Source organism: Streptomyces natalensis ATCC 27448 (assembly GCF_000935125.1).
Taxonomy (GTDB): Bacteria; Actinomycetota; Actinomycetes; order Streptomycetales; family Streptomycetaceae; genus Streptomyces; species Streptomyces natalensis.
In genome coordinates, this window is the sequence record NZ_JRKI01000062.1 from 169,925 (window position 1) to 226,375 (window position 56,451).

The following is a 56,451-nucleotide window of genomic DNA, read 5'->3' on the forward strand; positions in this document are numbered from 1 at the left end:
GCGCCGTTGACGCGCCTCCTGGCCCGGGCTTGCAATGGGCACCAAGGTGACCCCTAGGAGGCAATGCATGGCACTCATGGCGGACTCCACCCACACCGCTCCGGCGCGGGACGCCGCGGCACCCGTCACATACCCGCCGCTTCCGCTGCTGAGCGGCTGCCAGTGCGGCCCCGGCTGCAGCTGCGGCTGCCAGAGCGGCGGCTCCTGCCAGTGCGGCGGTTCGTGCGGTTAGCCACCGCGATGCGCACCGCGGCCCCGTCCGGCGTTCCGTCGGGCGGGGCCGCTGCGTCTGCCGGGGCCTTCGCCGGGAAGGGTCGCTGCGTCTGCCGGGGCGGGCGGGATCATCCGTGCACTCGTTCCCCGCTCGAAAATTCGCTATCGGTCCTTTTTGTCACAAATGCATCGCGAAGCGGCCGCACCCCATAGCGGTCACCGCCTCCAAAGCGTTGGCCCGAGCATGAAGCCCTCAAAGAACTCCGCGCACGACCACCGGCTGCCGCCCGCCCAGGACGAATACCGCGCCGGCGTCAATCCCGAGCTGCTCGGCGCGTACTGGCTCGACACCCCCGACCGCGACCATGTGGCCGCGGACTGCCCGTGGTGCCGCGAACTGGCCGCCTCCGAATCCGGCCGCGGCACGGCACAAGCCCCCCACCCGCGGAATACCCGCAGGTAGAGGGCTTGCCCAGGGCGGCTCGGCCGCGCGGTGCTACTTCTTCTTCCCCTGGGTCTGTACCCCTGCGTTGCGCACCTCGAAAGACACGCGGGAAGCCGCGTATGGTCTGCGATCGAGCCGTGGTTCTTGGTCGTTGTCGGCCGTCCCTGGCCAGTGCCAGACGGCCCAGGGACGGCCCAGCCCCACTGAGCTGCCGCCCGAACACCCCGATCACCGTCACGTTGGCCATGTAAACCCGGTCGATGAAGCCCTGCCGCGCTTGGTGGCCCGGGGCTTCATTTGCGCTACCCCATCGGCCGGAACTACACATTACGAGTTGTCCGATCTTGTTCCAACATCGTCCATTGTCGTCCGCGGCGCTCGCTGCGCCGCAGTTCAGGGCCGTGGCAGACCTCCACGGACAGTCCCGGACCTGCACCAGAACCAACGCCAAGCGAGACCACAACTGAGACCGCCCAACTGGTCGCACCAAGCCCGCGCCACAGTCAGCGTCCGAGAGGTGGTCGGCACTCGGCGCGGAGCTGTTCGATCGCTTCCTGCGCGTACCGAATCCATGCTTATGACACACCCGGCTCACATCCGTTTGGAGCCATCGACGCCATGGTCGACGAGCGCAGAAGCGAGATTGCCACGGACCGTTGCCGTCAACGGATGCTCCTCACCAAGCGCCTGTATGGCGTCCGTCAGGGCCTTCTCGAACAGCAGGACCGCGCGCTCCAGATCCCCCGCACTCTCGTAGGCCAGGGCGAGGTTGTTGCGGGAGGCCAGCGTCTCGGGGTGACTGTCGCCCAGAACCTTCACCCTCTGGGCGACATTGGCCTCGCACAGAGGGACGGCGCGCTCCAGATCCCCCGCTCTCTGATAGGCCACGGCGAGGTTGTGGCGGGAGGCCAGCGTCTCGGGGTGACTGTCCCCCAGAACCTTCACCTGCTGGGCGACATTGGCCTCGCACAGAGGGACGGCGCGCTCCAGATCCCCCGCTCTCTGATAGGCCACGGCGAGGTTGTGGCGGGAGGCCAGCGTCTCGGGGGGACGGTCGCCCAGAACCTTCACCTGCTGGGCGACATTGGCCTCGAACAACGGGGCCACGCGCTCCAGATCCCCCGCCTCCATGTAGACGCTGGCGAGGTTGTGGCGGGTGATCAGCGTGCTGATGTGGCTGTCTCCTAGGACCTGCACATGCTGGGCGAGATTGGCCTCGAGCAGCTGGGCCGCGCGCTCCAGATCCCCCACCTCCACGTAGGCAGTGGCGAGGTTGTTGCGGGACGACAGCGTCGCGGGGTGACTGTCGCCCAGAACCTTCACCTGCTGGGCGATGGTGGCCTCGACCAGCGGGACCGCGCGCTCCAGATCCCCCGCTCTCTGGTAGGCCAGGGCGAGGTTGCCGCGGGTTTCCAGCGTCTCGGGGTGACTGTCACCTAGGACGTGCGCCTGCTGGGCGAGAGCGGCCTCGAACAACGGGACCGCCCGCTCCAGATCCCCCGCCTCCATGTAGGCGACGGCGAGGTTGCTGCGAGTCCTCAGGGTGCTGCGGTGGGTGTCGCCCAGAACCTGCATCTCCTGGGCGAGAGTGGCCTCGAACAACGGGACCGCCCGCTCCAGATCCCTCGCCGTCCGCAAGGTGAGTGCAAGGTTGTGGCGAGTGGTCAGCGTCTCAGGGTGGTTGTCCCCCAGGACCTGCACCTGCTGGGCGAGAGTGGCCGCGAACAGTGGGGCCGCGCGTTCCAGATCCCCCGCACTCTGGTAGGCCAGGGCGAGGTTGTTGCGGGAGATCAACGTCTCAGGGTGGGTGTCGCCCAGGGTCTGCACCCTTTGGGCGAGGATGGCTTTGCGTAAGACCAAGCTCTGGCCATCGCGTCCCTGCCGGAAGAGATGCTGCGCAGCGCCGTAGTACACGTCACTGAGGTCAGACGACGTGGAATGCCCGGACGGCGTGGACTCCGCGAGAGCCGTGAGGTGAGGTATCAGCCGTTCCCAAGGCCCGGCTTGCGCAGCTTCGGCATTCTGATCCGACGGAAGTGCGTGACAGACAGCCCGCTCGGCCTCGTGCAAGCCTCGGGGTCCCGCAGTGGGATCGGTTTCGTGGTTAGCGCGCAGGACGGTCTGGACCAGACGGTGCACACTCACACCCTGGCCACTGGTGAAGGTGACCATGTTGTAAGCGTGCAGCACGCCCAAGGCCTTGCCCAGGGTGAGAGTGTCCGGCGCGAGGGGTTCGAGCAGGGTGCGGGGGATGTCGTCGGGGGCCAGCCAGGCCATCGCGTACAACAGCTCTACCGCCAGTGGGTTACGTTCCTCGATCGCGATGAGGGTGCGCGACCAGATGCGGGCGATGGTGCGTTCCGGGTCACTGTCGCTCGCTGTCTCGTCCAGCATCAGCCCGAGGGACTCCCGGTACTCGCCCAGTTCGCAGCCGGTCTCGTAGGCGTATGCGCCGGCCTGTTCCAGTGCCAGCGGCAGGAACCCCAGATCTCGTGCCAGCGCCTCGGATTGGGCGCGCTCCGTGCGGGTCGGTTCCTGTCCGCCGAACGCCAGTCGGCACAGCAGGTCTGCTGCCGCCTGCGGGGTCAGTAGGTCCAGGGGCATCGACGGGCCGATCCTGTGCCAGCCAGTGGCGCGTCGGCTGGTCGCCAGTACGTGCCCGCCAGTCAGCGCGCCCAGGTATGGATGCAATTGGGTCGGTTCCTCGACGTTGTCGAAGATCAGCAGCCAGCCCGGATGCCATCCCAGCCACGTGATCGCCCATGCCGCCTGCTCGTCCACCCCGGCTGTACCCGCCCACTGCGGGCACAGTCTCAGCGCCAAGGCCGCAAGCCCGGACACGATCGCTTCCGGCGTATCCGACGTGATCCACCACACCAGGCCATACTCGGACCGGAACTGGTGCGCGTAGTGCAACGCCAGCGTGGACTTGCCGACCCCGCCCAGCCCGTGGACCGCCCCGGTCTGAGTCACCACCACCCCGCCGCTCGCATCCCCGCCGGGCGCGGCAGTACACAGCAGGCCCCGGACCCGGTCCAGGTCCTCTTCGCGGCCCACGAAAACCCCCGAGGCCCCTCCCGGCAGATTTCCTGCGCTGGGAGGAGCCGGTACTTCCCGGGCCCAGTGGACCGCCTCCGCAGGCAGCGTTACCACCCGGGCGTTGTCCCCGCTGATTGCCACCGCGATCGTCCCGGCACCGATCGGCCGCTCACCCGCGACCTCCATTCGCACCGGCTCCCCCGAAGTCACGACTGCGGAGGGTGGATCGCGGCGTGGTCGCCGGACACCGCGATACCGATGTGCTGCGCACCGATCGCCCGCGTCCCGGACACGTTCACCGACACCCCGCCCGCGGCACGCAGCAGTGCGGCTACCTCGCTGAACAACCCCGCGTCCTCTTTCAGCGCCCGCTTGATCTGCTGCCGCAACGCCCCGGCCGCATCCGCGTCATCAGGCTCGTCCGCAGCCTCCCCTACCGCCGCTTCCAGGGCGGCACGGCTCTGGGCGTCCCTGCGGTGCCACACCGCCTGCAAAAGCCGCCGACCGACGTTCGCAGTCGCGTCCACCGCCGCACTCTCGGTACGGCTGAGCACCGCCGCCCCGTACGCACCGACCGCCGCTGTCAGATATGGCTCGGCCTGCTCCACCAGCTGAACGATCTCCGCACTCACAACTGCCCCCTGACACCCCGATACCTGGACTAGTGGAACCCAAGCGTAGGAACACACGACACCCGGCGAGCGCAAACGCCGAAACCATCCGCTACGGTTCCGCAACACGAATCCGCCCGGTTGGTCTCCCTCGATCGAACAGCCTTGCCGGACAAGGGCTCCCGGGGGGCGTGGTGTTGGCTACCTCAGACAGCGCCCAGCACGGTCCCTGGCAGATTTCAAGAGCGTCGCTCTGACCGCGTCCACACCCCATGTGACCTGCCGAACGACGTCCTAGTCGCTCGGCTGACCCTCTGGCCCACAGATGGCCCATGAGGTGCGCTCACTGCGGCATGTCAGCCCTCACCTGGAGAGCACCGTCCACCATGCACGGAACGGGCAGATTTACAGTCCCCCGCCCGCGACAGCTTCGTATGCCGCCTGACCTGCGGCGCAGGATCGGACCACGCTCGCGGCGCTGCTCGCCGTCCACGTGTCGTCCATAGGCTGGCCAGAACAGTGCCGCCGCACCCCCACCGGGGGCCTGGGGCGTGCCCCGCCCATGCGCCCTATTGGTTTGGCACCTGGGCCACGACGCCCACGTATTCGGCCCTCTTATAGTTCCCCACCACGAGGGCGAAGCCATGGCGAGCGACACATTCAAGATCCACTCGCACATACCCGCCACACGTCCCAGGCCGGGCGAGTGGTCACTCAATCACAGCGAAGATGGCGGCGCACCACCCAGACTTTCACCAATCCGCTCCCAGCACTGTGCGACAAGGCCAGCCCGTCCTCGCGGCTTACCCGCGGCTGACCTGTGGATCGCCGGGCCGTCGGAGCCGGGCGCGCCGTCGACCAGCACGCTGTAACGCTCGGCGATAGATGGCCAGCGAGGGTGAGAGCATTCCTGATGGGCGGCTGCGCTCGGCGCTATGAGCACACTCAGGGATAGTTGGCAGTTTCAGCACTCCATCAAGCCGCGTATAAACGCTGGCGGGCGGCAGATCTATTCCGCTGTGGTGCCCTTGTTAGCCCGCACGAACTTGAACGTCAGGCCTCCACTGCCGCCAATCTCGCCTCCGCAACCTAGAACACTGATCGTTCCCTTCGCGCTGATCTCCGTCGCGACGGTGACTTCGCTCAGCTGGTATCCGCTGGGAGCCAGGGGGATCGATGCCAGCACTTCGGTCATGACCTGTGTGAATTGGTCAACCCGCTGCCGAAAGTTCCCGACCGTCACATCGTCACGAGAAAACTCCACCTCATCGCGCCGCCAACGCATGAAGCCGCGCTCCTCACCCGTGACGAGTCCCATAATGGAGATTACGTCTTCAGCTGTCATGATCAAGATTACCTTCCAGTGCATGCTCGACGTAGAGGTCTCCGTCGGCATAGGTGGTGTATAGGAGCCCAAGAGGGTTGCGATAGCGGCGAAGCAAGCTCCACTTGCTCAGCCAGATCGATTCGCCCAGTGACCGACCGCTGAGGAAGTTGTCGTAGAACTTCGACGAGATCTCGGCGGCCACCACATCGGGTATGGCAGTCTCTGTTCCAATGAAGCCGAGATAGCCCTTCCGTAGGAAGAATTCTGGCAACGATGCGCCGGTGAGAGGCTCGGATTCCGCGCTGGAGCAGGCATTGAGGAACACCAGCGGAAGCCGCGGAGTAGGGACTCCACCCAAAGGAGATCGGCTCACGATAATTGCGGACTGGGATTCCATTTCTACGAGGCGCACCTCGACGCATGACGTGGACTGACCCCCCTGGAGCAGCAGGGTGATTTCTGTAGGATCCTGGCTGACTCGGCAGTGGCAGGCGAAATGTAGGACATGTGGCCAAAATTCGCCCGGCCGCTCGGGGTGCTCGCAAAGGATCTTCTCAATAATTTCAGCCGAGTCGGATTCTCTATCTTCCGATCCCGGCCAGGGGCCGAGTACGAAAATGTGCGGCTCGCCGTAGCGTTGCAGATTGCCGACCTCCGTGGAGACGCTCCCGAGCGCAGCGTTCTGGAACACCTCTACCGCAAATCCTCTCGCATTTGGGATCGCGCTGACCCAGGAGTCCATGATCTGCGCCAACGGCGGATGCGGAACGATCCCTCCCCTAATGTGCCGCCGAATGTTCGCGGAGAATCCCAGAAATCGGGAGGCGGATTCTTCCAGCGTGAGATAATCCTTGATCGGGCGGCGGTCTTTTGCCATCATCAGCGCGGGGAGAAGCTCGATGGGCAGGACAGTGTCAGCGTCGGCGATGAACTGTATGTCCGGCAGCCCACTTGCGGTGCCGTTCAGCCCAGGCAGAAAGTCGTGCAGAGTGTTGATGAACCGAATCAGGTCAGGGTCTCGGAAGAGCTGGTGCAGCATCGCAGTGCCCCTGACGTACAGCTCGCGCAAGCCGCGCTCGACACCATCCCAGTCGTCCGCCGGCTGCTCCAAGGTGAGTTGCAGACTCCGCCTCAGCCCATCCACAGCGGCCTGGGCACCTCTGCGGGCACGCTGGATGCCGCCCTGTGCGAGTTCAATGCTCACCTCGACTTCCTCCCGTCCCACGCTTCGGCGCAGGACGAGCCGCGGCTGATCCCTGCCGACCACCTCCAAGGACAAGGAGGGTCCCTTCGGCGGGTGCATCGCTCAGTCCTCGCCGGGGATTGCGGAAACGGTGACTTGCGCCTGTAGAACGTGCACCAGTCGCGTGTATTGATACACAGACACCCATACTGGGATGGGGCCAGGGGTGGAACGTGTGCGCACGGCGAAGTCGACGTGCTCGGTTCCCCCCGAGGTGCGGACATCAACCTCCTGAGAACCAGGAGCGAAGCAGAGTCCGTCACTTTCAGCGACTAGGCGGAACGTTACGATCTCGCCCGCCACGCCAGCTACGGACAGCTCCTCCGAGCCGGCCACAGTCGGCTCTCCCGGCCGGATCACCACCGTCATGACATAACGCCCGTCCGGAGCCAGCGCCGTTCCCCCTTCAGCGCCCACAGCGCCCCCCTGCTGCTGATGCCAGACGACCCGGATGAGCCCAGAGAAGGAGATGAGTTCGGGGCCGCGAAGGGATTCCTCTAGCGTGCGGGAGACAACCGCGCCCATACGTTTCGAGAGGACCTGTCCTTCCCTCGCCAGACGTTTATCCAGCAAGTCCACTAGCTCACTGTTCACGGTGACCGACGCCGTCTCCTGCAGCCCCTCTTGTTGCAGGAGGGATTGGCCCTGCTGGTCGGTTGTCCTGGTCACCAGGTGTGACGCGCTACCGAAGATGACCGCCCACACGATGATCTGCAGCGGTGCGTCGAGGCCGCCCATCCCAGGCACGAATTCGCCAACCAATATCACCACCCCGACGACTGACGTGAGCATGCCGCAGGCCAGCTTTGTTATCAGCAAGGGCAGTGCCAGACCGAGAGGCATGACGCGAATCGACCGAGTGGCCAGCAGCAAAGCGCCACAGGAGCCCACGGCCTCGATGACCACGACGTCAGCCGCTGTCGGCGCACGGCCGAGTGGGCAAACCCTCTGGCGCCCCGCGCCAAAGCAAAGCGGGATCACTCCGGGATCCATCGCACCCACCACGGTGATTGCACCAACGGCCAGAAGTAGAAATAGGTCCGTTGCCAGCAGGATCGTTCGGAAACTGTGGACCCGACTGAGGCGGACCAGCTCGACTTGAGTAGCGCCCCGGGATGCCGCCACGATGATCTTGCGATCGAGCCCCCGCCCCTCGGGACCGGCCTCGTTGTAAAGCATGCTGTCGAAGCGCCGACGCCTCGGGTCATCGGGCGGCAAGTGAGCGCTGACGCGGTCGGTGATGCCAGGCAGTGCGTCACGGATCATCTCTTCCGGTGCCAGCTGAAGCAGCGCAGTCTCGGCGGCTCCGGTGTTCGCCACGACGCGCTCTGCCGTGCGCAAGCTCCGGGCACGCATGGCGGCTGCGGCCTGCAGATGCTCAGACGCTTCCATCAGAAGCTCGCGCTCGTCAGCGGAGAGGGCGCGGTGCCTTGCGAGTGCATCAGCCATGGCCTGCAACTCGGCAAGCTGCGATGAAGCCCTGCCTAGCCATCCATGCTCGAAGGCGCTGTCCACGGTGCGGCTGGCTCGCTGATTGCCCGCAACGGGGTCGGCCATACAGCCATCATCACGCTGCGGTTAATTCATGGCATCCTGCCGGATCCTCCCGGCCCCGGTGCACGTACCACCTTGCGGAACCAGCCCTCGGGTGGCCAACCACCGATGCACATGGCCAGCTATCGCTGAACGTCAGTGACTGAGCGCTTCACTTTGCGGTTCCGCCATCTGGAGCGCTCATGTTCACGGGCTTGAGCTTCAAGGTCGGCTGGCGAGGACCAGCTTCGCCGACCCCTGCACCGGTCAAGTCTGCAGGACTCCCCGCCGCAGAAACCGCAGAATACGCAGAATTCCTGAATCTGCGCTCTGACCTGCGGCAATGAAGCACGGCGGCAGTTGCCGCAAAAATCACCAGAATTTCCGCAGAAATAGATGCGGCGGCCCTTGGGTGCTCCCACGGTGCTTGCCGCAATCGTGGGAGCACCCGGCCACGATCACTCGCCCAGCACGCGAAGATGTTCGGCGAAGTCCTCAACGAGGCTCGCGAGGATGGCCTTTCCCTTGTCCGCCGTGGCATACGACGGGAAACCGATAACCCCCGACTCGGTGTACGCCTTCATGCCCTGCGTCAGGAGAAAGCGCCGGTCGCCTCCATCGTGATCCGCGGTCTCGAAGCCGGGACGGACCAGATCAGGTTCCGCGTGCAGAAGGATCGAGGTCTCGATCTCTCCCGCATGCATGTCGCCGAACGAATCCGAGACCAGGCCGGCGCGCTCGCGGGCCCGGCTCCATTCGTACTTCTGCGGGAAGAGCGACATCCGTGCTTCGGTCAGGTTGGCTTCCTGGACGATGTTGGAGAGTACGTAGTTCCCGCCATGCGCGTTGACGAGCACGAGCTTGCGGACGCCACTGGCTTCCAGCGACGCAGCGATGTCCGTAACGAGCAGGTGCAGCGTACGGGCGCTGATGCTCACCGTTCCCGCCCACGTTCCGTGCTCGTGGCTGCACGCGATCGATATGGGCGGCAATGCGAGCACGGGGTACGCGGAAGCCAGCTCGCGGGTGATGACACAGGCAATCGCCGTGTCCGTGACGAGCGGCAGATGCGCGCCATGTTGCTCGTACGAACCGATCGGAAGAACGGCGACTCGGGGCGACTGTTCCTGAACGTCGGTGGTGGTGATCGTGGGAAGCAGGCTCACGGTTCTCCTTAGTCCGGTCAGGTTCCCTTCATAGTGCCCACGACGCGGTTGAACTCCGCAATCTCCACGAGCTTCCGGAAGGGTTCGAGGTGCGTTTGCAGGCGAGACAGCTCCGCCAAAATACGCGCTGAGCCGGTCGTCTGCGCGATGCTCACGGCCTGAGAGGCAGCGTTGATGGCGCCTTCCAGGTCCCCGAGCTGCGCGTATGCAGTGGCCAAACGGGCGAGGCAGAGTCCTCGATCGCGTTGCTGCTGAGCCGGCCACCGCGTCAGGCTCTCTTCTAGGTCTTCACTGCGTCCTGCGGACGGTTGAGGGCGATGGCGCAGTTGGCCGCCTCCATGTCGATGTACGAGACCGAGACGTACGTAGCCAGGCCCCCGTCCTCTTCGGGCGTCCTATCCGCGAAAACGCGAGCCTCATCCAGTGCACGGGCACTGCCCTCCCGGTCTCCCAGCAGGGCCAGCGAATTGGCCCGGGCCCGCAGGGCAACCGCCTGCACTTGGCTGGGGATCTTGCTTGCGTGCTTCAACGCGGCGTTGGCGAGCCCCTGCGCGTAACCGGCTTGCCCCGCCTCACTCGCGATATTGCTGCGCCGCTGGAGAACGTAGGCACTCAGCGTCGGGTCGTCGAGTTCGTACGCGTAGTCAAGGGCCCGGTTCGTCCACAGCATCGCCGACTGGGAATCCCCTGTGTCCTGGTACAACCACCCCAGGAACTCCGAGTAGCGCGCCCCCACGCGGAGTACGTCGCCCCGGAGTGGTCCGGCTGCGTCCGAGCACAGTTGCTCAATCAGGGGCACTTGACTCTGGACCGCCGGCGCGAGAAAGCGCGGGCCGACCAGCGGCTCCGCCTGCGCGTGCTGGACGAACACCGATTTGAGGTAGGCCAGCACCTCGGGGGTGACCGCAGGAGCCGTAATGCGTGGAGTTGGCAGCACGGGCAAGGCATCGAGCTGCGACGGGGCAGTCTCCAAGGTGAAGCCAAGCTCCAGCCTGGTCGTCTGATAGACCTCGCAGAAGATCGCCTGGTAATCATCTCCGGGCGACCGGCGGCCGTTTTCGAACATCGAGATCTGGGTTTTCAGGCTGGACCGCGATGGCAGGTCAATCCCAAGTCGTTCGGCAGCGTCCACTACCGCGTCCATCAACTCGGCCTGTGACCATCCATGGGCTTTGCGGATGGCCTGCAACTTCGTCTTCATCGCTCCCCCAGGGTCAGGCGATGCGGCGGACTCTCATGATGTCCCAATACCACCGTTGACGTGGGGAGTTAACAGTTATCACGGCAGGGGTGTTAACCCCTGTCCACTGTCAACCAGCGCGACATGAGGCTTACTGGTTCTCGTCAGCGCGACCGGAGCGGCCGGCTTCCAGCCTCTCAACCCGGTCGCGGAGGTCAGAGAACTGGGAGGTGACATGCTTCAGCTGTTCCTGAAGGTCTCGCAGGCTCGCGGCAGCCTGCTGAGCCGTGGGCTCGCCCTTAACCGGGTCGATCACGTACGTCCCGCTGCCCTGACGGCCCTCGACTAGCCCGTCTTCCGCCAGCTGCCTGTAGGCGCTCTGCACCGTCATGAGCGCCACGCCCAGCTTCTTGGCAAGGCCCTGGGCGCCGGGCAGCCGGGCGCCGGGCCCGTACGAGCCGTCGGCGATGTCGCCCCGGAACTTGGCGGCGATCTCTTTGGCTGTCGGGGGCTTCTCGGGCTTCCAATCCATGCCTAGAGCCTATCCAACCTAGGTCATTTCCTTCACTCCACCGAAGGGGCTTGACCTCGCGAAAGCAACCTAGGTAACTTTCTCTGCGTGAGGAGTTACCTAGGTAACCCACTCGCAGTGCTCCGGCGTGCGCCGTGAAGACGGGTGCCCCTGACCAGGGGTTACCACGCTCGTCGGAAGCGACCGTTCCTTGAGAACTGAATAGGTGGGCCCCGCCTCCCCGAGTCGAAAAGGCGGTCGCGCGGCTACGAGCCGCGCCTGCACCTCGCAACCCCGTGTTGCCCAGACGCTCCGGGCCGTTCGCGGCCGGGGGCGGTGGGGAGCGCTGGGCTCCATCTCCGAATCGAGGAGCAGACATGTTCGGACGCAAGACCGACACTCAGGCGATCGCTGAGTACCAGGCCGCGAAGCGGGCTCTGGAAGACAACCAGCGTCAGGAGAAGAAGGCCGGCATCCGCGAGGAGTCCGACACCTACCTGGAGCTGAACGCCCGCGTGGCGGAGACCGAGAAGAACGTCCCCTGGTACCGCCGTTGACGCGTTGCCCGATCCGCCCGTCTCGTACGGGCGGTGAGGGGAGCCGCTCAGCTCGGCTCCAAGCCCACGACACGAAGCAGGGCACGCCCCCTCGCCTGGCAGCTAACGGGCGCGCCCTGTGATCCCAGAAAGGATCGAAGGTGAGCATATTCCGCTCCCGCAGCGATGCACAGAGCAGCGAGATTCAGGAGCTGCAAGCTCAGGCCCGCGAGGACTACCGGACCCACAACAGCCCGGAGAACCAGGCGGCAGCCCGTGAGCAAGCCGGGCACGCCCGCAGCCACGGCAACGCCGCGGCCAGCGCCTGGCGCGGACGCAAGTAGCCGAATCTCCGCCCGCGTCACCGCCTGATCCGCGTTCCTGCCGGGGCGGTCGCCTCTCACCACAAGACCGCGACCGCCCCGGCCTCCGTCCCTTCGACACAGGAGACGACGACCCACCATGCGTTCGTACATCGACCATCATGAGATCGGCAGTCAGGCCGAGTTCGAGGAACTGGCCTTCGGTTTCACCGAGCAGCCCCTCGGTATCGACCGCGACCTGTTCCGCGGCCCGCTGGACGTCGAGAAGCCCGACGAGCACCAGGCCCGCCTGGACGCCGCCCGCGACGTGCTCGCAGACCTGCGGGAACAGGCCGAGGCGGGCGACGAGATCGCCGCCTGGGACGCCCTCTACGCCGACGCCTTGACCGCCGTCGTGCCGCTGGCGCGGCCGGCCAAGGACAAGGGGCGCGTGAACCGGAAGGCGGCGGCCTGATGAGTGAGCTGCTGACCTTCGCCGCTGCCTCCGGGCCCCTGGCAGGTGCCTGGGGTGCACACACCCTGTGGATGCGCCACCAACTGCGCGCCGCACGCCAGGATCCGCTGACCGGCCTGCTGCGGCGCGACGGATTCGACCCTCGGGCCAGTCGCCTGCTGCGCCAGCGGACCACGGCGGTCGTGGTCATCGACCTGGACGGCCTGAAGACCCTCAACGACACCTTCGGCCATGCGGCCGGGGATGAGGCGATCCGCGCCACGGGCAAGTGCCTGGCGCTGTGGGCCCACGCCCGGGGGATCGCGGGACGGCTCGGTGGGGATGAGTTTGCCGCCGTGATTCACCGCCCGCCCGCCGGAGAACTGGCAGGGCGCTGGAAGGGCCTGGAACGCCAGCTGTGGATCCTGCACGCGAAGCTGTGCGAGCCGGTCACCATCGAGGGCCGTGAGGTGCCGTTGGGTGCCTCGGTCGGCGCCGTTGTCGCCCCGCGGGGGTCCGGAGACCTCTCCACCTGGAAGCGGCGGGCCGATGAGGCCATGTACGAGGCCAAGCAGTGCGGGGGCGGCTGGCGCATCGCCGACGGCTCCCAAGCTGCCCACCGCACGGTTAACGGTCGGCGCGCGGGTCGCCGCGGAACCTCTCAGGAGGTGGCCTGATGACCTCTCGCAGGCCACTGACCAAGACACAGAAGGTCGTTCTGACCGCCGCGTTCGTGCCCATGCTCGCCACCGGCATCGCGGGCGGGGCGGGGACGTTCAGCAACATCAGCCGCGCCTACGGCACCGGTACGGCGCTGGGCGCAGTGGCGGCCGGCGAGGGAGCAACCGCCGTTCTGGCGCTGGTGCTGCTTGGTCTGACAATGCTGGGGCAGTCCTCGCCGCTGATCGTCCGGGCGGGCTTGTGGGCTCTTCCTGCTGCTGCCTCGGCGATGGCGGCCATGGCCGCTGATGATCCGGGCCGGACCGTGATCTACGCGGTTACCCCGATGGGCATGTGCGTCTCCGCGGAGGGCATGGCGTTCCTGGCGCGCCGCATCGTGGTGCACCAGGACGGACGCGATGCCGAAGCTGAGGTGAAGGCCGCCGCGGTGGTGCGGGCGCTGGCCTACCACCAGGCGCGCGCTGCCAACCACCCCGACGCGCGGGTCAAGAGGCGGTCGCAGCGCACGTCGTGGAAGCTGGCGCGGAAGGTCGGCCTGGGGGATGCGTCCCTGGGCGGGCAGCTGCTGGACATCCAGCGGGAGCGCGTCACCGAAGGCGCGGACGCCGCCCTGGCTGCCATGTTCACGGTCACCGCACCACCCGCCGCACGGCAGGTGTGCGGGCCGGACGAGACCGACTCGGTTGCCCTTCCGCACACCCCCGCACACCACGTCCTCCCGTCCGCCGAAGAACCCGCCGACGCCCCGCAGGGCGATGCGGATGATGAGTCGTTCGCACAGGTCACACACCGTGCGGGGGGTGTGCGGGATACCGATCCGCACACCCCCCGCGCGGATCAGTTCCAGGCGGCTGATGAGGCGCTGTTGCGGGCGCAGTACGAAGAGGCGGAGCTGGAGCGGCTGCGACAGGAAGCACGCCGTACGTACCTCGAATCCGCACAGGCCGGCCTGGTGCTCAGTGCCCGCGCGCTGGGTGAGGCGTACGGCATGAGCGAGTCGTGGGGACGCAAGCAGATCCTCGCCGTCCGCGATGACGAGACCTCCCGGCCGCAGTTGCGGGCTGTGGGGGACGGGGCAGATACGGCGGCTGCGTGATGGCCACCCTCCCCATCTACCGCTGGCCAGCGCACCCCACAAGACCGGCAAGACAGCGGCCGGGCGCCGCCAATACCCCAGACCACGCCTGACTGATCAACAGACGATCGACCGAGGAGATGCACCGTGACCACCCAGACCGCCAAGACGCAGGGCTCCCACCACTGGGTCATGACCGTGGAACTGCCGGGCCGGGCAATGCAGACGCTCTACGGAACCTGGACCCCGCCGCAGGGCACCACCCGCCACGACGTGTTCCTGGACATCAAGGCCGAGATCGCCGCGGAGGACCCCGACATGGCGCGCGCCAACGTCGTCTTCTTCTCCCTGGAGCCCAACCAGCTCTGACCTGCCCCGTCCCCGTTCTCACGGGGCCCGGACGTCTGCCGGCCAAAGCGCCGTCCGGGCCCCTTCCACCTCCCGTTTCCGGAAGGAAGCAGCAGTGAATCACGACGACGACCGCGAACTGTTCAACCGGCTTGAAGCCGATATGGCCGCCGACGCCGCCCGCCAGGAGGGCGCGGAGGTGGTGGACCTGAACAAGGCCCGCTCCGCCCGCGAGGCAGCCGACGAATCGCCCAACCCGGAGCCGACCACCGGCCGCCCCGCGCAAACGGATCTATCCGCCCGGGTGCTGGTGGACGGCCCCGACATCAAGGGCCCGGGTTACCTGGGCAGGCTGATGGGGGCCAAGCGCCGGGCGATCGTCCCGGAGTGGCTGAAGTCCACTGACGAGCTGAAGACAGCCGCCACCTGGGTCGCCGGCCACTATGGCCACATGGCCGGGTACCACGCGCTGCGCTCCCCGGTCTACGCCGCACGCCTGGCCTTCCAGGCACCGCGAGGGGCAGCGAGGTTCCTGGGCGGCACGATGCGCTGGGCCTCTGACGGGGAAGGCGACCCGGTGCGCCGCGCCATGGTGGCCAAGGAGGACGCTGCCACCTACCTCAAGCTCTCCCGCCAGCGCGACGGCCGCGTGCGGCTGCGCACGCTGGTGGTGGTCCTGGCTTCCTTCATCGGACTGGGAGCCGCGCTCGCCCTGTACGTGCTCGCCCCGGCCTGGCTCATGACCCTGTCGGTCAGCACGATCGTCCTGGCCCTGGGCTGGGCAGGGGACGCGGCCGATGCCCCCGTCATCAACCGGGCCGTGGAGCTGCCCAAGGCCCAGAAGCTCACCTCGGACATCGTCCTGAGGGCGCTGGGCGCGCTGGGTATCCCGGCGATCAACCAGGCCCAGTCCAAGGGCCGCGAGGGATTCACCTTCACCGCGCCCATCACCCGCGACGGCCCCGGCTGGCGCGCTGAAGGCGACCTGCCCTACGGCGTGACCGTCACCGACGTCATCGAGCGCCGCGACAAGCTGGCCTCAGGTCTGCGTCGGCCGCTGGGCTGCGTGTGGCCCGAGGCAGTGCCTGACGAGCACACCGGCCGCCTGGTGCTGTGGGTGGGCGACCAGGACATGTCCAAGGCCAAGAAGCCTGCGTGGCCGCTGGCCAAGTCCGGGACGGTGGACCTGTTCAAGCCGGTGCCGTTCGGCACCGACCAGCGGGGACGCTGGGTCAGCGTCACGCTGATGTACATCGCGGGCATCATCGGCGCCATCCCCCGCATGGGTAAGACCTTCCTGCTGCGGCTGCTGCTGCTCATCGCTGCCCTGGACCCGAGGGCCGAGCTGCACACCTACGACATGAAGGGCACCGGCGACCTGGACCCCGTCGGCAACGCCGTCTCCCACCGGCACGCCGCCGGCGATGACGACGAAGCCATCGAGTACGTCATCCGGGACTTCCGCGAGCTGCGCAACGAGCTGCGGCGCCGCACCAAGATGATCCGCTCCCTGCCCCGCGACATCTGCCCAGAGTCGAAGGTGACGTCCGAGCTGGCCAGCAAGAAGGAACTCGGGCTGCACCCGATCGTGATCGGGGTGGACGAGTGCCAGGTCCTCTTCGAACACCCCAAGTACAAGGACGAGTTCGAGGAGATCGCCACCGACCTGGTCAAGCGCGGCCCGGCCACCGGGATCGTGCTGCTGCTGGCCACCCAGCGGCCGGACGCCAAGGCGCTGCCCACCGGCATCTCCGCGAACGCCTCGGCCCGTTGGTGCCTGAAGGTCATGGGCCAGCTGGAGAACGACATGGTCCTGGGCACCTCCGCCTACAAGCGCGGGGTGCGCGCCACGATGTTTTCCTGGGCCGACAAGGGCATCCACTACTTCGTCGGCGAAGGCTCCGACGCCCGGATCGTCGGCTCCGTCTACGTCGATGGCGTCGGCGCCGACGCCATCGCGCTGCGGGCCCGAACGGCCCGCGAGGACGCCGGCACCCTCTCCGGCCACGCGCTCGGCGAGGAGCCCGAGGCGGACGCATCGGCAGCGTATGACCTGCTGCGGGACCTCCTCGGCGTGATCCCGGCCGAAGAGGCCAAGGTCTGGAACGAAACCGTCGTGGCCCGCCTGGCCGAGCTGCGGCCCGAGGTCTACGGCGAATGGGCCGCCGAACAGCTCACCACCGCCCTCAAGCCCTACGGCATCGAGACCGTCCAGATCGGCCGCCGCATCAACGGCAAGGTCGTCAACCGGCGCGGCATCGAGCGCGCCCACATCACCGCTGCAGTAGCAGAGCGTGACGGAAAGCGCGACGCCGGATGAGCCCGCGGGGCCGCTATCGCTAGCAGTAACCCTCGCTAACGTTAGCGGCCCCGCTAGCGCCCCGCACCACATCTGATCAGGCCGCTAGCGGATAGCGGCCCACCTGCGGAAACCCCAGAAAACCGCCCTGGAGGCCGTTCATGACCCCCACCGCCCTCGCTATCACCTTCCCACTCATAGTTACTTTCTGTTACGTAGCTCTGTGTGCGGTCAGCCCGTTCGGCAACTGCCGCAAGTGCCGCGGCTTCGGCTACGCGCTCAAGAAAGACCGCCGCGGACGCCTCAGCCCCGGCAAGACCTGCCGCCGCTGCCACGGCGACCGCAAGCGCATCCGCGTCGGCCGCCACCTGTTCAACGTCGCCGCCCGCCTCCACCGCGACGGCACCCGCTGATGCGCAGCGCACTGCGCACCGCCGCCGCCATCGTCCTGCTCGGTCTCGCGGCAGCCTCCTGCCCCGCCCACCACCCCGCCCCGAAGCCCAACCCCACCACCCAGAAAGGAATCCCGGCATGGCCGTGACCATCTCCCTCGTCGCCCTGTTCGGCCTCGTCCTGTTCTTCCTGCTCCGCTCCAAGACCCTCGGCTACGGCTCCGCGTTCGTGGCCATCATGTTCGGCTTCTTGCTCGCCTCCACCGGAGCGTCGGGCCCGATCAACCAGCTCACCCACGCCGTTGTCGACTCCGTGCGGCACCTGTAGGGCCGGCCGTGAACGACCACCTCACCGCGCGACACCGGCTCGCCGCCGCGGCCCCGAAAGCAGCGCCGGCCGTCGCCACCTCCACCGTGCTGATCCTGGCCCGGATCTGGAACGCCAATGGCGCCGAACACTCCGTTGGCGACGCCTGGTTGATGGGCACCCTCGCCGGTGCCGCAGCGCTGGCCGGCACCGTGGCGGCCACTGGACGGCACGGCAACGGCGAACTCACCGCTACCGCGTTCGCCACCTCCGGCGCCCTTGCCGTGGCCGGGGTGGCCGCCTACGCCGAACCCCTCGCCCCTGCCCTGGTCCTGTGGGCGGTCGCCACGATCCTCGGCTACGTCCTGGCCGCCCGCTACTGGCGCCAGGACCGCCGCGAGGCCACCGCGCACCAGCAGCGCATGGAGGCCGTGCGCGAGGACCACCGCCACACCGAGCACCTCGAACTCATCCGATCCCGCACCCAGATCGAATCCCTGGCCTATGCCGTCCAGCTCTCCGATGCCCGCGCGGCACGCGAAGGACTGCCCGGCTTTGACCACGCACAGCTCACCCGCGCCGGACTGCCAGAACTGCCCGGCACCGGCATCGACAAGGAGATCCCGAGTGGCTGACAGCACCGAATACGTGTCCCACGAGCCCTACATCCAGGCCGTCGCCGATGCCCTGGACGCGGCCGGCCTGACCGTCGCCGACTGGGGCGGCAGCGACGACGACCCTCGCGACGCCTACATCGAGTTCGACCGCGCGATCACGGCCCCCGCCTACGGCATCGAGACCGAGGTCAGCCTTCTGTGGACGGAGGAGAGGGGCTGGATGGTCGGCTGGGGCGACAAAGATTCCGTCCCGCAAAACGGCCTCGACTGGGTCATCGACCTGTCCACCGGAGTGCTCCCCACCCCCGACGAGATGGCCGCCGAGGCCCGCACGGTCGTCGCGAAGATCCCCGGCCCGCAGGGCGGGCCCTACGGCCGCTACCGCGATAGCTGCGATGACGACAACTTCGAATCCCAGCTCGCCCAGTACGCAGGAAAGGACCGCTGACGTGGGCTTCAACCCCAACAACTTCGTGACCATCAAGCTGGACTGCGTCGGCTGGCACCAGCCCTACACCCGCGACATCACCCGCCACCAGCTTGGCGAATTGCTCCTCCAGCTCGACACCATGGCCGCCGACACCGACGACGAGGAGGCCTCTGGGTGGCCGACGCCCGATGAGGCGTACGTCGGTGCCCCGAGCATCGCCGACGAGTTCACCTGGCTCTACCGGACCGCGGCCGACTGGCACGACGAGCTCGACCGCGAGTGGTACCTGCGACAGGCTGCGTTCCTCGACCGCATCGCCCTGCGCAACGACCCCGAAGAGCCGGGCATCGCCGCGGAGGAAGCCCAGGCAACGGCCACCTTCCTGCTGGACTGCGACAAGGCCGGAGACGGCGACTACGGCGGCCAACCGTACTGGCCCGAGCATCCAGCGGCGGAAGCCAACCCCCGCGGCTACGTCCGCCAGGAATACGTCCTGTGGCACCGCGGCCGGAACACCGACACCCAGTAGATACGCCCGGGGCGGTTGCCTCTCACCACAAGACCGCGACCGCCCCGGCTCTCCGTCCCTTCGAAGAAACAGGAGAACCCTCAGCATGACACCTCCACCCGCACATGGGCAGCACGTCTCCGAGCCACCCATGCCCGGCCACACCGGCGATGACTTCACCCGCATCCCGCCCAACGACCTGGATGCCGAACAGGCCGTCGTCGGCGCCCTCATGCTCTCCACGGACGTCATCGCCGAGGTCAGCGCGACCATGGACCCGGGCGACCACTACCGTCCGGCCCACGAGACCATCCACCGCGCCATCCTCCACCTGCACGCCCAAAGCCAGGGCGTGGACCCGATCACCGTCGGCCACCACCTCGAACAGGCCGGTGACCTCCACCGCGTCGGCGGACGCAGCTACCTGATCACCCTCATCCAGGCCGTCCCCACCACCGCCAACGCGGGGTACTACGCCGAGATCGTCCGCGACCTGGCTCAGCGCCGCCGCAGCATCGAGGCAGGCACCCGCATCGTCCAGGCCAGCCTCTCCCCCGACACCACGGCCGAGGACCTGCGCCAGGCCCTGGCCCTGGGCGCCGAGACTCTGCCCACCACATGGCAGGAGCCGATCCCGCTCAACCACCAGCCCAAGCTGCCCGCCTTCCCCACCTGGGTCCTCCCCGACTGGCTGCGGGACTTCGTGGAGGCCCTGACCGAGGAGACCCAGACCCCGCCCGGCCTCGCCGGAACCCTGTCCCTCGCCGTCCTCGCCACCGCCGCCGGCGGCCGCGTCGTCGTCCAGCTCCGCGGGCGCTGGCGCGAACCGACGAACCTGTTCACGGTCGTCGCCCTGCCCCCGGGCAACCGCAAGTCGGCCGTCTTCTCGGCCATGACCGCCCCGCTGCACGCGGCCGAGAAGCTGCTCATGTCCGAGGCAGCCGGGCGCATCGCCGAAGCCGAGGTGACCGCCAAGATGGCCCGCGAGGCCGCCGACAAGGCCGCCGCTCAGGCATCCAAGGCCGAGGGCGCCGAACGCGACGGGCTGACCGCCGAGGCCATCGCCCTGGCCCAAGCCGCCGAAAGCCTCGAAGTCCCGGTCAAACCGCGCCTGCTGGCCGACGACTCCACACCCGAAACCCTCACCACCCTCATGAGCGAACAGGGCGGGCGCCTGTCGGTGATGTCCGCTGAGGGCGGCATCTTCGACATCATCGCCGGCCGCTACTCCGGCACCCCCAACATGGAAGTCTTCCTCAAAGGCCACGCCGGGGACTGGCTCCGCGTCGACCGCCGCACCAGGGACGAGAACATCGACGAACCGGCCCTGACCATGGGCCTGGCCGTCCAGCCCGACGTCCTCAAAGACATCGGCCAAAACCGCAGCTTCGACGGCCGCGGCCTGCTCGCCCGCTTCCTGTACGCGCTGCCCGAATCCCTGGTCGGCTACCGCAAGTCCGACCCTGACCCCATCCCCGACCACGTCGCAGCGCGCTACGACCGCACCATCACGGCCCTGACGCTCTCGCTAGCCGAGTGGACCGATCCCGCCGTCCTCCGGCTCACCCCTGAGGCCCACCAGGCCCTCCGCGCCTTTGACCAGCGCCTCGAACCCCAGCTCCGCGCCCGCGGTGGGCGGCTGGCGCACATCACCAACTGGGCCAGCAAACTGGTCGGCGCCAGCGCCCGCATCGCCGGACTCCTCCACCTCGGCCAGCACCTCGAAGACGGCTACACCCAGCCCATCAGCGGCGACACCATGGACGCCGCCATCGAAATCGGCGACTACTTCACCACCCACGCCCTGACCGTCTTCGACCTGATGGGCGCCGACACCACCCTGGCCCGCGCCCGCATCCTCCTGGCCGTCCTGGAGGACAACGGCTGGGAGAGCGTCAGCCGACGCGACCTGTTCGCCAAGCTCTCCCGCTCCGAATTCCCCTCCGTCGGCGACCTGGAGCCCGTCATGGCGCTCCTGGAAGAACACGGCTACCTCCGCACCGACACCCCGCCCCGCACTGGCAAGCGCGGCCGGCCCCCGGCCCCCCGCTACCTCATCCACCCCCAGGTACGGGAGCCCAAGGCATGAGCCACGACCCCGCCGCTGATTTTTGCGGCAATTCCCGCGATTTTTGCGGCAGCCACCCCCGCACCGTCATTGCCGCAGGTCACACCGCATCTCCGGGCATTTTTGCGGATTCTGCGGTTTCTGCGGCGGCATCCGTAGCCGCAGCGCGAGTCCGCGCAGCAATCCGCGCTCCGCTGCATCTTCACGATGCGTAATCGATGGAGGCCCGTATGGCCAGTGCAATAGCCACCCTCCGAGGTGGCCTCCCGGACCGCTACCTCAAGCCCGAAGACCTGGTCGATCTGTTCCAGCTGGACAGCGTCGAGACCGTCTACGCCTGGCGCAAGAAGCGCACCGGCCCTCCCGCGTTCCGCGTCGGCAAGCACCTCCGCTACGACCCCGCCGCCGTCAGCGCCTGGGCCGAGCAGCGCATGGCCGACGACGAAGCCGCCTGACCCACAACCCAACGCCACCCACCAGCGGGGCGGGGCCTAAAGGGCCCCGCCCCGCACCATGCCCGAAGGGCCACCGCATGGCAGGCCACATCCAAGACCGCTGGTACAAGACCGAACCTGGGCCCGACGGCAAGAGCCGCCGTATCAAGACCGACCGCTACGGCACCGGCATGCGCTACCGCGCCCGCTACATCGGCCCCGATGGCACCGAGAAGTCGAAGAGTTTCCCCGACGGCAAGAAGCGCCTCGCTGAGCAGTGGCTCCTGCATATCGAGGCGGACATGTCCCGAGGCCAGTACGTTGACCCCCTTAAGTCCAAGACCACGTTCCAGGAGTACGCCGAGAAGTGGTTGCCCGCCGCGGCCGACGACCCGAATACCGAGGCGTCCATGACTTCGCAGCTCAGGCTGCACGCCTTTCCGTACATCGGCTCTCGTCCTCTTGGCTCGTTCCGGCCGGAGCACATCCGGAACTGGCAGCTGGAAATGAAGAAGAACGGCGTGGCGGGTTCGTACGCCCGGACCATCTACTCCAACGTGCGAGGGGTGCTGAGCGCGGCCGTCGATGACGAGTACCTGACGCGCAACCCTTGTGCTGCCCGCTCAGTGAAGCCGCCGGAGGTGGAGCCCAAACGCGTCATGCCATGGACGCCGGCACGTGTCTTCGCCGTACGTGCTGCCATGCCAGAGCGCTATCAACCGATGGTCGACTTGGGGGGCGGCTGCGGACTCCGACAGGGGGAGATCCTCGGGGTGGCCGTGAGCGCCCTCGACTTCGAGACCCAGACCCTGCACGTCGTGCGTCAGCTGAAGCTCAGCCGGAGCAAGCCCGTATTCGCCCCGCCGAAGGGTGGAAAGCTACGGGATGTGCCGCTCCCGGGCCCCGTGGCTGACGTGCTTCGATCCCACATGAAGCAGTTCCCACCGGTCAAGATCACGTTGCCCTGGAGGACGGTAGACGGGCCGAAGGTCACGGAGCGCCTGATCTTCACGGGGCCGATGGGTAACCACGTCTGGCGCACTTCCCTGAACGAGGAGGCATGGAAGCCTGCCCTTGTGGCTGCCGGAGTCATACCCGACCGCCAGAGCAGGGCGGAGAGCTACGCCGCTGCCCGCGAGCACGGGATGCACGCTCTGCGGCACTTCTACGCGTCAGCGCTGCTGGACGGCGGGGAGAACATCAAGGCTGTGAGCGAGTATCTGGGGCACAGTGACCCCGGGCTGACACTCAGGGTGTACGCACACCTAATGCCGAGCAGCCAGGAGCGCACCAAGAAGGCCATCGCCACCATCTACGACAAGGCCCGGAAATCGACGTGACGGCCCACGGACGGCCCCGGCTATGAATCATGCCCCCTATCAGCGAGAAAGCTGCTGGTAGGGGGCATGATCACAGAGTTTTACTTCTTCTTCCCCTGGTTCTTCACGGCCTCGATGGCGGCCTTGGCGGCCTCCGGGTCGAGGTAGGTGCCGCCCGGGTTGAGCGGGCGGAAGTCGGCGTCCAGCTCGTAGGAGAGCGGGATGCCGGTGGGGATGTTCAGGCCGGCGATGTCCGCGTCGGAGATCCCGTCGAGGTGCTTGACCAGCGCGCGCAGGCTGTTGCCGTGGGCGGCGACCAGGACCGTACGGCCGGCGACGAGGTCCGGGACGATGCCGTCGTACCAGTACGGCAGCATGCGCGTGACGACGTCCTTGAGGCACTCGGTGCGCGGGCGCAGCTCGCTGGGGATGGCGGCGTAGCGCGGGTCGTCGCTCTGCGAGAACTCGGCGCCGTCCTCCAGGGCGGGCGGCGGGGTGTCGTACGAGCGGCGCCAGAGCATGAACTGCTCCTCGCCGAACTCGGCCAGGGTCTGCGCCTTGTCCTTGCCCTGGAGCGCGCCGTAGTGGCGCTCGTTCAGCCGCCAGCTGCGGTGCACCGGGATCCAGTGCCGGTCGGCGGACTCCAGGGCGAGCTGCGCGGTGCGGATGGCGCGCTTCTGGAGGGAGGTGTGCACTACGTCGGGGAGCAGGCCGGCGTCCTTGAGCAGCTCTCCGCCGCGGACCGCCTCCTTCTCACCCTTCTCGTTCAGGTTGACGTCCACCCAGCCGGTGAACAGGTTCTTCGCATTCCACTCGCTCTCGCCGTGGCGGAGGAGGATCAGCTTGTGCGTCGCGTCGGCCATGGCCTTGAGCGTAATCGAATCCCGGACGGGGCCCGGAACCCGTCCATGACCTGGGCCGCGGCGTGATCTTCGGCGCTTCCCGCCACATGATCGGCAGGCTACGCAGGCCAGTCCCAGCCCAGCTGGAGGAACATTCCGAGCCGGTCGCTCACCGCACGGATCTCGGCGATCCTGCCCTCCCGCACGGTGAAGATCCAGATCTGCTCGACGGAGCAGGTGCGGTGGATGGGGCGCGGCATACGGGGATGGGCGCCGGTGTGCCGGCCGCTGACGGTCAGCCGCGCCACCACGGTCTCGCCCTCCGCGATCAGCTGCTCGGCCACCGCGGTGAACTCGCCGAAGGCGGCCAGCTGTTGACGGAAGCCGTCACCCCATGGCGACGCCCGCCGGACTGGACGCGGTGGAGCGCGGCCTGGGCGCGCTGACCGGCGCCGGTTTCCCGCTCGGCCGGGCGCCTACGCTGACGCCGACCGGCCCGTCAGATGCGCGAACGCGGCCAGATTGCGGGTGGACTCCCCGCGCGCCACCCGCCAGGCGTACTCCTTGCGGATCGCCGTCGCGAAGCCCATCTCCAGCAGGGTGTTGAAGCTGCCGTCGGCGTTCTCCAGGACCGTGCCGAGGATGCGGTCGAGTTCGTCGGGGGTGACGGCGGCCAGCGGGAGTTTGCCGACGAGGTAGATGTCGCCGAGGTGGTCGAGGGCGTAACTGACGCCGTAGAGGCGGGTGTTGCGTTCCAGGAGCCAGCGGTGGACCGCTTCGTGGTTCTCATCGGGATGGCGGACGACGAAGGCGTTGATGGAGAGGGAGTGTTTGCCGACGATCAGCGAGCAGGTCGTCGACAGCTTGCGGGTGCCGGGGAGCTTGATGACGTAGGTGCCGTCGGACGGCGACTCCCACTCCAGCTCCGCGTCCCGCAGCGTGCTCTCGATCACCTCGGCCGGGGCCATCGCCGCGCCGGCCGTCTGCGCCGCCGCACCGTGCTCCCGGCCCCGGCCGGCCTCACCCGTCATCTCAGCCATGCAGGGATCGTAGGTGACGCCGGTGTTCCTGGAGGGCCGCGGTGTACACCTCGGCGGTCGCGGCGGCGGCGGTGCCCCAGCCGAAGGACTGGGCGTGCCGGGCGGCCGCGGCGCCCATCCGGGCCGAGAGCCCCGGGTCCGCCACGAAGCGGCCGAGCGCGCGGGCGTAGTCGGCGGGGTCGTGTCCGGCGACGAGGAAGCCGCTGGCGCCGTCGCGTACGGCCACCGGGAGGCCGCCGACCGCGGCCGCGACGACGGGGGTGCCGCACGCCTGGGCCTCGATCGCGACCAGCCCGAAGGACTCGCTGTACGAGGGCATGACCAGCACCGATGCCGCGCGGTACCAGTCGGCGAGCTGTTCTTGGCCGACCGGCGGGCGGAACCGGACGATATCCGCGATGCCGAGCCGGGCGGCCAGCTTTTGAAGGCCCTCCGGTTTGGCCAGGCCGCTGCCGCTGGGCCCGCCGACCACCGGGACGACCAGGCGGGAGCGCAGGGTCGGGTCCTGCTCCAGGAGGGCGGCCGCGGCGTGCAGCAGGATGTCGGGGGCCTTGAGCGGCTGTATCCGGCCGGCGAAGAGCGGGATGACGGCGTCTTGCGGCAGGCCGAGCCGGGCGCGGGCGGCGGCCCGGCTCTCGGCGACGGCGCGGCTTTGGCTTTCGGCCCCGGCACCCGCCGCACCGGTCACGTCCGCCCCAGCGGCCGCGCCCGCCGCGCCACCCGCCGTCAGCGGCCGGAAGCGCTCCAGGTTGACCCCCGGGTGCACCACGGCCACCTTGTCCCGCTCCGCGGCGTAGTGCCGTACCAGCTCTTCCGCCTCCTCGGCGGTGTTGGCGATCAGCCGGTCCGCGGCACGCACGATCTGGGTCTCGCCGATCACCCGGGCGGCGGGCTCGGGGGTGTCACCGGCGGCGAGCGCGGCGTTCTTGACCTTGGCCATGGTGTGCATGGCGTGCACCAGGGGGACGCCCCAGCGCTCGGCGGCGAGCCAGCCGACATGGCCGGAGAGCCAGTAGTGGGAGTGGACCAGGTCGTAGTAGCCGGGGCGGTGGCCGGCCCAGGCCCGCATCACGCCGTGGGTGAAGGCGCAAAGCTGGGCGGGCAGCTCCTCCTTGGCCAGGCCCTCGTACGGACCGGCGTCCACATGCCGTACGAGGACGCCCGGGGCCAGCTCCACGGTGGGCGGCAGGGTGCCCGTCGTCGCCCGGGTGAAGATCTCGACCTCGATGCCCAGGGCGGCGAGCTTCTTGGCCAGCTCGACGATGTAGACGTTCATCCCGCCGGCGTCGCCGGTGCCGGGCTGGTGCAGCGGGGAGGTGTGCACGCTGAGCATCGCCACCCGGCGCGGACGGCGCGGTACGCCGGGCAGCCGCAGCCGCGCCGACCCCGGGAACGGGCCGTGGGGACGACTGCGGAGCCGGGACACGTATTGGCTCACTGCGAGCTCCCTCCTTGGCCGGGCGTTCGGCGCGCCTCCGACCCCCTCCAACAATGCGGGCCGCCCATCCATTTCCGTACGGCGGCCCGCGCTCGCACTTTGCCAAAGAGTGACCTTTGGGCGGACGGCCGCCCCCTGGCCCGTACTCTCGATGGCATGGCCCGCCGCACCTCCGTCCCCGCCGCCTCCCGCCCCGTCGGCACGGTCACCCGCGGCACCACCAACCCCAACCGGCTGCGCCGGATGGACCGCTGGATAGCCGCCGAGCACGGCGCCGAGCTGCGCCGCACCGCCGACCCGGTCGCCGTCGACCTCGGCTACGGCGCCGCCCCCTGGACCGCGGTGGAACTGCTGGGCAGGCTGCGCACGGTCCGGCCGGACGCCCAGGTGGTCGGCATCGAGATCGAACCGGAGCGGGTGGCGGCCGCCCAGCCGTACGGGGGGCCGGGGCTGGATTTCGTCCACGGGGGCTTCGAGGTGCCGCTGCCGGGCGGGCAGGGGCGGGCGCCGGTGCTGATCCGGGCCGCGAATGTGCTGCGGCAGTACGACGAGGAGGAGGTGGCCGCCGTCTGGCGGCGGCTGTGCGCGCGGCTGGCGCCCGGCGGGCTGCTGGTCGAGGGCACCTGCGATGAGATCGGGCGGCGGCACGTCTGGGTCGCGCTGGGGCCCGAGGGCCCGCGCACGGTCACCTTCGCCACCCGGCTCGGCTCCCTTCACACCCCCTCTGACCTGGCCGAACGCCTCCCGAAGGCGCTCATCCACCGGAACGTCCCGGGCGAGCCGGTGCACGCCTTCCTGCGGGACTTCGACCACGCCTGGGCGGCGGCCGCCCCGCTCGGCGCGCTGGGCGCCCGTCAGCGCTGGCTCGCCGCCGTCCACGCGCTGGCGGCGGACTGGCCGCTCACCGGGGATCCGCGGCGGCGACGCCAGGGGGAGGTCACGGTGCGATGGGAGGCACTGGCGCCCAGGGCGTGAGCCGGCGCGCCGGGCCCTACGGGGTCCCACCCGGGCCCCCTGAGGGGCTTCGGCCCAGGCCTGAGGACTTCGGCCCGGGGCCTACCGGGCGAGCACCGGCTGCACGCGCTCCCCCAGCTCCCGCAGCCGCCGCTCCGTCTCCGACCCGCGCGGGGCCGTGTACGTCACCAGCGCCTGGTCCGGGTCGGTGCTCAGCCGGAAGCTCTCGAAGGTGACGTCCAGCTGACCCACCTCCGGGTGCCGGATGCGCTTGGTGCCGCGCAGGCACTCGTGCACCGACTGGGTCTCCCAGACCCTGCGGAAGTCCGCACTCCGCGCCAGCAGTTCGTTGACGACCTCGCAGATCCGCGGGTCGTCCGGATGCCGGCCACTGTCGGCCCGCAGATTGCCGACCACCTCCACGGCCTTGGCCTGCCAGTCCGGGAACAGGGTGCGCGCCACCGGGTCGAGGAAGACCAGCAGTGCGGTGTTACGCCGGTCCGCATCGAGCGCCTCCAGGTCGAAGGCGACCCGGCCGCCGAGCGCGTTCCAGGCCAGTACGTCCAGGCCGCGGCCCATGACCATGGCCGGGACGGTGGCCTCCATGGCGTCCAGCAGCTGCTGGATCTCCGGCCGTACCGTCTGCCCGGAGACCGCACCGGGGAGGCAGGCGCCCGGCGTGCGCCGCCGGGGCGCCGCGATATTGCGCAGATACGTCACCTCGCCGCCGGACAGCCGCAGCGCCCGCGCGATGGCGTCCAGGACGCTGTCGGAGATCGCGTGCGCCCGCCCCTGCTCGATCCGGGTGTAGTAGTCGACGCTGATACCGGCGAGCTGGGCGACCTCCTCGCGCCGCAGGCCCCGCACCCGGCGGCGGTTGACCCCGTCGGGCAGGCCGAGGTCCTCCGGGTTCAGCCCCGCCCGGCGGGCCTTGAGGAACGAGCCGATCTCGATTTCCGCGTGCAGCATCCATCCAGTATGCGACGCACCGCCGGTTGGGTGGTTCCACCGGACCCAGGCTGTGACGGGCCTGGTCCGCTCCGTACAGGGGCAGCAGGGTGGTGCCCTCGACCCCTTCTCGTACAAGGAGCGGCTCATGCAGCGCAGGATCCTCGGCGGCACCGGCATCTCGGTCAGCGAGTACGCACTGGGCACGATGATGCTCGGCGCCTGGGGCAACACCGATCACGACGACGGCGTACGGATCGTGCACCGCGCGCTCGACGCCGGCATCAACTTCGTCGACACCGCCGACGTCTACGCCGCCGGCGAGTCCGAGGAGATCGTCGGAAAGGCGCTCAAGGGGCGCCGCGACGACGTCGTCCTGGCCACGAAGTTCTTCAACCCGATGGGCCCGGACGCCAACCACGGTGGAAACTCCCGCCGTTGGATCATGCGCGCGGTCGAGGACAGCCTGCGCCGGCTCGGCACCGACCACATCGACCTCTACCAGGTGCACCGCCCCGACCCCACCACCGACATCGACGAGACGCTCGGGGCGCTCTCGGATCTCGTGCGCTCCGGCAAGGTACGGGCCATCGGCACCTCCACCTTCCCCGCCGAGCTGATCGTCGAGGCCCAGTGGACCGCCGAACGCCGCGGCCACGCCCGCTTCCGTACCGAGCAGCCGCCGTACTCGATACTGGCGCGCGGCGCGGAGAACGCGGTGCTGCCGACCGCGCAGCGCTACGGCATGGGCGTGCTGACCTGGGGCCCGCTCAGCGCGGGCTGGCTCTCGGGGCGCGATCTGTCGGCCAGCTCCCGGGCCGGCCTGGAGACGTCGAAGTTCGACCTCTCCGTCCCCGAGAACGCCCGCAAGGCCGAGGCCGTCGCCGCCCTCGCCGAGCTCGCCGCCGAGTCCGGCCTCCCCCTCCCCCACCTGGCGACCGCCTTCGTCCGCGCACACCCCGCGGTGACCTCCGTCATCATCGGCCCGCGCACCCTCGACCAGCTCGACAGCCTCCTGGACGGCGCCGACGTCACCCTGGGGGCGGACGTCCTGGACCGCATCGACGCGATCGTCCCGCCGGGCACGGATCTCAACCGCGCCGACAGCTACTACGTCCCGCCCGCCGTGGGAGACGCGTCGCTGCGGCGGCGCTGAGCCCTCTGTGCCGCGGCTGTGGGGCTGCGGCCGTGGACCTGCGGCTTTGTGGGGCCTCCACCCGTGGGTGGAGGCCCCACAATCAACCCGTGGGTGGTCGCGCCCCACGCCGCCTCGGAGCAGCCTTGAGCCATGGGCTCGCTTCACTCCGCACTGGTCGCTCTCATCGCCGTCTGCGTTCTGATCTTCGTCGCCGCCTGGATCGCGGGCGCCGTCTACTTCGGCGTGAAGAGCCAGGCCGGTCCGGGCGAATGGATGCGGGGAGTGCGCCGCACCCTGCCCCGCCGGCTCCTGCTGATCGCGGGCGCCTATGCCTTTTCCGTCCTGGTCCGGCAGTTTCCCCAGTTCTGGCACCGCCTCCAGTACTGGCAGCCCGTGCTCGCGCTGCTGGGCGCCCTCCTGGCCGTCGCCTCCACGGCGTTGCTGCTGTGGGCGCGCTGGGTGCTGGGCACGATGTGGGCCAGCGTCCCGATGGTCCGGGAGCACCACGAACTGCGCACCGACGGCCCCTACCGGCTGGTCCGCCACCCCATATACACCGGCCTGCTGGGCCTGATCATCGGTGGCATGCTGGCCTGCGGCTTCGGCGTCTGGACAGCCTTCCTGGTCGTCGCCGTCCCCTGGCTCCTGCGCCGGGTCCGGGTCGAGGACGACCTGATGGCCCATCAGTTCGGTGCCGCCTATGACGCCTACCGCGCCCGCGTCCCCGCGCTGATTCCGTGGCCCCGTCGCACCCGCGGAAGCGGCGCTGGCTAGGGTTGCTGCCATGACGCAGAACGCGGTGCCGCAAGGCTGGTACCAGGACCCTTACGGCACGCCGGTTTTGCGCTGGTGGGACGGATACCGCTGGACCGAGCACACCCAGCCGCACCCACCTCAGGCGACCCCTGCGCCCGCACCCGCCCCGGTGCAGGCGGCGGTACCGCAGCAGGCTTACCCGCAGGCGGCGGTGCCACAGCAGCCCTACCCGCAGGCGGCGGCCCAACAGCCGTACCCGCAGGGCCAGCAGCACCAGCCGGCCCAGCCCCATCCGGTCCAGGCCCAGGTCCAGCAGCCGTATCAGCCTCAACAGGCTTACCCGCAGGTCCCACAACAGCCGCAGGCCCAGCCCCAGCAGCCCCACCCGCAGGCGGCCGGTGTCGGGGGCGCCGAGGCGCTGCTTTCGGCGGAGGTTCTCAAGGTCGACCAGGATTTCAAATGGGTCGACATCACCACCAGTTACTCGGTCCGCGACCGCAACGGCAACGAAGTCGGCTCGGTTGCCGAGACCGGCCAGAACGCCGCCCGCAAGGCGCTGCGCTTCGTCAGCACCATGGACCGCTACCTCTCCCGGCGCTTCGAGATCCGGGATGCCGCCGGCGTCCCCTTCCTCGTGCTGAGCCGGGGCGTCAAGGTCGTCAAATCCCGGGTGACCGTCGAACGCCCCGACGGCACACCGGTCGGCGAGATCAACCAGGACTCGGTGGTCGGCTATGTCAGCTTCGACCTGGTCGCCAACGGCTACACCGTCGGGCAGATCAAGGCGGAGGGCTGGTACGCCTTCACCTTCACCATCACCGACCACACCGGCGCCGAGGTGGCCCGGATCGGCCGGACGCTGGTCGACGTCGTCCTGGATATCGTCGGCGGCTCCGACTACTACTACCTCCAGGTCTTCCGCCCGATGGCAGAACCCCTGCGCACCCTGGTCATGGCGGCCGCGCTCACCGTGAACACCATGCTCCGGCCGGACAAGGACGGAAACGCGTAGCGGCGGAGTGCCGGCCGGCCGGAGGGCGCCGGCTTCAGGACGCTCCCGACCGCGCCACCCGGAACCCCAAGTCGTCGATCCGCAGCGTCGGATGGCTCTTGCGGCGGCAGGAGGCACGGCAGGAGCGGGGCGGGTCGTAGGCACCGCCGCCGCGGAAGATGCGGTACGGGCCGTAGACGGCGGGGTCGTAGAGGTCCCAGCACCACTCCCATACGTTGCCGATCATGTCGTGCAGGCCCCAGGCATTGGGGCTCCGGGTGGCGACGTCGTGGAGCACGTAGCCGGAGTTGCCGCGGTACCAGGCGATGTCATCCAGCTCGCCGTGGCGGACGCCGGAGGTGCCCGCGCGGCAGGCGTACTCCCATTCCGCCTCGGTGGGGAGGCGGTAGCCGTCGGCCGCCCCGTCGCAGAGCACGGCCAGGGCGTCCGGGTCGGCGGGGTCGGTGAGGTCAGCGGGGAGGGAGTAGCAGGGGGTGAGCCCCGTTGCCTCGGAGAGCCGGTTGCAGAAGTGCAAGGCGTCCTTCCAGGACACCTCGGTCACGGGTGTGTGCGGGCCCGCTGTGCTCTCGGGAGCCTCGCCCAGGACGGTGCGGTACAGCTCGCGGGTCACCGGGTGCGGCGCCAGGCGGAAGGCCCCGACCTCGGCCGTCCAGCTGGTTCTCGTGCCCTCGTCGCGCAGGACGATCCGTCCGGCGGGGATGTCGAGCAGGGGCGGGACGGGGTCGGTGAGCGCCTGAGGGCTCGTCGCCTGGCGGCTGCGCGTGGTCACCGGTCCTTTGTATGCGAACGGCCGTACGGGCGGGGCGCATTGCCGGCCCGCGGGCGGCACTGTTCATGAGACCGACACAGTCGACACAGACGACACGTCAGCGCCCCCGGTCAGCGCCCGTCCCCCATCCTGGGGAGCGCGCTCAGGAGGGCCGCGACCAGGTCCTTGTCCCGGTCCTGGGTGAGATAGCGGCGGGCGGTGTCGGGGGCGGCCCACAGCAGGCGGTCGACCTCCCGGTTCGGGGTGAAGGCGCCGCCGGTTGCCTCCGCGGCCCAGTAGCGGACCTCCTTGGGGCGGTCGCCGACCAGGTAGCGGACGGTGGGGAGTTCGGGGCCGACGGTGCAGGTCATACCGGTTTCCTCGGCGACCTCGCGGACGGCGCCGGAGAGGGCGTCCTCGGCGCGCTTCAGTTTGCCCTTGGGGTGCGACCAGTCGTCGTACTTGGGCCGGTGGACGAGGGCGATCTCCAGGCCGTCGCCGCCGGAGGCGGAGGGGACGGAGGAGGCGGCGGAACGGCGCCACAGCACGCACCCGGCGGCCCGGATCGGCGCACCGGCAGCCCCGCGTGCCGCCCCGTTCGGCGCGTCGCCAGACCCGCGCGCCGCCCCGTTAGGCATGGCGTCAGGCATCGGCCTCGCCCCCCTTGAAGCGGGCCAGCCAGGCGCGGCCGAAGGCGAAGCGGGCCGCTTCGACCTCGTGGCGCTGGTCGGCGTGCAGGACGCCGAGGGCGTAGGCGGTGGCGGGGGCGATGCGGGGGGTGCGGGCGGCCGCGGCGGCCGCGGTGGCGGCCTCGGCGGCGTCGCGGTGCTGTTCCAGGGCCCGGCCGGCGGTGGTCAGACGCGGGTCGGGGGCGCCCGGGGCGGTCACTTCCCGGGCGTAGCGGCTGAGCCGTACCAGCATCCGTACCTGGTGCCAGGGCGCGTCCTGGCGGTGGTCGGCGGCCAGGGCGTCGGCGTTGTACGGGTGGCCGGCGCGGGCCAGCGGGAGGGCGGCGGCGGCCTCGGCGAGGCGGCGGTGGGCCTCGTCGGCGAGCCGGGGCAGCGCCTCGGAGGCCGGTACGTCGGCGGCCGCGAGGGTCGGCGGGGCCTCGGAGGCGAGCACCGCGACGGAGTCGGCGACGGCGTGGAAGCGGGAGGAGCCCAGCGCCTGGAGCGCGGCCGAGTGGGCGCGGGTGCGGGCGAGGGTGAGCTGCCGGTCGAGCAGCGCACCGGCCCGCGCGGCCCCGGCCGACAGGGCGGTGTCGGGGTCGGTCTCGCCCGCGGGCGGGGCCGACAGGCGTTGCAGGGCCGTCAGGAGGCGGCCGCGGCGGGCGGCGCAGGCGTGTTCGCGGGCCAGGGCGCCCGCCAGCCAGCCCAGTTCGGACAGGAGGTGGCCGGCCCAGGTCTCGTCGGTGAGCGGGCCGAAGGTGTGCAAGGTGGCGCTGATCCGGCGGGCGGCGGCGCGCAGCTGGTCGGCCGCCTCGCCCGCGCCCTGGGCGTCCGAGCCGCTCTCGCGGTGCAGCCGCAGGCTGCGCAGGAAGTCCGCGGACTGGCGGTGGAGGTAGGCGGCCAGCACCTCCGCGGCCGTACGGGCATCCAGCCCGGGCCCGGACCGCGCCCCCGTGTCCGTACCGGCGTCCCTCCCGGGCCCGGACCGCGCCCCCGTGTCCGTCGCCGTGCCCGGATCCCTCAGTGCCGTCGAGCCGCCCATGTCCCTGTCCCCCGTCTCCCCCCAGTCCCCCGGTTCCCCGAACTCGTACGGCCGGTAGCGCTCCCCCTCCGGCCCGTCCACCACCGCGGCACGGGCTCCGGGCACCCCGCCGGGCTCGTATCCGATGCCGAGGAGACCGGGCGGCCCCCCGGCCGGCTGGTCATGTCGCTGGGCCACGCCGGCGCCTCCGGGCGTCAATGAGCATTTCCTGTACGTTGCGCAGCGGCGCACCGTCCGCGTCCACCGCGCGTCGGGTCCAGTCGCCGTCCGGGCCCAGGTGCCAGGACGAGGTGGCGTCCGAATTCCCGGTCTCCAGAAGGTTGTTGAGGGCGGCGCGGTGCGCCGGGTCGGTCACCCGGACCAGCGCCTCGATGCGCCGGTCGAGGTTGCGGTGCATCATGTCCGCGCTGCCCAGCCAGACCTCCGGCTCGCCGCCGTTGCCGAAGACGAACACCCGGGAGTGCTCCAGGAAGCGCCCGAGGACGCTGCGGACGCGGACGTTCTCGCTCAGGCCGGGGACGCCCGGGCGCAGCGCGCAGATGCCGCGGACCCAGATGTCGACCGGCACACCCGCCTGGGAGGCGCGGTAGAGGGCGTCGATGACGGCCTCGTCCACCATGGAGTTGACCTTGATACGGACGTAGGCCGGGCGGCCGGCCTTCTGGTGGGCGATCTCCTTGGTGATGCGCTGTATCAGGCCGTCCCGCAGGGACTTGGGCGCCACCAGGAGGCGGCGGTAGGTCTCGCGGCGGGAGTAGCCCGACAGCCGGTTGAACAGGTCGGAGAGGTCGGCTCCGACCTGCGGGTCGGCGGTCAGCAGTCCCAGGTCCTCGTACAGCCGGGCGGTCTTGGGGTGGTAGTTGCCGGTCCCCACGTGGGAGTAGCGGCGCAGCATCTCGCCTTCCTGACGGACGACGAGCGAGAGCTTGCAGTGGGTCTTGAGGCCGACCAGGCCGTAGACGACATGACAGCCGGACTCCTCCAGCTTGCGCGCCCACTTGATGTTGGCCTGTTCGTCGAAACGGGCCTTGATCTCCACCAGGACGAGGACCTGTTTGCCGGATTCCGCGGCGTCTATCAGGGCGTCGACGATCGGGGAGTCCTCGCCGGAGGTGCGGTAGAGCGTCTGCTTGATGGCCAGGACGTTGGGGTCGGCGGCGGCCTGCTCCAGGAATGCCTGGACGGAGGTGGAGAAGGAGTCGTACGGGTGGTGGAGCAGGACGTCGCGGGCGCGCAGGGCCGCGAAGATGTCGGGGGCCGTCGCCGACTCCACCTCGGCGAGGTCGCGGTGGGTGCCGGCGACGAACTTGGGGTACTTCAGCTCGGGGCGGTCCAGGGCGCCGATGCCGAAGAGTCCGGTCAGGTCGAGCGGGCCGGGCAGCGGATAGACCTCGGCGTCGGAGACCTTCAGCTCCTGGACGAGCAGATCGAGCACGGACGGATCGATGGACTCCTCGACCTCCAGGCGCACCCCCGGCCCGAAGCGCCGCCGCATCAGCTCCTTCTCCAGCGCCTGGAGGAGGTTCTCCGCGTCGTCCTCCTCGACCTCCAGGTCTTCGTTGCGGGTGACCCGGAACATGTGGTGCGCGCGCACCTCCATGCCGGGGAACAGCTCCTCCAGGTGGGCGGCGATGACGTCCTCGATGGGGACGTAGCGCTGCGGGCCGGCCTCCAGGAGGCGGGAGAGCAGCGGCGGCACCTTGACCCGCGCGAAGTGGTCGTGGCCGCTGACCGGGTTGCGTACGACGACGGCGAGGTTCAGGGACAGGCCGGAGATGTACGGGAACGGATGCGCCGGGTCCACCGCCAGCGGCGTCAGCACCGGGAAGATCTGCTGCCGGAAGAGCGTGAACAGGCGGGCCTGCTCCTTTTCCGTCAGGTCGGGCCAGCGGATGAGGTGAATGCCCTGGTCGGCGAGCTCGGGGACGATGTCCTGCTGGAAGCAGGCGGCATGCCGTGCCATGAGCTCGCGCGAGCGCGTCCAGATCAGTTCCAGCACCTCGCGGGGCTGGAGGCCGGAGGCGGACCGGGTGGCGACGCCTGTGGCTATGCGGCGCTTGAGGCCGGCCACCCGGACCATGAAGAACTCGTCCAGGTTGCTGGCGAAGATCGCCAGGAAGTTCGCCCGTTCGAGCAGCGGGGTCGCCGGGTCCTCGGCCAGCTCCAGGACCCGCTCGTTGAACGCCAGCCAGCTGCGCTCACGGTCCAGGAAACGGCCGGTGGGCAGCTCCTGGCCGTCGGCGCCCGGCACGCCCGTCTCGACGTACCCGTCGAGATCGGCGTCCATCTCGGGCTCCAGTTCGGGCAGCGTGCCACGGACCGCGTTGGGGCGGTGCGCGGCGATGGAGCCCACCGACGGCTGGGCCGAGGGCCCGGCGGCCTCGGACGGCGACGGCTTCGGGGACTGCGTCTCGGGCCGACCCTGGGCCTGAGGGCGCGGGTGCTGGTTCATGCCTTCATTCTTCCGCGCTCCGGGGACTCCAGGCGCGCCGGAACCCGGCTCGTCGCTGCCGGGAGGCGGCGCGACGCGGAGCCGCGGGGTCGGGGCGTTCGGCACAGCGGGCTGCATTCAGCGATGCTCGCAAGCGATATTGAATCGCCGGTAACGCGGATATGGCGGACAGGCAAGCGGGGGGCTACTCCCGGGGGTTGGAGCGCGGGCAGGGGGCGACCCTGGGGCCGTCGCGGGGTCCGTCGCGGGGTCCGTCGGGCGCCATCATAAGGCCCACATAAAGCAGCCCGCCATGCATGAGAAATCCCTCATCTTTAATTAAGCGAGACCTCACGGAAAACGGCATCGCCGGCTCGGCTTCCTACCGTAACGTTTCTTTCGTCGCCACCGACCGAAAAGTGACGGCGACAAGAAATGCATTGCCATTGCACCATCAACGCACCGACAATGCACCGCCAATGCACTGACAATGCATAGCTGATTCACAGAGAACCCATCGAGCATCGGAGAAATCCATGACCTTCCGAAAGATCATCCCCGCCATTCCGGCGCACCGCTGCGAGCCTGCCCATCGCGGCGTTCCCGCCCACCGCGGCGGCACGGTCACCACGCGTCCGGCGCCGGCCGGTGGCAGCGTCGTCATCGTGCGCCCGGCCCGCCGGGTGATCGGCGGCTGACGCCCGCACTTCCGGAGCCGGGCCCCGGTGTGGGGCCGGGGCCCGGCGTGGGGCCGGGGCCCGCCTCCGGGCTTCCCGTGCGGAGGGACGTACGGCGGGGCGCACGGAGGGGCGCACTGAGGGGCGCACGGACGGACATCCACGGAAGAGGGGCGGCGGCGGATGCCTCCGTACGACGATCGGCCGACGGTACGACTGCGAGCCTTCGAGCCCGTAGCGAAATTCACCGAAATCCCGGCACCGGAATTCACCGGCCGCAAGGAAAAGGAAACCCCGACCGACGAGGAATCCTGGAGCGCGACGGCATCCGCATCCGCATCCACCCGGCACGCTTTCCGAAGTTTCTGGCCGCTGACCAAGGGCGACCGGCACCGGCTGGCGCTGATATGCATCTGTGTGGTGATTGCCGCCCTCGCCGAGACCGGCGGCATTCTCCTCTTCGGTGAATTGACCGACCACGCCCTCCAGAAAGGGTCGCTCAACGCTTTCTGGCTGCCGGCCGCGCAGTGGCTGGGGGCGGCGGTCTTCGCGGCGCTCGTCGGCTACCTGGGAAACTCCACCGCCGTATGGGTGGCGGAGCGGTTCGTCATGCGACTACGGGCCCGCGTCTTCGGACATGTCCAGGACCTGCCGCCGCATTTCTTCCAGCGCCACCGGCAGGGCGATCTGGTCGAACGCCTCACGGGGGATGTGGAGGCCATCGAGCAGCTGGTCGTCTCCGGCCTGGTCAGAACGGTGTCCGCGCTGTTCAGCACGGTCTTCTTCTTCGCCGCCGCGCTCGTCCTGCGCTGGGACCTGGCGCTGGCGACCTTCGTCCTGGCGCCGCTGTTCTGGCTGGCCGCCCGGCAGTTCGCCACCCGGATCAAGGCCGCGGCGCGCCAGGAACGGATCGCCGACGGGGCGATCACCTCCGTCGTCGAGGAGTCGCTGGGCAACATCGTGCTGACCCAGGCGTACAACCGGCGGCGGGACGAGGAGCGGCGGCTGCGCACCGAGGCGCGCGCCTGGATGCGGGCGTCGGTGCGCGGGGCGCGGCTGGGCGAGGTGTACGCGCAGCTGGGCGAGGTGTACGCGCAGCTGGTCGAGGTGATCGAGACGGTGTGTGTGCTGGCCGTCATCGGGCTCGGCGCCTGGGAGATCTCCCGGGGCCGGATGACCCTCGGACAGCTGCTCTCCTTCGCCGCCTTCCTCGGCTCTCTCTATCCGCCGGTGCGGGCGCTGGGCCAGCTCGGACTGACCGTCACCGCGGCCACCGCGGGCGCCGAACGACTGCTGGAGATCCTCGCCGCCCGGCCCGCGGTCACCGACCCTCCGTCGGCTCGCGTGCCCGAACGGGTGCGCGGGGTCGTGGACTTCGCGCATGTGTGGTTCCGCTATCCGGAGGCAGCGGACGCCGGCCCGGAACCGGGCCCGGCTTCATGCGCCCCCGCCCCGTACGCCCTGCGCGACCTCTCCTTCACCGCCCGCCCCGGAGAGCTGGTGCTCATCACCGGCCCCAGCGGAGCCGGCAAGTCGACGGTCGCCAGGCTCCTGCCCCGCTTCTACGACCCGACCGCCGGTCACATCCGCCTCGACGGAACCCGCCTCGACGCCCTCCCCCTGGAATTCCTGCGCGAGCGCGTCACCCTCCTGCCACAGCAGACCCTGGTCCTGCACGGCAGCATCCGGGAGAACATCGCCTGCGGACGGCCGGGCGCCACCGACGCCGAGATCGTACGGGCGGCCCGGGACGCCGCCGCCCACGACTTCATCGAAGCCCTCCCCGACGGCTACGACACCCACATCTCCCCCGGCACCGCCCAGTTGTCCGGCGGCCAGCTCCAGCGCATCGCCATCGCCCGCGCCCTGCTGCGCGACGCCCCGGTCCTCGTCCTGGACGAGCCGACCGCCGGTCTCGACGCACTCTCCGCCCGCCGGGTGATCACCCCGCTGCGCCGCCTGATGGCGGGCCGTACCACCCTCCTGATCACCCACGACCTCCAACTGGCCCCGGACGCCGACCACATCCTCGTCCTCGACCAGGGGCGCCTGACGGAATCCGGCCGCCACGACGAACTCCTCGCCCACGCCGGCACCTACGCCCGCCTGTACGGCCACGACGCGCCCTCTCCGGCGGCCCGATCCTCGGCGAGCTGCCGCCCTACGCTGCCTCGGCTGCCCGCAGTACTTGGGGAATCGCCTCCGAACAGGTGTCCCCGCATCACAGAATGGAAATGCGCAGCCATCGAATCCCGAGCAGACGAGGAAGAAGCGGTTGTTGGACGAGAAGGTGTTCCGGAGTGAGGACGTGCCGCCGGCGGACCGCTTCGACTACTGGGTCGAGCTGTTGGGCCGTACGCATGCGCCGATGGACTTGCGGAGCGACTGCGCCGACGACTTCCGGGCTTCCCAGCGTGTGCTGGACCTCGGTGCCGTCACCGTGTGGCCTGCCACTTTCCAGCCGCTCACGTTTCGGCGCACACCGAAGCTGATCCGACGGTCCGATCCCGAGACCTACCATCTCTCACTCATCGTGCGCGGGAGCGGGGCAGGCGTGTGGGGGCACCGGGAAACCGAGTACAAGCCGTACGACCTGCACATCAACTCTTCCTCACTGGCGTACGACGTCCACAGCTCCGGGAACTCGGTCACGATGGTGGGGCTGGAGGTTCCCAGGGCGCTGCTGCCGCTGCCTCGCGACGCGGCCGACCAGGTGGTCGGGGCTCCGGTGTCGGCCCGGGAAGGGGTGGGTGCCCTGCTGGCGCGGTTCCTCACTCACCTGACCGCGGACACGGCCCCGTACCTGCCCTCCGACGGGCCCCGGCTGGGCACGGTCCTGACCGATCTGGTCGCCGGGCTCTTCGCCCACATACTCGAAGCCGGCGATTCCCTCCCACCGGAGACCCACCAGCGCACCCTCACCCTGCGCATCAAGGCGTTCATCCGGGAGCGCTTACCCGACCCGCACCTCACCCCGGCCACGATCGCCGCCGCGCACCACATCTCCACCAGCTATCTGCACCGCCTCTTCCGCGACGAAGACACCACGGTCGCCGCACGGATCCGGCGCCTGCGCCTGGAGGCCGCCCGCCGCGACCTCACGGACCCGGCCCTTCAGGCCACCCCGGTCCACACCATCGCCGCCCGCTGGGGCTTCCCCCGCGCCACCGACTTCAGCCGCGCCTACCGCACTGCCTACGGCGCCACACCCACCGACCACCGGCACCAGGCCCTCCACGGCCACGAGTGAACTCATTGCCAACACAGGTGTGCACTCAGCGCTCACGACACCACCGCCACACCCCGGCATCCTGGAGGAACGTTCGCCGATGCGTAACGGGAGAGCGCATCGGCGGACGGTGGATTGTCGCCTCACGTGGGGAGAACCGGCGTAAATGAAGGGCAACTTGCGGACGGCCCTGCTGTCAGGACTCGCCGCCACCGTGGTGCTCGGCCTCACCGGATCCGCGACAGCGGCCCCGCAGCCCCAGGACCGGCCCGGCAGGGTGCTGTGGCACCTCGGGAACGCCGCCGTGCACATCGAGGACATGCGCGGAGACGGCCACGCCCTCGAAGCATGGGCATACGGCGGTCACGCCTCCACCGCGCCGACCGCCGAGCGGATCGACCTGTCCTAACTCAACTGCGCCCGTCAACTCCCCTGCCTACGCTGGGCCGCATGCTCCCACCCGACGCCTCCGCCACGCTCGCCCTGCCGCTCCCGTACACCCCCGCCTACCCGATACGCACCGAGCGCCTGGAGCTGCGCCCGGTCCGCGCCGACGACGACTTCGCGGCGATATACGCCTACCGAAGCCTCCCCGAGGTCTGCCGCTATCTCTACACGGGCCCCTACGAGGAGGACGAGCTACGCGCCGACCTCGCCATCAAGGCGACCCGCACCACCCTGCGCGAGAGCGGCGACTTCCTGAGCCTGGCCGTCGCCATCCGGGAGACCGGCCCGCTGGCCGGGCAGGTGATCGGCGACGTCACCTTCGCCCTGCCCCGCGCCGAGCACCGCCAGGGCGGCATCGGCTATGTCTTCCACCCCGACCACGGCGGCCACGGCTACGCCACCGAGGCGAGCCGCGCCCTGCTGAAACTGGGCTTCGAGGACCTGCAACTCCACCGCATCCAAGCCGAGTTGGACGGCCGCAACACCGCCTCGGCCCGCCTGCTGGAGCGCCTGGGGATGCGCCGCGAGGGCCGTCTACGAGAGAACGAGTTCCTGGACGGGGAGTGGGCCGACGAGGTCATCTACGCGATGCTGGCGCGGGAGTGGCGGCGGGGTGCGGTTGCGGAGTGACCATGGTGGTAAGACGAGCCGTCGGTGACTTTGTTGTGTCGTGGGGTGCTGAATACTCACCGGAGGTTGAGAACCATCACATCATGGAGATCCGCGTCCTCCCAGGGATGAGCCTCACCCACCTTGCGGTATCCCCACGACCGGTAAGCAGCTTGAGCTGCCTCCGCGTCAGGTAGCGCGTTAAGCAGCACGCGTTCTTCGTTGCCTCCTGTTAGTAGCGCCTCGTGCAGCCGCCGACCGACCCCGAGTCGGCGCCAAGGCGCCCGTACTGCGAATTCCATAAGCCCGAAAGTGCGTTGCCCGTCTTCTCGGCTGATGTCGGCCGGGACAGGGGCGATCAGGCGATCCCACCAACCGGTCCTGGGACTGAGCGGATATCCGTATGCGATACCCACTGGTTCACCGCCGCCCGTACGTGCCATCGCGCCGCGGAACGTGGCTTTGCGAACCTGAGAGCGGAAGCGACGGAAGGTCGCCTCTACCGACTCCGGGGTCTCCTCATACGGTTCCTCCGCGAACACTTCGGCGTAGACGAGCCTGAATGCGGGCTCCGACTGTGCAGCAGACGGGCCGTCCAAGCACTCAATGGCGATCTTCTCTGGGCTGGTCATGAGCGACCTCCTCTCATAGTTTCTTGGATCCTCTCCGAAGTGTCGCGCGCCGCGGTGGTTTCAATGGAGCTGATGGTCTTGTGAAAATTCCTGATGCGGTCGGCGAGACGATGGGAGGCGATCTCTCCATACGATTCGATTACTCCCGCCATCTCAGCACCCGCCTCCTCCACCTCCCCCGAGTCGAGAAGGGTGCTGGCCAGCTTGGACCTGTACCACGCCGTGTTGCGGGCATAGCCGCCCCCGAGCCCATCCACAGCAGCACGCAAAAATGGCACTGCACGCTGAGGATTCCCTGCCCTCAGGTACATTTCCGCCGTGGCGTAGTCGATTTCCACCGTTCCGGCGAACCGTGCCCAATGGGGAACCTCGTCGCTCGCTTCGTCGCGGCTCTGATAAGAAAGTGCGCGGCTGAGCGCGCGACGGACTGCGGTCGTATCGCCAACATGCATGGATACATTGGCTTCGCGAAGTGCGATCACGAGATGAACGGCCGGTCCAGCTCCAACCCGGCTGGCCAGGCCATACGCCGTCTCGACTGCCGATGCGGCTTCCCACGCCCGATTCGCCTTGATATCGATCAGTACGAGCGTTTCCAGCGCTGAAATTTGCAGCAATTCGTCGCCGATGAGCTGGGCAGCCGTCAAAGCCTCCATCGAAGCCACGCGTGCCTTACCGATCGGTCCACTGTCGTAGCCGTACCAGGCTTGGTTGCTATGCAGCTCGGACAGCATCGCCTGAAGGTCCCGGCCGATCTTGGACGTATAGACGGAGTCTTTCAACGTCCGCATGAGGTGCTGTTCGAGTTGCTTCGCACGAGCCTTGGCAGGAATCCCACCGGAGCTATGGTCAACGGCGTACAGGTCGGCCAGGCGGGCGCGGAGCGCCGCCACATCGCTTGCACCGACACGCGGCCCGTGCCGGTCAGGGATAATAGCCGCTGCCGCGACTGCCCCTGTACCGGCGACGAACATTCGACGTTTCACCTCTGCATCGTCACCAATCCGCTGGACAGTTGCGCGTCTGTGCGTAGGGACGTCGAACCCCAGCTCAGTGAGTGGAAGGCCGAACATCCCTTCCAGCACACTCTGTTGACCAGGGTGCGGTAACGGTGGCGCTGATTCGCTTTCCCACCGCCGAAGTTGGCGCGTACTCACCGCAGCGTCGATGCCCAGGCGTACAGCCTCGCGGGCGAACGCGGAGACAAATGTCGCTTGCGTGTATCCGGCTTCCTTGCGCAACCGAGCGAGCGTGCTCACATCTCTACGCGCCATGCATTTCCCCTTGCGTGCACGGATCCTCTTCCCACCGTAGCGACTTGGCCCGTACCTCGGCGGTGAAAACGTCCGCCTAAACGTCCGGTCGCCGAGCGCCCACAGGTGTTGCGGAGGCGCTGAACTGGTTGGGGACCACGTCATCCCGGCACACGATCGACAGATCAATACGCAGTCGCCACGTAAGGACCCCCGCGACGGGTGAACGTCCGGGGGCGTGGCCATCAACTACACAGGAGTTGACGACATGACCCACGCTACAGCGAGGTTCTTAATCCTGCTGCTGCGGCTGATGTTTCCCGCGCGGGGCCGCCATCGATCGTCCGACGCACTGCCCGCTGCGCGGCGCGAGGCCGCACCAACGCCCGTACCTCCCCGCGTCCTCGTACGGCAGCCAGACATGCTGCATGGCGAGGACTCTTACCTGATCCGGTCGTACGTCCTCACCCCCGAGGAACGACGGGAACGACGGGCCCAGCGCGGGCGACGGCGGGACCTGTGGCTCGCCGTACACGGGTACGACACCGGGCCACGCTGGATTCACGGGGTGGAGGTGATGGGCTGATGCCGCGAACATGCCGCCCCGTTCACCTGGGGGAACCGGCATCGGAGCCCGTGCCGGTCGCCGGATGCGACGTGTGCAGGGCGTTGGCCGATCAGCGCGCGAGGGCGTACGCCTCCGGGGACAAGTCGAAGGCGTCCGACTGCAACGTCGAGATGATCCGCCACTCCCACCCAAAGGCGCGGTGAAAACGTGTCGCAGCAGGATCCGCTCGGGGCGCCTCACGCCGGTCACGCCGACCCTCGCGGCTGCCCCGGATGTGCACTGCTGAAAGAGCAACTGAGCACACTCTTCCAGGCAGAGAACAACCCTGCCTTGTGGGAGGTGCTCGGCACTGTGCCGACGCACGAGGAATACGGGCATCCCGACGATGCACGTCCGCCCCATGAGACGGACAAGCCCTGAGCAGGGACAGCACCTGTCCTTCGTGAGTCGACGTGACCAGCTCTCGCCCCGGTCCGTCCAAAGGGGCGCATCAGCCCCCTGCCAGGGCCAGGCTCGCTCACGGCAAGCCGGCCACGGCAGGGGCCATGCACCAGTCGAAACCATCGAGAGGAGCACCACGCATGAGCGCATTAACCGAATGCCCCACGAGCACGCGCACGCGAGACCCACAAGCCCTGCTCAACGCCGTACAGCCACATATCCGGCACCTCACCGTCAACGTCTTCGACAGCGGCATGACCATCTGGGACCGCGAGGTGGCACTCCTACTGCGCGACGAGGTGATGGTCCGCGACCTGGTGGAGCGCATCCTCGGCAACGCCGTGATGTACCTGACCGCCTCCATGGAGCACCCCGAGGTGCACCTCGGGGTAGGCAAGGTCGTTGATATCGGCGTGCACCAGATCATCCTCGACACCCCGGTGTACTTCGCGTTCTGCGCTCTGTACAACAACGGGGCGTACAAGCACCACGCGCCATTCATCCAGCGCCGGAACGACGGCATGGTTCTGCGTACCGCTGCCTTCCTACGGTCGATCGGGTTTCATCCGGACGAAGAGCTGTGGGCGAGGGACGGCGCCAACTGTTCGCCGTGTGACACCCAAGTGCCCGACAGCCACTGACCACCCGCACTAGCGTGTTGGCCTCGCCGGCCCAACACCGGCGGGGCCAACTCCCCTATCAGCTCTGCGAGGACGCCGCCGTGTCTGCACCGCACAACTACGACCACGAGCGCCGGCTCTGGGACATCTACGCCGGATCCCAGTCCGTACGCGGCGAAGTGTTCGACTCCGAACCGGTCTTCCGCTGGACGCAGTACCGTGACCACCCGACCGCGCCAGGCCCAGAGCTGTTGGGAGATCCCGAGAGTGTGTTGGAGCTCGGCTGCGGCACCGGTCGTGCCCTGGCCTGTCTCGCAGAGCGCGGAGCGAAGGCCACCGGTGTGGATCTGTCACCGGTCATGGTCGAACACACCACTGAACGGTGGGGACCGCGCGGGGTGCGGTTCGTGTGCGCGGAGGTGCTCGACTACCTGGAGCGCACGAGCGAGACGTACGACGCCATCTACTCGATCTTCGGCGCTGTCTGGTTCTGCGACCCTGAGCGGCTGTTCCCTCTCGCCGCCGCCAGACTGAACCCTGGTGGGGTCATCGTGTTCTCCCAGCCCCCGGCAGTCCCGGGCGCGTACGGGCCGCAGGGCATGTACAAGGGCGGGTTCGCGGGGCCTGCGATGTATACCTACCGGTACAGCTACGCCCCTGAAGCCTGGGCACGTTTCCTGTCCGAGGCTGACCTGACCGACACGAGTGTGACCGTGCTGGATGCGCCCACCGAGGGCCACATCGGCACGCTGATCGGCCGCGCCGTACGGCTCTGAGCAGCACGCAGAGCGCGGAGCCAGTCCTCGACGCGAGGCGCCGCCGTTTCTGCCCACCGCCGGTGGCCGCGGCCCGTATCGGGGGTGGGTGGCGGGGGTGGGTGGCGGGGGGGGGTGGCCCGAAAGGCCGCCAACACCAGTCCCTGCCACTCCTCCCGCGTCACCCCGGCCAGACCCCTCAGGTCTCCGACCGATACATCAGATCCGTCTCATGGGTGACGAACCCCAGTCGCTCGTACACGCTCACCGCCGCCACATTGTCCGCATCGACGTACAGCATCGCCGTCGGCAGCCCCTGTGCCGCCAGGTGCCGCAGGCCGATCGAGGTCAGGGCCTTGCCCAGGCCGCCGCCCTGGGCGCCGGGGCGGACTCCGAGTACGTAGACCTCGCCCAGGCCCTCCTCGGCGTGCACCTTCGTCCAGTGGAAGCCGACCAGCCGGCCCTCCTTCTCCACGAGGAAGAAGCCCTTCGGGTCGAACCACGGCTCGGCCTTGCGGTCGTCCAGGTCGCGCTGGGTCAGCGAGCCCTGCTCGGGGTGGTGGGCGAAGGCGGCGGCGTTCACCTCCAGCCAGGCGGCGTCGTCGGTGCCGGGCTGGAAGGTCCGTACGGTCACGCCCTCGGGGAGCGTGGGTTCCGGCAGCGTCAGATCGGCCAGGGAGCGCCGCATCTGGCGCAGCTCGCGGAACATCGTCAGGCCGAGGGTCTGGGCGAGGTGCCGGGCGGCCGGGTGCCCGCCGTGCGCCCATACCCGCAGCCGGCGCCCGGACTGTGCCAGCAGTTCGCTGCCCAGCGCCCGGCCGTGCCCGCGGCCGCGGTGGCCCGGGTGCACGACCAGCTCGGCGGCCGGAGCCTCCACCGGGTCGGTGTCCTCCAGCTGCCCGTAGGCGACCAGCTGCTCCTCGTCCTCCGTCGGCGTGTACACGAGCACATGCCGCACCCCGGGGCGCCGCCCGCCGCGCAGCTGAAGCCGCCCCTGCTCGGACACCGCGGGCTGCCCGTCCGTCCGCGCGGCCTGCTCGATCAGCTCCAGCACGGCCGCGGCCGTCTCCGGGGTCAGCTCCTCGACCACCCGGACCCTGCGGCCGGACCGGCCCATCTCCTGTGCTGCGTCAGTCATGCGTGCAGCGTACGACTCTCCCGGGGGCGGGGGCCGGGTCATCGGGCGTGAGGAAACGCACCGGGGTGATCTTCCGGACGTGGGCGAGGACGGCGAGCCACTCCCCCGGCTGGGGAACAGGTGGGGAGCAGGTGGGGAACAGCCAGCTGGTTCCCCGCCTGGTCCTGCGTCGTCATCATGGCGTCAGCTCGACCCTCAATCTTGGTTGAGGGTCGAGCGAGGCGAAGCCACGGGCTTCGCCGAGCCGTAACCCGTCCCCCCTGTTGCGCTACGCGCGTCGACCGTAGGCTGCCCTCCGCTCGGACCATCCAGGAGGGGAACCCATGCCATCCACGCCTCAACCACGCCGCGCCACACGGAGATTGGCGGGAAGACTGTCGGCCGCGGCCGCCGTGCTGGCCGCCGCCATCGGGGTCACCGCGACCGCCCTGCCCGCCGGGGCCGAGACCGCGCACCCGGGTGGCGGCCGTACGGTCGACGTCCAGCTGCTCTCCTTCAACGACTTCCACGGCAACCTCGAACCGCCGCAGGGCTCGTCGGGCACGGTGCAGGAGCTGGAGCCCGACGGCAGCAAGAAGGCCATCCCCGCGGGCGGCGTCGAGTACCTGGCCCAGGCGCTGCGTACGGCCCGTAAGGGGCACCCGTACTCCGTCACCGCCGCGGCCGGCGACCTCATCGGTGCCAGCCCGCTGCTGTCCGGCCTCTTCCACGACGAGCCGACGATCGCGGCCATGAACAAGCTGGGTCTCGATGTCACCTCCGTCGGCAATCATGAATTCGACGAGGGCCGGGCCGAGTTGACGCGGATGCAGAAGGGCGGCTGTCATCCCAAGGACGGCTGTTACGAGAAGGGGAAGAAGTTCGCGGGGGCCGACTTCCCCTACCTCGCCGCCAATGTCACGGACGAGAAGACCGGCAAGCCGCTGCTCAAGCCGTACACCGTGTGGCAGCACAAGGGCGTCAGGATCGGCTTCATCGGCGTGACGCTGAAGGGCACCCCGGACATCGTCAACGCCGCCGGAGTCAAGGGCCTGAAGTTCCACGACGAGGTCGCGACCATCAACAAGTACGCCAAGGTGCTCAACCGGCAGGGCGTCAAGGCGATCGTGGCCCTGATCCACGAGGGCGGTATGCCCGCCTCCACCGCGTACAACTACAACTGCGACAGCCCCGGTCCCGGCGACGGCATCTCCGGCCCGATCACCGAGATCGCCAAGCATGTGACCCCGCAGGTCGACGCGCTGGTCACCGGCCACACCCACCAGTCCTACACCTGCACCATCCCGGACCCGTCCGGCCGGCCCCGCACGGTGACCTCGGCGGCGTCCTTCGGCAGGCTCTACACCGATACGACGCTCACCTACGACCGGCGCACCCATGACATCGTGCGCACGAGTGTGAAGGCGCCGGGCGCGGTCAACCATGTCGTGGAGCGCACGGGGCCCAAGGCCGTGGACATGACGTCCCTGATCGCCCGCTGGAACAAGCTCGCCGCGCCGGTCGCCAACCGCCCCGTCGGCCATATCTCCGCGGACATCGACGGCCGCGGCACCGAGGCCCCCGAGGCTCCCCTCGGCGACGTCATCGCCGACGCCCAACTGGAGGCCACCCGGGCCGCCGACAAGGGCGGCGCCCAGCTCGCCCTGATGAATCCGGGAGGCATCCGCTCCGACCTGGCCTACAAGGCGGCCGGCTCGGAGGGCGACGGCGTGGTGACGTACGGGGAGGCGTTCACCGTCCAGCCCTTCACCAACATGATGAATGTCGTCGACCTCACCGGCAGCCAGCTCCTGACCGGCCTCCAACAGCAGGTCAGCGGCCCGAACGCGGCCGAACCCAAGATCCTCCAGGTCTCCAAGGGCCTGACCTACACCCTGGACATGACGAAATCCGGTGCCGGCCGCGTCGTCAAGGACTCGCTCAAGCTGAACGGCACCCCCATCGACCCGGCCAAGACCTACCGCGTCGCGATGAACGAGTTCCTGGCGGGCGGCGGCGACGGCTTCCCCGCCTTCAAGGACGGCAAGAACAAGTACGTCGGCGCCTCCGACCTGGACGCCTTCACGGCCTACCTCACCGCCCACTCCTCGGCATCCGGCCCGCTGGATCCGCCGAAGGCGGACCGGATCACGATCGTGAAGTAGCAGTCGTGAAGTAGCGGGACGGGGCGGGCCGTTCGGCACTGCTCACGCAGCCTGCCCCGGCCGTCCGTCACAGAGACGGGCGGCCGGGGCCGGTGCGCTTCGCACAGCGTTACAGCAGGTGGAAAGCGAAGCCGAAGCCCACGATGGCCATAGCCAGGCCGATGAGGAGAATCACCGGCCCGAACAGGTAGGTGAAGCAGCCCCTGCCGTCCTTGACGCGCCAGAGGCCGTTTGTCAGGACGACACCGGCATAGACGACTATGCATCCGATGATCCCGAGGAGCTCCCAAAGACTGGGGCCCCAGCCGGGGTCGTGTTTCGGGAGGTGCGCGACCCCCGCCAGGATCACGGTGCTGGTCTCGTGGGGCACGGACTAATTCGCCTCTTTCTTGGCTTCGTCATAGTCCTTGTCAAGGTTCTGAAGGTCGGTCTCAATGCCCGAACCGCCTTCGTAAATCGCCGTGTTGAGACCGGTGCGGAAGGCATTCCGGTACGCCCCGTCGATGAGCTTGCCCTGTTCACCTCCGCCCTCGCCGCCGAGGCTGTGTCCCTCCATCTGCCCGAGGAGGTGGTCGCCGAGGTGGTTTCCGAGGGCACCGGTGACGGCATTCGTCCCCACGTCCCATGCAGTGTCCGAGCCGCCCTTGTCATCGTCCGCCAGGTCGGCGTTGAGGCCACCGGCAATGTTGCCGAGCGCACCGTTGGCGGCGCTGCCCGCCCACCCCTCGCCTTTGAGCATCCTGCCGAACGCGCCGGTCAGCTTGGCACCCTCCGCCAGCTCCGATCCGCCCACAGTGAAGGCGGCGGTACCCAGAGCTTCCCGGTTGGCAGTGTGAAAATCGTTGCCCACCGTCACCGGCTGACCGTTGAGTGCCTGGTTGAGCATCATGCTGCCCGAGTCGGCAACGAAGTTCGTGGCGTAGCTTTCTGCAAACTTGCCGCCGATACGAGCCACCGCGACGAGCATTTTCTCCAGCGTCGCCGCAACTTCGGCGCTCATCCCGCCGAAGCGCTCCAGCAGGGCCGCCACCTTCTCGGCTGCCGAGGTGAACAACTTGACCAGGTCCAAGATCTTGCCAACCTTCGCGGCCACAGCCGCATTGGCGACGAGGTCGGAGAGGAAGCCGGTGAACGCGGACAGCGCGGCGCCCAGCACCTCCATCTCGGCGATCTGGACGCAGATGTCGATGATCTCTTCGTTGATCTTGTCGATCTCGTCGGCGAATTCCCGTAGCCCGTCGGCCACATGGTGGAAGTTCTTCGCGACGTCGGTGATGGTCTTCTTCTGGCCCTGCCAGTGCTTCTCGAAGGCATCCCGGGCCTCGCCGTGCCAGCCCTGCTTGTCGACGCCGTCCACGGCGCTGTCGAGGACCCGTACGACCTTGGCCAGTTCGGTGCCCATGGCGTCCCAGGCATGGGCGATCGAGCGGAGCGTGTCACCGTTGCCGCCGGGGAGTTCCACGCCGAATGCCTGGAGGATCTCCAGGACCTTGCCGTCTATCCAGCCGTTGATGCTCATGTCACACGCCCCGGACCTGGCTCACGGACCGCAGGTGACCGATGGCTACCCGGTCCGAGTCCTGGTAGCTGGACGCGTTGATCCGCAAACGGTCCGCGTCGCTGTTGAGCACATCGGGAAGGTGTCCGAGCGCCTTGACAGTGCTGTTGAGCAGCTGCCAGTACTTATCCATCGCGCCGTCGCAGGCACCCAGGATGCCGAAGGCTTCTCCGACCTCTGACGATGTCGCCACAAACGCATGGAGCTGCGTGGTCAGATCCCCCGCTTCCCGGTCGAATTTGTCCGCCAGATCCGTCAGCGCCGAGGGATCGACACCGAACTGCCCGCTCATCCCGCTTCCCCGCTCCCTCTGCTCGAACATGTACGAGCTCCAGGAGTACGTCAGGAAGCGAATGCCGAAAAGGATCTTTAATGGCTTCAACACGCTGCGCTGGCCTGCGCATTGCCTCCTTGGGGTGACCCATAGCAAGACTTGGCCAACCCTGGACCCTGCCGGTGCGGATTCCGGATGCCGTTGTCCGTACAGAGGACGACGGCCCGGCGGGAATGCTCCCGCCGGGCCGGTCTCGTATCGCGTCCTACGTCGCTCAGCCGCCGTACGGGTTCCCCTGCTGCGGCGCGCCGTAGGGGGGCTGCTGCGGGGCCTGCTGGTAGCCCGGCTGCGGCTGCTGCGGGTAGCCGGGCTGCGCCTGCTGGGGCTGGGCCGGCGGGTAGCCGTACTGGTTCTGCTGCGGGGCGACCGGCTGCTGCGGGGCCTGCTGGTAGCCGGGCTGCTGGGGCTGGCCGGGGGCGGGAGCCGGGGCGCCCTGGTAGCCGGGCTGGGGCTGCTGGGGGTAGCCGGGCTGCGGGGCGGCCTGCGGCTGCTGCTGGGGCATGCCCTGCGGCGCGTAACCCTGCTGCGGGGCCTGTGGCATACCGGGCTGCTGGGCCGGCGGCATCCCCGGCTGCTGGCCCGCGAACTGCTGCTGCGGCGCGCCGCCGACCGTGGCCAGCAGCTGCTCCAGCTCGGTCCGCCACGCCCGGTGGACATTCAGCCGGACCGGCGCCGCCTCGCCCGGGAGCGCCAGGCGGACCGAGCTCCACAGCGTGCTCAGGTTGACGTCCGAGAACGCGTTCTGGGCCTGGTCACGCGGGATCACATGGGTGACCTCCTGCGGGCGGTTGTTGACCCGGTGCACCCGGTGCACCACGATCGCCTGGTCCGTCACCGTGACGAAGTAGTACTTGACCATCATGCGCCCGACGAACCCGAGCATGCTCATCAGCCACGGGCTGGGCCCCGTGACCGTCTCGAACGTCACCAGCGCCCGGTCCCCGGGGTTCTGCTGGGCTATCGCCGCCGAGACCTGTTCCTTGATCGTGCTCTTGAGCATTGCCATAGCGGCTGTTCCCCAATTCCGTGACAGTGGACTGCCAAGCGTATCCACAGGACCTGTGGCCCCATGGTGGTGCCGGAGGCCAATTCCCGGTCGCTCTCCCCGAAATCCGGCACATACTCTCCGCAATCGCCCTCAGTGTGTCCCGAACCACCGCTCGGCCAGGGCGTCCAGCGTCGGCCGCGGCGGAGCGGGCAGCTCCCGCAGGTACCAGGGGAGGTCGCTGTGGACGTGCAGCAGGGTGAGGGCGAGGAGTTCTCGGGGGTCGAAGCGCTCGCCGTACGCGCGCAGGACGCGGGCCAGGAGGCGTGGATCGCCGCGGGAGACGAAGAGGCCGACGGCGACGAAGTCGTAGGCGCGGTGGCCGATCATGGCCGGTTCGAAGTCGATGAGTCCGGTGAGCCGCCAGTCGTCGGAGGCGTCGATGAGCAGATGCTGGCGCATGAACTCCGTGTGGAGGAGGACCCCGGCCCCGGCCCCGCCACCGGGCCCGGCCCCGGCCCCGCCACCGGGCCCGGCCCCGGCCCCGCCACCGGCTCCCGCTTCCACTTCCACTTCCGCCTCCGCCTCCGCCTCCGCCTCCGCCTCCGCCTCCGGCACGGGAACGGGTACAGGTACGGGTACGGATACGGGCAGGGCTACGGAGTCGGGCAGGGCCACGGAGTCGAGGAAGGCGGGGATCTGCTCCAGCCACGGTGCGGGCAGGGCGCGGGCGCGCTGGCGGTCCACGGCCGAGGCGCGTTGGGCGGCGAGGAAGGCGGGCCAGTCGCCGGGGCCCAGCACGTCGGCGAGCGGGGCCGGGTCCACCGCGTGCAGGGCGGCCAGCGTCTCACCGGCCTCGGTGGCGATACGGTCCCGTTCGGCCCGGGGGACTCGGGGCCAGGCGACGGCCAGATCGCTGCCGCGCAGCCGCGACATCAGCACATAGCGCCAGCCGTTCTCGTACTCCCCCGCGTCGTACACATACGGGGTGGGGACCGGCAGGCGGCCCTGGAGGTGGGCGAGGACCCGGGCCTCGGCGCGGGCGTCGGCGGCGCTTGCGGCCGGGAAGAGCTTGAGGACGTAGCGGTCGCCGACGGCGTAGACGGGCAGCGAACCGGCCGGAAAGCGGGCCAGGGGGGCGTCCCGTAGCCCGAGCCGGGTGCAGAGGGCGGCGACGCCCCGCCGCAGGATCTGTTCGTCGGGGACGATCGCGTCCCCCTCGTCGTCCGTGTCCACGCGAGGCAGCATGCGCGGACGGTAGGGCGGGCGGGGCGGGCCCATCAAAGGGTTTTCGGCGGCGCCGTCGGCATGCGACGGGCCGTCAGACGGGCACCGCCCCGGCCCGGTCAGGAGAAGTCCGCGGCGTGCTCCCGCGCCCACTGGGCGAAGGGGCGGGCCGGATGGCCGGTGACCCGCTCGACGGCGTCCGAGACGGGCGGCGCCGGCCGGCCCACGGTGCTGCCGAACATCCGGATGAGTTCCCGCGCGGATTCCTTCGGCATGTGCGGGCCGGCGATCGCCTCGGCGGCCGCGTCCTCGGAGATCTGCTCGACCCGGACCTCGCGCCCGATGGCCCGGCCGATCTCGGCGGCCTGCTCGGCCACGGTCAGCGCCTCCGGGCCGGTGACGACATACGCCTGGCCCGCATGGGCGCCCGTACGGTCCAGCAGGGCGACGGCGGCGACATCGGCGAGATCCGCTTCGTGGACCGGTACGCCCTGCGCGCCCGGGTGGGCGTTGCGCACCACGCCGGATTCGCGGATCGACGCGGCCCAGCCGAGGGTGTTGGTGGCGTAATTGCTGCCGCGGACGAAGGTCCACTCCAGACCGGAGGCGCGCACCGCACGCTCCACGGCGGCATGCATACGGGCAATGAAGTTGGTCTCGTCGGCGGGCGAATCCGTCACCGCCACCGAGGAGTTGAGGACGACGCGGCGGACACCGGCCGTGACCGCGGCGTCCAGCACCGCGACGGCGGACTGCTCGCCGCCCGCGGCCAGATTGAGGAACAGCGCCTCGGCGCCGGCCAGCAGCGGTGCGAGGCCGGCGGCGTCGGTGAGGTCCGCGCGGACCGTCTCCGCCGCGGGCGGCAGACCGGCGCGGGAAGGGTCGCGGGTCAGGGCGCGGACCTGCGCACCGTCCTGGAGAAGGCGGCCGACAAGCCTGCGGCCGATATTGCCGGTTGCGCCGGTGACGACGATCACGGAAACCCCTTAAGAAGACATCGCTGCGGTCGTCACCACAACACCGTCGCCGCTCCACTTGTTCCACAAGCCGCGGATTGCGGCTCCCCATCGGGACGACAAATTTTCGCCAAGACGGACCGTTCATCTTTCGCGTACGTCACATACTGCCGGTAGGACTTGCATTCGAGGGTCCCACCCGTGGTGGGATGTACGGATGCGCACCCCCATACGCATATCTTCACCCTCCCCCTCTTCGCCGCCGGACCTTTCCCCGTCCGGCGACACCCGCGAGATGACACCGCTGAACCCTTACGCCGATCTGGCCGCCCTCGCCGACCCGGAACCGGACCCCGAACCGGAACCCGAGCCGTACCACCAGCCGCTGCGTCGCACCTATCTCAACGAGCGTGACGACAGCGACGATCCGCTGGGCCTCGGGCTGCGTGCGGACGACGAGGACGAGCAGTGGACGCCGCCGAACCACCGTCGCAGAAAGCGCGGCATCAGCCGCTTCGCCGCCGTACCGATCACCATCAAACTGCTGGTGGCCGTCCTGGTGTGCACGGCGTTCCTTACGCTCTTCGACCGCTTCGCGGTGCTCTACGCGCAGGGCAAGGCCGCGGAGAAGCTCAAGGAATCCCTGCATCTGAACGCCACTCCGGACGTCGACATCAAGGGTTTCCCCTTTCTGACCCAGGTCCTCGGCAAGCGCCTGGAGCAGGTGGACGTCACCATTCCCGACGTGGCCGCCGACCGCGTCTCGCTGGCGAAATTCTCCGCGTCCGCGAACGACATCCGGATCGACGGCGATCTGCCGAGTTCCATCAAGGGCGCCACCATCGGCAGCATGCACGGCAATGTGCTGCTCGCCTTCGACGACATGAATCGCGAACTGGGCGCCTCCCAGGTGAAGTTCAGCCAGCTGGGGCCCAATGCGGTGCGCGCGGTCGGCGAGCTGCCGATCGCCGGCCACCCGTTGCGGGTACGGGCGGAGGCGCACATCCGGCGGGCGGGGGACCGCGGAGTCTCCACCGACATCAGCCAGATGCGCCTGGACATCGCCGATATCGCCGTCTACCGCCCCGGCACCGGCAAGGAGGAGGGCCTCCGGCTCACCCGTAAGACCGCCTCCGAGCTCAGCCGTCAGGCGGCCAAGGTGAAGGCGATGCTGAGCATTCCGGCGATCGCGCACCGCATCGGCATTCCGCAGCAGTACATCGACGCGGCGCTGCACGACGAACAGAAGCTGCACGATCTGACCGGTTCGCCGCGCTTCGTCGAGAAGCTGATGAAGGTCAACCTCGTCGATGTGGTGATGGACCACCCCTGGCTGCTCCAGAAGGTCGGCATCGACCCGAAGATCTTCGGCACCCTGAGCGGACTGACCAAGCCGCAGCTCGCCGACCGGCTCTCGCTCTCCTTCCGGCTGCCGAAGACGCCCGGTGACGTCCGGCTGCGCACCATCACCGTCCAGCAGGACGGCATCCATGTCGAGGTGACGGGGGCGAATCTTCCGTTCGGGGACGCGGCGAAGAAGGCGAAGAAGGATTAGCCGGAGGGGGTGGCAGGGGCAGGGGCCGCTCTACTCGGGCGGCCCCTGCGGGCTCTTCGCGTGAGGCACGTCCGGCGGCGGCGTCGGCGCCCCCGGCAGGGTCAGCACCGCCTCCGTACCGCCGAGCTCCGCCGACCGCAGCCGTACCGCACCGCCGGCCTGTTCCGCCGTGCGGGCCACGATCGACAGGCCCAGCCCGCTGCCGGGCAGGCTGCGCGCGGACGGTGAACGCCAGAACCGCTCGAAGACATGGGGGAGTTCGTCCGGGGAGATGCCCGGTCCGTGGTCGCGCACGGTCAGCTCGCCGCCGGTCAGCCGGACCTCGACGGAGCCGCCGGCCGGGCTGAACTTGACCGCGTTGTCGAGGAGGTTGACCACCGCACGCTCCAGCCCGGCGGGCTCGGCCCGTACGTACCAGGGGTCGAGGTCGGCGGTGAGGGCCAGCGACGGGCCGCGCAGCCGGACGCGCGCCAGGGCCGTGCCGACGATGTCGTGCAGCGCGACGACCTCGACGGCGGCCTGCCCGCGCGCCGGACGCGACAGCTCCTGAAGGTCGCCGATCAGCGCCGCCAGCTCCCCCATCTGCGCCTTCACCGACTCCAGCAGCGCCGCCTTGTCCGCGGGCGGGATCGGCCGGCCGGACTGCTCGCTGCGGACCAGGAGGTCGATGTTGGTGCGCAGGGAGGTCAGCGGAGTGCGCAGTTCGTGACCGGCGTCCGCGATCAGCTGCTGCTGAAGGTCGCGGGAGGCGGCCAGCGCGCTGGTCATCGAGTTGAAGGAGCGCGAGAGCCGGGCGATCTCGTCCTCGCCGTCGACGGGGATGCGCACGGCCAGATCCTCGGTACGGGCGACGTGCTCGACGGCGTCGGTGAGCCGGTCGACGGGTTTGAGACCCGACTGGGCGACCCACAGGCCGGCGTACGCGGCGCCGAGCACCCCGATCCCGGCGACGACCAGCAGCACCAGGGCGAGCTGGTCGAGCGGCTGGGTGACCTGGTCCATGGGGGTGGCGACCGAGATCGCGAGCGGATTGCCCGAGGCGTCGGTCACCGGGCCGAGGGTGGTGAAGACCCGCATCTCGGTGCCGTTCTTGGCCCGCGTGGTGTGCACGGTGTTGGACAGCCGCTGCTGAGCCACCAGCTCATCCGCCCGCTGCACCGGGATCGAGGACTTGCCGGGGGCGGTGCAGTCATAGCCGCTCGACGACACCAGGCGGACGGTGTACGGAGTGGGCGGGGGATTGCCCGCAAGGGGCTGGCCGTTGCAGT

The 56,451-nt window shown here is 69.2% G+C and carries 58 protein-coding genes (1 of these 58 running past the window's edge); 31 read left to right on the forward strand and 27 right to left on the reverse strand.

Going from position 1 to position 56,451, the window contains the following annotated elements:
* The first annotated feature begins 457 nt into the window (after positions 1-457).
* On the forward strand, positions 458-676 hold the full coding sequence (locus SNA_RS35915) for a hypothetical protein (RefSeq protein ID WP_030063825.1): 219 nt from the start codon (positions 458-460) through the stop codon (positions 674-676).
* A 573-nt stretch (positions 677-1,249) separates the two neighbouring features.
* Here the strand turns inward: SNA_RS35915 and SNA_RS35920 are convergent.
* The 8 genes from SNA_RS35920 to SNA_RS35960 all read right to left on the reverse strand — a co-directional run bounded on the left by SNA_RS35920 (position 1,250) and on the right by SNA_RS35960 (position 11,289).
* Positions 1,250-3,883 (reverse strand): tetratricopeptide repeat protein, encoded by a 2,634-nt coding sequence (locus tag SNA_RS35920; RefSeq protein ID WP_104532148.1) that lies wholly within the window; start codon positions 3,881-3,883, stop codon positions 1,250-1,252.
* 20 nt (positions 3,884-3,903) lie between these two features.
* Positions 3,904-4,329, reverse strand: coding sequence for a hypothetical protein (locus tag SNA_RS35925; RefSeq protein WP_044368575.1), 426 nt, complete (start codon positions 4,327-4,329; stop codon positions 3,904-3,906).
* A gap of 988 nt (positions 4,330-5,317) precedes the next feature.
* Positions 5,318-5,653, reverse strand: a complete 336-nt coding sequence (locus tag SNA_RS35930; RefSeq protein WP_051877125.1) for a Pepco domain-containing protein — start codon at positions 5,651-5,653, stop codon at positions 5,318-5,320.
* Positions 5,643-6,839, reverse strand: a complete 1,197-nt coding sequence (locus SNA_RS35935; protein ID WP_157880188.1) for a CHAT domain-containing protein — start codon at positions 6,837-6,839, stop codon at positions 5,643-5,645. Before SNA_RS35935 ends, SNA_RS35930 begins: the two co-directional genes overlap by 11 nt.
* A gap of 102 nt (positions 6,840-6,941) precedes the next feature.
* Positions 6,942-8,435, reverse strand: coding sequence for a hypothetical protein (locus tag SNA_RS35940; RefSeq protein WP_030063821.1), 1,494 nt, complete (start codon positions 8,433-8,435; stop codon positions 6,942-6,944).
* A gap of 434 nt (positions 8,436-8,869) precedes the next feature.
* Positions 8,870-9,577, reverse strand: coding sequence for a creatininase family protein (locus tag SNA_RS35945; protein WP_030063820.1), 708 nt, complete (start codon positions 9,575-9,577; stop codon positions 8,870-8,872).
* Between the two features lie 280 nt (positions 9,578-9,857).
* Complete coding sequence (locus SNA_RS35955; protein ID WP_030063818.1) at positions 9,858-10,778, reverse strand: helix-turn-helix transcriptional regulator; 921 nt, start codon at positions 10,776-10,778, stop codon at positions 9,858-9,860.
* Between the two features lie 130 nt (positions 10,779-10,908).
* Complete coding sequence (locus SNA_RS35960; protein WP_044368577.1) at positions 10,909-11,289, reverse strand: GntR family transcriptional regulator; 381 nt, start codon at positions 11,287-11,289, stop codon at positions 10,909-10,911.
* Between the two features lie 356 nt (positions 11,290-11,645).
* Between SNA_RS35960 and SNA_RS35965 the strand changes: the two genes are divergently transcribed.
* From SNA_RS35965 to SNA_RS36035, 16 genes are all read left to right on the forward strand, one after another.
* Positions 11,646-11,825 carry a hypothetical protein gene (locus tag SNA_RS35965; protein WP_030063816.1) on the forward strand — a complete coding sequence of 60 codons (180 nt, stop codon included), beginning with the start codon at positions 11,646-11,648 and terminating at the stop codon, positions 11,823-11,825.
* Positions 11,826-11,965: 140 nt separating this feature from the next.
* A complete protein-coding gene (locus SNA_RS35970; RefSeq protein ID WP_037788690.1) occupies positions 11,966-12,148 on the forward strand; it encodes a hypothetical protein in 183 nt (60 codons plus the stop codon).
* A gap of 118 nt (positions 12,149-12,266) precedes the next feature.
* Positions 12,267-12,581, forward strand: a complete 315-nt coding sequence (locus SNA_RS35975) for a hypothetical protein (protein ID WP_030063815.1) — start codon at positions 12,267-12,269, stop codon at positions 12,579-12,581.
* The gene (locus tag SNA_RS35980) at positions 12,581-13,237 is read left to right on the forward strand and encodes a GGDEF domain-containing protein (RefSeq protein WP_030063814.1); all 657 of its coding nucleotides are present in this window, start codon (positions 12,581-12,583) and stop codon (positions 13,235-13,237) included. The genes SNA_RS35975 and SNA_RS35980 overlap by 1 nt, the downstream gene beginning before the upstream one ends.
* Entirely contained in the window at positions 13,237-14,337 is a 1,101-nt protein-coding gene (locus tag SNA_RS44560; protein ID WP_241779979.1) for a conjugal transfer protein, read from the forward strand. The genes SNA_RS35980 and SNA_RS44560 overlap by 1 nt, the downstream gene beginning before the upstream one ends.
* 126 nt (positions 14,338-14,463) lie before the next feature.
* Positions 14,464-14,685 carry a hypothetical protein gene (locus tag SNA_RS35990; RefSeq protein WP_030063811.1) on the forward strand — a complete coding sequence of 74 codons (222 nt, stop codon included), beginning with the start codon at positions 14,464-14,466 and terminating at the stop codon, positions 14,683-14,685.
* A 94-nt stretch (positions 14,686-14,779) separates the two neighbouring features.
* Entirely contained in the window at positions 14,780-16,984 is a 2,205-nt protein-coding gene (locus SNA_RS35995) for a cell division protein FtsK (protein ID WP_044368579.1), read from the forward strand.
* Between the two features lie 140 nt (positions 16,985-17,124).
* The gene (locus SNA_RS36000; protein WP_030063809.1) at positions 17,125-17,376 is read left to right on the forward strand and encodes a hypothetical protein; all 252 of its coding nucleotides are present in this window, start codon (positions 17,125-17,127) and stop codon (positions 17,374-17,376) included.
* Positions 17,376-17,504, forward strand: coding sequence for a hypothetical protein (locus SNA_RS44900; protein WP_275042042.1), 129 nt, complete (start codon positions 17,376-17,378; stop codon positions 17,502-17,504). The genes SNA_RS36000 and SNA_RS44900 overlap by 1 nt, the downstream gene beginning before the upstream one ends.
* Positions 17,495-17,683, forward strand: coding sequence for a hypothetical protein (locus SNA_RS36005; RefSeq protein ID WP_030063808.1), 189 nt, complete (start codon positions 17,495-17,497; stop codon positions 17,681-17,683). Before SNA_RS44900 ends, SNA_RS36005 begins: the two co-directional genes overlap by 10 nt.
* 8 nt (positions 17,684-17,691) lie before the next feature.
* Complete coding sequence (locus SNA_RS36010) at positions 17,692-18,297, forward strand: hypothetical protein (RefSeq protein WP_044368582.1); 606 nt, start codon at positions 17,692-17,694, stop codon at positions 18,295-18,297.
* Complete coding sequence (locus SNA_RS36015; protein ID WP_030063805.1) at positions 18,290-18,727, forward strand: DUF6292 family protein; 438 nt, start codon at positions 18,290-18,292, stop codon at positions 18,725-18,727. Before SNA_RS36010 ends, SNA_RS36015 begins: the two co-directional genes overlap by 8 nt.
* 1 nt (position 18,728) lies before the next feature.
* Positions 18,729-19,238, forward strand: a complete 510-nt coding sequence (locus tag SNA_RS36020) for a hypothetical protein (protein WP_051877123.1) — start codon at positions 18,729-18,731, stop codon at positions 19,236-19,238.
* A gap of 85 nt (positions 19,239-19,323) precedes the next feature.
* Positions 19,324-21,306, forward strand: a complete 1,983-nt coding sequence (locus SNA_RS36025; RefSeq protein WP_338059851.1) for a DUF3987 domain-containing protein — start codon at positions 19,324-19,326, stop codon at positions 21,304-21,306.
* A 209-nt stretch (positions 21,307-21,515) separates the two neighbouring features.
* On the forward strand, positions 21,516-21,740 hold the full coding sequence (locus tag SNA_RS36030) for a helix-turn-helix transcriptional regulator (RefSeq protein ID WP_044368584.1): 225 nt from the start codon (positions 21,516-21,518) through the stop codon (positions 21,738-21,740).
* A 77-nt stretch (positions 21,741-21,817) separates the two neighbouring features.
* A complete protein-coding gene (locus SNA_RS36035) occupies positions 21,818-23,059 on the forward strand; it encodes a tyrosine-type recombinase/integrase (protein WP_030063801.1) in 1,242 nt (413 codons plus the stop codon).
* Between the two features lie 80 nt (positions 23,060-23,139).
* On the opposite strand, the gene SNA_RS36040 is transcribed toward SNA_RS36035, so the two are convergent.
* The 4 genes from SNA_RS36040 to SNA_RS36055 form a co-directional block, all read right to left on the reverse strand.
* The gene (locus SNA_RS36040; RefSeq protein ID WP_030063800.1) at positions 23,140-23,901 is read right to left on the reverse strand and encodes a phosphoglyceromutase; all 762 of its coding nucleotides are present in this window, start codon (positions 23,899-23,901) and stop codon (positions 23,140-23,142) included.
* 98 nt (positions 23,902-23,999) lie between these two features.
* The gene (locus tag SNA_RS36045) at positions 24,000-24,251 is read right to left on the reverse strand and encodes an ester cyclase (protein WP_078970441.1); all 252 of its coding nucleotides are present in this window, start codon (positions 24,249-24,251) and stop codon (positions 24,000-24,002) included.
* Between the two features lie 105 nt (positions 24,252-24,356).
* Complete coding sequence (locus tag SNA_RS36050) at positions 24,357-24,848, reverse strand: type III secretion system chaperone family protein (RefSeq protein WP_037788698.1); 492 nt, start codon at positions 24,846-24,848, stop codon at positions 24,357-24,359.
* Positions 24,849-24,912: 64 nt separating this feature from the next.
* Positions 24,913-26,358, reverse strand: coding sequence for a glycosyltransferase (locus SNA_RS36055; protein WP_044368586.1), 1,446 nt, complete (start codon positions 26,356-26,358; stop codon positions 24,913-24,915).
* Between the two features lie 156 nt (positions 26,359-26,514).
* Between SNA_RS36055 and SNA_RS36060 the strand changes: the two genes are divergently transcribed.
* Complete coding sequence (locus tag SNA_RS36060; protein ID WP_044368588.1) at positions 26,515-27,333, forward strand: class I SAM-dependent methyltransferase; 819 nt, start codon at positions 26,515-26,517, stop codon at positions 27,331-27,333.
* An 81-nt stretch (positions 27,334-27,414) separates the two neighbouring features.
* Here the strand turns inward: SNA_RS36060 and SNA_RS36065 are convergent, their stop codons facing one another.
* Positions 27,415-28,281, reverse strand: a complete 867-nt coding sequence (locus SNA_RS36065; protein ID WP_030063794.1) for a helix-turn-helix domain-containing protein — start codon at positions 28,279-28,281, stop codon at positions 27,415-27,417.
* 127 nt (positions 28,282-28,408) lie between these two features.
* On the opposite strand from SNA_RS36065, the gene SNA_RS36070 reads away from it, so the two are divergent.
* The 3 genes from SNA_RS36070 (at position 28,409) to SNA_RS36080 (ending at position 31,166) form a co-directional block, all read left to right on the forward strand.
* Entirely contained in the window at positions 28,409-29,416 is a 1,008-nt protein-coding gene (locus SNA_RS36070; RefSeq protein ID WP_030063793.1) for an aldo/keto reductase, read from the forward strand.
* A gap of 132 nt (positions 29,417-29,548) precedes the next feature.
* Positions 29,549-30,172: a methyltransferase family protein gene (locus SNA_RS36075; RefSeq protein ID WP_030063792.1), complete on the forward strand. Its 624-nt coding sequence runs from the start codon at positions 29,549-29,551 to the stop codon at positions 30,170-30,172.
* A gap of 10 nt (positions 30,173-30,182) precedes the next feature.
* Positions 30,183-31,166 (forward strand): phospholipid scramblase-related protein, encoded by a 984-nt coding sequence (locus SNA_RS36080; protein ID WP_044368590.1) that lies wholly within the window; start codon positions 30,183-30,185, stop codon positions 31,164-31,166.
* Positions 31,167-31,200: 34 nt separating this feature from the next.
* On the opposite strand, the gene SNA_RS36085 is transcribed toward SNA_RS36080, so the two are convergent.
* The 4 genes from SNA_RS36085 to SNA_RS36100 form a co-directional block, all read right to left on the reverse strand.
* A complete protein-coding gene (locus SNA_RS36085; RefSeq protein WP_044368591.1) occupies positions 31,201-31,935 on the reverse strand; it encodes a formylglycine-generating enzyme family protein in 735 nt (244 codons plus the stop codon).
* Positions 31,936-32,045: 110 nt separating this feature from the next.
* A complete protein-coding gene (locus SNA_RS36090) occupies positions 32,046-32,564 on the reverse strand; it encodes an NUDIX hydrolase (protein WP_241779980.1) in 519 nt (172 codons plus the stop codon).
* Positions 32,557-33,624 (reverse strand): CHAD domain-containing protein, encoded by a 1,068-nt coding sequence (locus SNA_RS36095; RefSeq protein WP_078970456.1) that lies wholly within the window; start codon positions 33,622-33,624, stop codon positions 32,557-32,559. Before SNA_RS36095 ends, SNA_RS36090 begins: the two co-directional genes overlap by 8 nt.
* Before the next feature lie 160 nt (positions 33,625-33,784).
* Complete coding sequence (locus tag SNA_RS36100) at positions 33,785-36,076, reverse strand: RNA degradosome polyphosphate kinase (RefSeq protein WP_030063785.1); 2,292 nt, start codon at positions 36,074-36,076, stop codon at positions 33,785-33,787.
* Positions 36,077-36,591: 515 nt separating this feature from the next.
* Between SNA_RS36100 and SNA_RS43010 the strand changes: the two genes are divergently transcribed.
* The 5 genes from SNA_RS43010 to SNA_RS36120 all read left to right on the forward strand — a co-directional run bounded on the left by SNA_RS43010 (position 36,592) and on the right by SNA_RS36120 (position 41,038).
* Positions 36,592-36,753, forward strand: coding sequence for a hypothetical protein (locus SNA_RS43010; RefSeq protein WP_157880190.1), 162 nt, complete (start codon positions 36,592-36,594; stop codon positions 36,751-36,753).
* A gap of 162 nt (positions 36,754-36,915) precedes the next feature.
* Complete coding sequence (locus SNA_RS36105; protein ID WP_078970442.1) at positions 36,916-39,036, forward strand: ABC transporter ATP-binding protein; 2,121 nt, start codon at positions 36,916-36,918, stop codon at positions 39,034-39,036.
* Complete coding sequence (locus SNA_RS36110) at positions 39,008-39,982, forward strand: AraC-like ligand-binding domain-containing protein (protein ID WP_030063783.1); 975 nt, start codon at positions 39,008-39,010, stop codon at positions 39,980-39,982. The genes SNA_RS36105 and SNA_RS36110 overlap by 29 nt, the downstream gene beginning before the upstream one ends.
* A gap of 145 nt (positions 39,983-40,127) precedes the next feature.
* A complete protein-coding gene (locus tag SNA_RS36115; RefSeq protein ID WP_030063782.1) occupies positions 40,128-40,370 on the forward strand; it encodes a hypothetical protein in 243 nt (80 codons plus the stop codon).
* A gap of 41 nt (positions 40,371-40,411) precedes the next feature.
* Complete coding sequence (locus tag SNA_RS36120; RefSeq protein WP_044368596.1) at positions 40,412-41,038, forward strand: GNAT family N-acetyltransferase; 627 nt, start codon at positions 40,412-40,414, stop codon at positions 41,036-41,038.
* 56 nt (positions 41,039-41,094) lie between these two features.
* Here the strand turns inward: SNA_RS36120 and SNA_RS40895 are convergent, their stop codons facing one another.
* Positions 41,095-41,649 carry a GNAT family N-acetyltransferase gene (locus SNA_RS40895; protein ID WP_078970443.1) on the reverse strand — a complete coding sequence of 185 codons (555 nt, stop codon included), beginning with the start codon at positions 41,647-41,649 and terminating at the stop codon, positions 41,095-41,097.
* Positions 41,646-42,635, reverse strand: a complete 990-nt coding sequence (locus SNA_RS36125; protein WP_241779981.1) for an NsdA family TPR-like regulatory protein — start codon at positions 42,633-42,635, stop codon at positions 41,646-41,648. The genes SNA_RS40895 and SNA_RS36125 overlap by 4 nt, the downstream gene beginning before the upstream one ends.
* Before the next feature lie 688 nt (positions 42,636-43,323).
* On the opposite strand from SNA_RS36125, the gene SNA_RS43500 reads away from it, so the two are divergent.
* From SNA_RS43500 to SNA_RS36140, 3 genes are all read left to right on the forward strand, one after another.
* The gene (locus SNA_RS43500; protein ID WP_198535184.1) at positions 43,324-43,488 is read left to right on the forward strand and encodes a hypothetical protein; all 165 of its coding nucleotides are present in this window, start codon (positions 43,324-43,326) and stop codon (positions 43,486-43,488) included.
* A gap of 563 nt (positions 43,489-44,051) precedes the next feature.
* Positions 44,052-44,552: a hypothetical protein gene (locus tag SNA_RS36135; protein WP_030063778.1), complete on the forward strand. Its 501-nt coding sequence runs from the start codon at positions 44,052-44,054 to the stop codon at positions 44,550-44,552.
* Between the two features lie 80 nt (positions 44,553-44,632).
* A complete protein-coding gene (locus SNA_RS36140; protein ID WP_030063777.1) occupies positions 44,633-45,307 on the forward strand; it encodes a class I SAM-dependent methyltransferase in 675 nt (224 codons plus the stop codon).
* Between the two features lie 178 nt (positions 45,308-45,485).
* Here SNA_RS36140 and mshD read toward each other — a convergent pair whose 3' ends face one another.
* Positions 45,486-46,403: a mycothiol synthase gene (mshD, locus tag SNA_RS36145; RefSeq protein WP_030070843.1), complete on the reverse strand. Its 918-nt coding sequence runs from the start codon at positions 46,401-46,403 to the stop codon at positions 45,486-45,488.
* 344 nt (positions 46,404-46,747) lie between these two features.
* On the opposite strand from mshD, the gene SNA_RS36150 reads away from it, so the two are divergent.
* Entirely contained in the window at positions 46,748-48,568 is a 1,821-nt protein-coding gene (locus SNA_RS36150; RefSeq protein ID WP_078970445.1) for a bifunctional metallophosphatase/5'-nucleotidase, read from the forward strand.
* 109 nt (positions 48,569-48,677) lie between these two features.
* Here SNA_RS36150 and SNA_RS36155 read toward each other — a convergent pair whose 3' ends face one another.
* The 6 genes from SNA_RS36155 to SNA_RS36180 form a co-directional block, all read right to left on the reverse strand.
* Complete coding sequence (locus SNA_RS36155) at positions 48,678-48,938, reverse strand: hypothetical protein (protein ID WP_030070837.1); 261 nt, start codon at positions 48,936-48,938, stop codon at positions 48,678-48,680.
* A gap of 3 nt (positions 48,939-48,941) precedes the next feature.
* The gene (locus tag SNA_RS36160) at positions 48,942-50,087 is read right to left on the reverse strand and encodes a WXG100-like domain-containing protein (protein WP_030070835.1); all 1,146 of its coding nucleotides are present in this window, start codon (positions 50,085-50,087) and stop codon (positions 48,942-48,944) included.
* Between the two features lies 1 nt (position 50,088).
* Positions 50,089-50,448, reverse strand: coding sequence for a type VII secretion target (locus SNA_RS36165; RefSeq protein ID WP_030070834.1), 360 nt, complete (start codon positions 50,446-50,448; stop codon positions 50,089-50,091).
* A 226-nt stretch (positions 50,449-50,674) separates the two neighbouring features.
* Positions 50,675-51,466, reverse strand: coding sequence for a hypothetical protein (locus SNA_RS36170; protein ID WP_044368597.1), 792 nt, complete (start codon positions 51,464-51,466; stop codon positions 50,675-50,677).
* Between the two features lie 132 nt (positions 51,467-51,598).
* Positions 51,599-52,693, reverse strand: a complete 1,095-nt coding sequence (locus SNA_RS40905) for an aminoglycoside phosphotransferase family protein (protein ID WP_044368665.1) — start codon at positions 52,691-52,693, stop codon at positions 51,599-51,601.
* Positions 52,694-52,791: 98 nt separating this feature from the next.
* Positions 52,792-53,649 (reverse strand): NAD(P)H-binding protein, encoded by an 858-nt coding sequence (locus SNA_RS36180; RefSeq protein WP_030070828.1) that lies wholly within the window; start codon positions 53,647-53,649, stop codon positions 52,792-52,794.
* A 196-nt stretch (positions 53,650-53,845) separates the two neighbouring features.
* On the opposite strand from SNA_RS36180, the gene SNA_RS36185 reads away from it, so the two are divergent.
* The gene (locus SNA_RS36185; RefSeq protein WP_030070827.1) at positions 53,846-55,183 is read left to right on the forward strand and encodes an LmeA family phospholipid-binding protein; all 1,338 of its coding nucleotides are present in this window, start codon (positions 53,846-53,848) and stop codon (positions 55,181-55,183) included.
* A 30-nt stretch (positions 55,184-55,213) separates the two neighbouring features.
* Here the strand turns inward: SNA_RS36185 and SNA_RS36190 are convergent, their stop codons facing one another.
* Positions 55,214-56,451 carry the 3' portion of a sensor histidine kinase gene (locus SNA_RS36190; protein ID WP_037793238.1) on the reverse strand. The gene runs 193 nt beyond the window's last position, so 1,238 of the gene's 1,431 nt are visible here — the last part of the coding sequence; the start codon falls outside the window, past its right edge; it ends in the stop codon at positions 55,214-55,216.

Bases quoted from the DNA above. Each gene is read 5' to 3' on its own strand.
- SNA_RS40905 (WP_044368665.1), bottom strand. From the start codon at position 52,693: ATGCTGCCTCGCGTGGACACGGACGACGAGGGGGACGCGATCGTCCCC.
- SNA_RS36030 (WP_044368584.1), top strand. From the start codon at position 21,516: ATGGCCAGTGCAATAGCCACCCTCCGAGGTGGCCTCCCGGACCGCTAC.
- SNA_RS36065 (WP_030063794.1), bottom strand. From the start codon at position 28,281: ATGCTGCACGCGGAAATCGAGATCGGCTCGTTCCTCAAGGCCCGCCGG.
- SNA_RS44560 (WP_241779979.1), top strand. From the start codon at position 13,237: ATGACCTCTCGCAGGCCACTGACCAAGACACAGAAGGTCGTTCTGACC.
- SNA_RS35975 (WP_030063815.1), top strand. From the start codon at position 12,267: ATGCGTTCGTACATCGACCATCATGAGATCGGCAGTCAGGCCGAGTTC.
- SNA_RS43500 (WP_198535184.1), top strand. From the start codon at position 43,324: ATGCTGCATGGCGAGGACTCTTACCTGATCCGGTCGTACGTCCTCACC.
- SNA_RS43010 (WP_157880190.1), top strand. From the start codon at position 36,592: ATGACCTTCCGAAAGATCATCCCCGCCATTCCGGCGCACCGCTGCGAG.
- SNA_RS36185 (WP_030070827.1), top strand. From the start codon at position 53,846: ATGCGCACCCCCATACGCATATCTTCACCCTCCCCCTCTTCGCCGCCG.
- SNA_RS35955 (WP_030063818.1), bottom strand. From the start codon at position 10,778: ATGAAGACGAAGTTGCAGGCCATCCGCAAAGCCCATGGATGGTCACAG.
- SNA_RS36170 (WP_044368597.1), bottom strand. From the start codon at position 51,466: ATGGCAATGCTCAAGAGCACGATCAAGGAACAGGTCTCGGCGGCGATA.
- SNA_RS35965 (WP_030063816.1), top strand. From the start codon at position 11,646: ATGTTCGGACGCAAGACCGACACTCAGGCGATCGCTGAGTACCAGGCC.
- mshD (WP_030070843.1), bottom strand. From the start codon at position 46,403: ATGGGCCGGTCCGGCCGCAGGGTCCGGGTGGTCGAGGAGCTGACCCCG.
- SNA_RS36040 (WP_030063800.1), bottom strand. From the start codon at position 23,901: ATGGCCGACGCGACGCACAAGCTGATCCTCCTCCGCCACGGCGAGAGC.
- SNA_RS36160 (WP_030070835.1), bottom strand. From the start codon at position 50,087: ATGAGCATCAACGGCTGGATAGACGGCAAGGTCCTGGAGATCCTCCAG.
- SNA_RS36080 (WP_044368590.1), top strand. From the start codon at position 30,183: ATGACGCAGAACGCGGTGCCGCAAGGCTGGTACCAGGACCCTTACGGC.
- SNA_RS36005 (WP_030063808.1), top strand. From the start codon at position 17,495: ATGGCCGTGACCATCTCCCTCGTCGCCCTGTTCGGCCTCGTCCTGTTC.
- SNA_RS36095 (WP_078970456.1), bottom strand. From the start codon at position 33,624: ATGGGCGGCTCGACGGCACTGAGGGATCCGGGCACGGCGACGGACACG.
- SNA_RS35960 (WP_044368577.1), bottom strand. From the start codon at position 11,289: ATGGATTGGAAGCCCGAGAAGCCCCCGACAGCCAAAGAGATCGCCGCC.
- SNA_RS36105 (WP_078970442.1), top strand. From the start codon at position 36,916: ATGCCTCCGTACGACGATCGGCCGACGGTACGACTGCGAGCCTTCGAG.
- SNA_RS36050 (WP_037788698.1), bottom strand. From the start codon at position 24,848: ATGGCCCCGGCCGAGGTGATCGAGAGCACGCTGCGGGACGCGGAGCTG.
- SNA_RS36070 (WP_030063793.1), top strand. From the start codon at position 28,409: ATGCAGCGCAGGATCCTCGGCGGCACCGGCATCTCGGTCAGCGAGTAC.
- SNA_RS36100 (WP_030063785.1), bottom strand. From the start codon at position 36,076: ATGAACCAGCACCCGCGCCCTCAGGCCCAGGGTCGGCCCGAGACGCAG.
- SNA_RS44900 (WP_275042042.1), top strand. From the start codon at position 17,376: ATGCGCAGCGCACTGCGCACCGCCGCCGCCATCGTCCTGCTCGGTCTC.
- SNA_RS35930 (WP_051877125.1), bottom strand. From the start codon at position 5,653: ATGACAGCTGAAGACGTAATCTCCATTATGGGACTCGTCACGGGTGAG.
- SNA_RS40895 (WP_078970443.1), bottom strand. From the start codon at position 41,649: ATGACCAGCCCAGAGAAGATCGCCATTGAGTGCTTGGACGGCCCGTCT.
- SNA_RS36120 (WP_044368596.1), top strand. From the start codon at position 40,412: ATGCTCCCACCCGACGCCTCCGCCACGCTCGCCCTGCCGCTCCCGTAC.
- SNA_RS36075 (WP_030063792.1), top strand. From the start codon at position 29,549: ATGGGCTCGCTTCACTCCGCACTGGTCGCTCTCATCGCCGTCTGCGTT.
- SNA_RS35980 (WP_030063814.1), top strand. From the start codon at position 12,581: ATGAGTGAGCTGCTGACCTTCGCCGCTGCCTCCGGGCCCCTGGCAGGT.
- SNA_RS35920 (WP_104532148.1), bottom strand. From the start codon at position 3,883: ATGGAGGTCGCGGGTGAGCGGCCGATCGGTGCCGGGACGATCGCGGTG.
- SNA_RS36035 (WP_030063801.1), top strand. From the start codon at position 21,818: ATGGCAGGCCACATCCAAGACCGCTGGTACAAGACCGAACCTGGGCCC.
- SNA_RS36000 (WP_030063809.1), top strand. From the start codon at position 17,125: ATGACCCCCACCGCCCTCGCTATCACCTTCCCACTCATAGTTACTTTC.
- SNA_RS36135 (WP_030063778.1), top strand. From the start codon at position 44,052: ATGAGCGCATTAACCGAATGCCCCACGAGCACGCGCACGCGAGACCCA.
- SNA_RS36115 (WP_030063782.1), top strand. From the start codon at position 40,128: ATGAAGGGCAACTTGCGGACGGCCCTGCTGTCAGGACTCGCCGCCACC.
- SNA_RS36090 (WP_241779980.1), bottom strand. From the start codon at position 32,564: ATGCCTGACGCCATGCCTAACGGGGCGGCGCGCGGGTCTGGCGACGCG.
- SNA_RS36165 (WP_030070834.1), bottom strand. From the start codon at position 50,448: ATGTTCGAGCAGAGGGAGCGGGGAAGCGGGATGAGCGGGCAGTTCGGT.
- SNA_RS35940 (WP_030063821.1), bottom strand. From the start codon at position 8,435: ATGGCCGACCCCGTTGCGGGCAATCAGCGAGCCAGCCGCACCGTGGAC.
- SNA_RS36060 (WP_044368588.1), top strand. From the start codon at position 26,515: ATGGCCCGCCGCACCTCCGTCCCCGCCGCCTCCCGCCCCGTCGGCACG.
- SNA_RS35915 (WP_030063825.1), top strand. From the start codon at position 458: ATGAAGCCCTCAAAGAACTCCGCGCACGACCACCGGCTGCCGCCCGCC.
- SNA_RS36025 (WP_338059851.1), top strand. From the start codon at position 19,324: ATGACACCTCCACCCGCACATGGGCAGCACGTCTCCGAGCCACCCATG.
- SNA_RS36150 (WP_078970445.1), top strand. From the start codon at position 46,748: ATGCCATCCACGCCTCAACCACGCCGCGCCACACGGAGATTGGCGGGA.